Below are 57671 nucleotides of genomic sequence, written 5' to 3'. Positions count from 1 at the left end.
GGAATTTTCAAAACAAGTCCGGATGTATCTTATAGTACGAACAATAGTCTCAAACGCTATGTCATCAACTCCGACATAGGTGTGCAGGTGAATCAGAACCTGAATGTGGACCTTCAGTTATTCGGTCGTGTACAGAACACCCGCGAACCGGGTAATGATTACAACGGTCTGTTGAATGCACTGTTTTCAACGCCTAATAATGCGTATCCTATTTACAACCGTAATGGCACCTTTGGTGGTAACAACATCGGTGGTAATGGTGGCCCTTACAGCAATAACCTGTTGTCAAGAGCACAGTATTCAGGCTATACTCAAAACAATACCAATGACATTCTCGCGAATTTAGACCTGAACTACAACCTGAATAGTGTGCTGAAAGGGTTGACATTCAAAATTAAAGGTAACCTGGCATACCAGTCTATCACCGCACTGGACAGGAGTTTACAGAATCCATCTTATGGTTACATAGATAGCGCCTATGTGATTTATGGTACCACTACCTCCCAAAGCAATGCATTCCGCACGGTATTTACTTCCCGTCAGTCATATGCACAGGGAAGCCTGAACTATAACGGGAGCTTCGAAAAGAGCAATGTAGATGCACAGCTGATGTACGACCGCAAGTCCGTCGTAGCGAACTATGACCTGGCATCTACCACCACCAATGCAGGAGGTAGAGTAGGGTATGACTACAATAAGAAATACTTTGTAAATGCAACCCTGATAGGTAGTGGCAATAACCGTTATCCTGATGGCAAACGCTGGGGCCTCTTCTACGGTGCCGGTTTGGGATGGGAAATGGGCAGTGAGGATTTCATCAAAGAAAACCTTCCCTGGATCAGTGGTTGGAAATGGAGAGCTACTTATGCCAGAACAGGCAATGCGAATATTGATCTGAACGCCTCTTTATATTACGCTTATTCTCAAACCTACAATTCCAATAACAATGGTAAGAATTACCAGGTAGGTACCGGCTACACCACCGTCTATTATCAGTACGAAGGTTCACTGGCCAATCCTTATATCACCTGGGAAAAAGCAAACAAGTTCGATGTAGGTACAGACATCTCTTTCTTCCAGAATCATTTACAACTCACGGCCGATTATTACCATGATGTATATTCAGATATACTGGGGTATCGTGGTAATTCTATTGCCTTGCTGGGTACCGGTTATCCTTTGGAGAACATTGGTAAGAACCAGTATCATGGTATTGAGTTGTCTCTGACTTACAACAACCACCTGGGCAACTTTAACTACTTCGTCACTACAAACGGAAATCTAGCTTATTCCAAAATCATCTACAACGATGAACTGGCTACTCCTTATGCCTGGAACAAAAGAACCGGATTACCAGTATCAGGCACCTATTATGGCTATACATCCCTGGGGCTTTACCAGAATGCCGAAGATGCCGCCAGTAGTGCACACATAGCTGGTTATACCCCACAACCCGGCGATATTAAATACAAAGACCTGAATGGAGATGGTGTGATCGATGCCTTTGACCAGTCTACCATCGGAGGTACCAAACCACTGGCATTCTTCGGTGTCACACTGGGTGGTAACTACAAAGGATTCAACTTTAGTCTCGTCATTCAGGGTGTAGGCAACAGGCAGATCAGTGCATTGAATAATGCCGTAGATCACTTTGGTATGGACTATAACACCACGAACGGTCAGGTATATGAAAATGCGACTGGTCGATGGACACCGGAAACTGCAGGCGAAGCGACCTTGTCAAGACTGGCAGTATCCGCTACGAACAACAATACGATGTTCTCTACTTTCTACCTGAAGAATGGCAACTATTTAAGACTAAAAAACGCGGAGATCGGGTATTCACTGCCATACAGTCTGCTAAAGAGAATCCGCATCTCCGGTCTGAAAATATTTGTGGATGGCGAGAACCTCTTTACCATCGCTGGCTTTAAGGGCATGGACCCGGAGGTACAACCATATAGCTATCCCATTCAAAGGGTAGTAAGCACAGGTGTTAGTATTAAGTTATAAAAGAGATTGAGCTATGAAAAATTATATTCATAAAATACTACTGCTCGCTGCTCTCATCAGTGGTTGCAAAAAGTACGAGCAGTTTCCGGTAGATAAAGTGACAGGCAATTATGTCTTCGATCCGCTGGATTCTGCGGGTGTGAATGCACAATCTTACCTATATGGTATTTATGCCATCGTAAAGAGTGGACATAGTCGCGTAGGCGGTGATTACCTGGATGCAGCGAGTGATGATGCAGTTTCTTCACAGACAGGCAGCAGTATTCCTGTAACGCTATTGACTACAAATGCAGTCACATCGTTCAACTTCCCTGGGTCTGAAAATTACTGGGAAGGTACCAACCTCTCACAGGCGCCTTCCAGCTCCGGTGTGCCGGATGCTTTCTGGGCAGGAGTGCGCAATGCAAATATCTTTATCAATGGTATCGGTGTAGTACCTGTAAAAGGTGGTTTGTCTAACGGTACAACTACAGCGCAGGTATGGAGAAGTGAAGCGCGTTTCCTCCGTGCCTATTTTTACTTCGAACTGGTAAGGCGCTATGGCGGTGTACCGTTGCTGGGCGATAAAGTCTACAATATCGAAGATAATCTTGAGATACCACGTAGCACATTTGCAGATTGTATCACCTATATCGTCAATGAATGTGATGCGATCAAAGATAGCCTGATCTCTGCACCTGCATCAGATGGTGATAACTACAGAGCTACAAAAGGTGCTGCACTGGCACTGAAGGCAAAGACCTTGTTGCTCGCTGCGAGTCCGCTGTTTAATGGGGGTAATATAGAGAGTGGGAATGCCCTGACAGGTTATACTGATTATGACGTAAACCGCTGGACACTGGCAGCACAGGCGGCAAAAGATGTAATGAACCTGGGTGTATATTCCCTGTTACCTTCATTCACACATATTTTCCTCGATCAGAATAATAGTGAAAGGATCTTTATACGTCCGGGGAATAACTCTACCGGTATCGAAACCCGCAATGGCCCTGTAGGTTTTCAGGCAGGTGGTACAGGCAATACCAGTCCTACCCAGGAGTTGGTCAATGCTTTCCCTATGCAGAATGGTTTACCTATTACAAACCCCGCTTCCGGTTATCTCGCTGCTGATCCTTATAGTTTACTAAATGATGTAAAACGTGATCCACGATTTAATGCAACCATTTTTTACAATGGTGCTACCTGGTTGAGCAGCACAGTAGATACTTATGAAGGTGGTAAGAGTAAACCGAATTCTTCTCAGCAACAAACTGAGAGTGGTTACTATATGCGCAAATTTATGGGTGACTTTGAAGCAGCCACCACTTATAGCAATCATTCGTCCGACTGGATTGTGATGCGCTATGCAGAAATTCTGCTGGGGTATGCAGAAGCACGTAACGAAGCAGAGTCCGCACCACAGTCAGATGTATATGAGCAATTGTACGCCATCAGGGCAAGAGCCGGTATTGCAGCAGGTGATGATGGTAACTATGGTCTTACACCAAATATGACACAGGCAGAGATGAGGGCCGTGATACAGAATGAATGGAGAATTGAGTTCGCTTTTGAGGAGCACCGTTATTTTGATATCCGTCGCTGGAAGATAGCAGGTACTGTGATGAACCAACCACGCACGGGCATATTCATTGTAAAGAACGGGGCTTCCAATACCTATAGTACAGTGAATATACTGACTACGGTGTTCAAAGACAACCAATACCTGTATCCCATCCCTTACAATGAAGTGGCGAAGAACCCGGCTATGAAACAAAATCCGGGATGGTAAGCTACTCAATTCCTAAAAATTACAAACAATCAGATATGCGGAAAATAATACTGCTGATTTGTATAATATATTTACTCCCCGGCGTGCTACTGGCGCAGCACCGGGTGATTACCGGCGCTGTGCGAGATATTCAGGGGCCACTGCCTGGTGTCACGGTAGCTGAAAAAGGGGTACCAACAAATGGGATGATCACTGATGCGGCGGGTAAATTCAAACTGACTTTAAAAGGATCTTCCAATATTCTCGTGTTCCGTTATCTCGGTTATGTGACAAGAGAACTGAATGTTGTAGGCAGGAATGATGGGATAGATGTCACATTGGCTTCAGATAACCAGGCATTGGATGAGGTAGTGGTAGTTGGTTATGGTAAGACCACCCGTATCACCAATACAGGCTCTGTCAACACCATCAATGCTGCTGAAATCAGGAACGTGCCTACTGCTAATGTGCAGAATGCACTGTCTGGCAGATTACCGGGTTTCTTCTCTCAACAATCATCCGGTCAGCCGGGTAAAGATGCGTCTGACTTTTATATCCGTGGTGTGAGCTCACTGAATCCTGCTGGTAATAAACCTTTGATCATCGTGGATGATGTGGAATATACCTATGATCAGTTGCAACAGATCAACGTAAATGAAATTGCATCTATCTCCGTATTGAAAGATGCAAGTACCACCGCCATCTATGGTATCAAAGGCGCAAATGGAGTACTGGTTGTCACTACCCGTCGTGGTAAACTGGGTAAACCACAGATCAATGTACGTGTGGAAGGTGGTACACAAACACCGACAAAGATCCCTAAGTTCCTGGATGCATATGAGTCCGCACGCCTCATCAATCAGGCAGATGCGAATGATGGGCTGACGGCAGAGTTCACACAGGCAGACCTGGATGCATATAAAAACCATACCGATCCTTATGGACATCCGGATGTAAACTGGTATGATGCGATCTTCAAACAATTCAGTTTTCAGCAGAATACGAATCTGGATATCTCAGGTGGTAATGAAACAGTGAAGTACTTTATCTCAGGTGGCGCGATGAACCAGAATGGACTGGTACGTACCTTCCCTGATCCACGTGGTACAGTAAATACCAATTACAATTTTAAAAGATACAATTTCAGGTCTAACCTGGATCTGAGAGCAAATAAGACATTGACGATGCGACTGGATGTGACGACCCGTTTTTCAACAACGAATTCACCGAACCTGTCAGCAAACAGTGCATTGTCTGAAGTATTTGACTTTAGTAAATTAACGCCGTTTACAGCACCCTTTCTGAATCCTGATGGCTCTTATGCATATGCGTATTCCCGTTTTAATACAGGACATTTACCAACCTTAAATGCACGACTGGCCACAGGTGGTTATCAGAATGCAAAGAGAACGGATTACAATATCGTATTCAATGCTACCCAGCAACTGAATAAAATTACCGATGGTTTATCCATCAGTGCACGTATCGCCTATTCCAGCCAGGAGCAGTATACAAGAGGGACGGGTAACTTTGGTTCTATTCCTTCTTATCATTACGATCCTACTGATAAGTCTTATACCCTGAATCCTGCAGGTACGTATGTATTCTCCAATATCTATTATTCAGGGAATACCAATATCTATACAAATAATGTGAACCTGCAATTCTTTTCCAACTATGACCGCACTTTCAATCAAAAGCATCACGTGACAGGTTTGTTATTATTAAACCAGCAATCACAAACCTATGATGCCTATGATAACCTGGATGCAGCGTCTGTAGGTGTACCTGCAAAGTTTCAGGGTGTTTCCGGTTCTGCCAACTATGAATATGATGGCAAGTACCTGGTGGATCTGAAAGCAGCTTACAATGGTACCGATAGGTTTGCCGCAAGTCATCGCTTTGGTTTATTCCCGGCGATTGGTCTGGGCTATAACCTGTCAGGCGAAAAGTTCTTCAAAGAAGCATTCCCTGTATTTGGTCTCTTCAAGATCCGTGGTTCCTATGGTATCGTAGGCTCTGATGTAGCGCCCAATAACCGTTATATCTATGCACAGAACTATATCCAGAATGGCAATACATATCCGTTCGGTGAATCTCCTTCCAACTATACCATGTTCTACGAAGGGAATCTCGCAAACAGCAATGTAGTTTGGGAGAAGCAAAAGGAAACCAATCTGGCAATTGATATCAATATGCTGAAGAATAACAAGCTTTCTGCTACCATCGAGGTGTTCAGGAATATCCGTTATGATCAGCTGATCGTGCCGAACAATGTACCTGATATCATTGGTGTGGGATTGCCGGCAGTGAACATTGGTCGTACACAGAATCAGGGTTTTGACGGTCAGATTGGGTATCATAGCAGTATTGGCAATGTACAGTGGGGGGCGAATTTTGTCTTCTCTTATGCAAAGAATAAGATCCTGTATCAGAGTGAAGCATCACCTGCTTATCCATGGTTATCACATACAGGAAAACCATTGAATCAGCCATTCGGTTATCACTCATTGGGGTACTATACACAGGATGATATTGATAATGTAAATACCTACATGGCATCCAATGGTGGCAGCAATGCTGGAAACAAGACAGTAGCGGTACCAGACAATGGTTTGCCATTGCATGCAGGTGATTTGAAATACCAGGATCTGAACGGAGATGGCTTTATCAATGTATTTGACCAGCGTGCCATCGGGCATCCAAACCTGCCTAATACGAATCTGGGTATGAACCTGCAGGCGAGTTACAAAGGTTTTAGTCTGAGTGTATTGCTGCAGGGGTCTTTCAACTACAGCTTTATCATTACAGGCACAGGTATAGAACCTTTCATTGGTCAGTTCCAGCCGGTACATATGGAAGCATGGACACCTGAGACTGCTGGCAGTGCAAAGTATCCAAGACTGACTACGAACAAATCATCTGTAAATAGTCCTACCTATTATCCATCTGATTACTGGTTAGTGAATGCACATTATATCCGTCTGAAGACAGTGGATCTGGGGTATCAGTTTCCAACGAAGATGCTGCCTTTTCACCTGAACAGTGCAAGGGTGTATATGAGTGCTTACAACCTGTTTACCTGGGATAACTACCGTAAATATCAGCAGGATCCTGAGATCAGTACGAATACTGCGGGTGATGCGTATATTAACCAGCGGGTGGTTAACTTAGGAGTACAATTAAGTCTTTAAGCATATGTTTCCTACTATCGGAGATTTGATCAGCTATCTATTCCACATTACGGTGAAGGTCAACCTTCAGACATTTGGTACATGTATGGCCCTGGCATTTGCCGGGGCCTATGTGGTGTTTGTAGCGGAGTTTAAGCGGAAAGAAAATGACGGCACAATAAGAGGTATGCTGGTCAGGCCCGCCAGTAAGCCGGTGGAGGTGATAGTGAATGCGGGCATAGGGTTTCTGATTGGGTATAAGGTAGTGGCGATTGTATTGGCATTACTTCAGCGGCAGGATCCTGTATCATTACTTTTCTCTTTGAGGGGCAACTGGATAGCAGGCTGTTTGCTGGCACTCGTATGGGGCATATGGGCCTATTATAGTTATAAAATAGCAGCCTCCCAATTCATACACCCTTACCAGCTCATGCCATACATCGTATTCATGGTGGCGGTATTTGGGTTTATAGGCGCCAAGCTCTTTGATGCCGTAGAGCATTTTCAGGAGCTTTTGTATAATCCGGTTACTGTGTTGTTTTCACGAAGTGGCTTTACTTACTATGGTGGCCTCATATTTGGCGCATTGACCTATCTCTACATTGGCTACCGGCATAAGATCAAACTGATTCATATGGCAGATATCGGCTCTCCGGGAATGATGCTGGCATATGGGATCGGGCGAATAGGTTGTCAGTTGTCAGGTGATGGAGATTGGGGAATTGTGAACAGACATGTAAAACCAGACTGGATACCACAATGGGCATGGGCCTATACTTACCCACACAATGCAATTGATACAGGGGTATTTAAAAATGGCTATTATGAATTGCCTCTCGGTGTATACCCAACACCTTTGTATGAAGCGGTATTATGCATCCTGTTATTCATGGGTATGTGGATGGTCAGGAAAAGATTGCGGGTACCGGGGGCAATGTTTTTTATATATTTATTATTGAACGGAATCGAGCGCTATTATATTGAAGTAATACGTATTACCCCGAAATATACCTTATTCCAGCTGAGTCAGGCGCAAATAATTGCACTACTTTTTATGGCAGGAGGGGTCGCAGGATTTGTTTGGTTAACGGGTAGATATTATTTTTCACCTACAAAACAAATTCCATAGTTATGAAGAGATTGCTTTTTACACTCTCAGGTCTGGTAATGCTTGTAAACTTACAGGCGCAATATAAGGTAGAAGAGGCGCCGGAGTGGTCTGCCCTTTTCATCAGGAATAACGGCTGGTTTGGCGGAGATGGTATATATTCCATTCCGTTTAACGGGGTGGAAAACCGTCGGTCAGACAGCCTGCTTTTTATCTTCAGTGATTCCATGATTGGTACGATAGAAAATGATTCATTACAACCCGGCTCCCGCATGATTCACAATAGTGTGGCCATCTGGAACGGGCATGAGATGCAATTCTCCTGGCCGGAAAATGAGCAACACGAAGCCATCTCCGTATTTGAACCAGGTACCCCGCTTACAGAGAAAAATGATTACTATTGGCTGGGCGATGGCTTTGTAAACCAGGAACAGGATAATACCCTTTATATATTTGGTTATCGCATCCGCAATGTATCACAGGAAGCCTTTGGTTTCAGGGAAGTCGGTAATACCCTGATTAAGATCTCCAAAGGCACAACGCCTCCGTTTACAAAGTACGAGCAGATGGATACGCCTTTCTTTTTTACAGATAAATCCGGGCAGATCGGCTCTTATGGCGCAGGTATCTATGTCAATACAAAGAAGGCCGGAGCGCCTGCCCCTGATGGTTATGTATACATCTACGGTGTGCATGGTATGGAAAAGGGTATGGTCGTAGCGAGAGTAAAGCCTGCTGAATTCGATCATTTTGATCAATGGCGTTTTTATAATGGCAAGACATGGGTGAAGGAAATGAATAAGGCCGTTGATGTAACAAATAAAGTATCCAATGAACTCAGTGTATCGCCATTGCCAGATGGTAAATACGCACTTATCTTCCAGGAGGGGGGCTTAAGTACTACCATCGGTATGCGGGTAGGTACTACGCCTATAGGGCCTTTTGGCCCAGTAATCAAATTATGGGATTGCAGTAAGGATGCGGAAGAAAAAACCTATGTCATGTACAATGCCAAGGCGCATCCTGGCATCTCTGCACCGGGCGAACTATTGATCAGTTATAATGTGAATTCAGTAGAATTCTTTAACGACCTGCAAAAACATCCACATTTATATCGTCCACGGTTTCTCAGACTTAAACTAACTCATTGATGAAGCAATTATTATTAGCCTTGTTACTGTGTATTGTAGCTATACGTGGCATGAGCCAGGTAAACTATGTAAATACAAGGCAGGGAACCAATAGCAAGTATGAATTTTCTTATGGTAATACCTATCCGGCTACAGCATTACCTTTTGGTATGCATACCTGGACCCCGCAAACAGGTAAGAATGGAGATGGCTGGAAGTACCAGTATTTTGTACATACGATCAGGGGCTTTCAGCAGTCACACCAGTGTAGTTCATGGGTGAATGATTACGCAGTGTTTTCGCTGTTCCCTGAGTCAGAATTGTTAGTGAATGAGGATGAACGTGCCGCCTCTTTTAAACATGAAAATGAAATCGCACAACCCGGTTATTATAAAGTCACTTTTGATAATGGTATAAAAACAGAATTCTCTCCTACAGAAAGAGGGGTGCATTTTCGTTTTTCATTTCCTTCTAAGAGAGCTATTATTGTATTGGATGGGTATACCAAAATGAGCCAGGTGAAGATAGATCCTTCGGCTCGGAAAATTACTGGTTATGTAAATAATGCCAGATGGGCGCCACAGAACTTTCGCAATTATTTTGAGATCACATTTGACAAGCCTTTTAAGGCGTATGGTACATGGCAGAATAATAGAATAAATGCAAATAATTCTGAAGGCGAAGGCGAAGGTATGGGTGCATACATCGACTTTGGCAATGCAAAACAAGTAGAAGCAAAGGTAGCTTCTTCTTATATCAGTCCGGAGCAGGCAACACTGACATTACAGCGTGAGTTGGGGACTTACAAAAAATTAGAAGACACCCATACTGCTGCCGATAAAGTTTGGAATGCCCTTTTATCCAGAATGAAAGTAGAAGGAGGTACAGAAGAACAAAAGGCAACTTTCTATTCCTGTCTCTACCACGCCAATCTCTTCTCACATCAGTTCTTCGAATATGACAAAGATGGCAATCCATACTACTTCAGTCCTTACGATGGAAAGATCCATCCCGGGTATATGTATACAGATAATGGTTTCTGGGATACCTTCAGAGGACAATTTCCTTTGAACACAATTATGCATCCAACCATGGAAGGTCGTTATGCGCAGGCATTGCTGGATGCACAGGAGCAATGTGGCTGGTTCCCTGCCTGGTCATTTCCGGGCGAAACAGGAGGGATGCTGGGCAATCATGCCATATCTCTATTGACAGATGCCTGGGCAAAAGGTATCCGCACCTTTGATCCACAAAAAGCCCTGAAAGCATACTTCCATGAGGCAACCAACAAAGGTCCATGGGGTAGTGCGAATGGCAGACCCGGTTACAAGGAATATTATGAAATGGGCTATTGCCCTTATTCAGAAAAGACATTAGGCGCCTCTTCCTGGACATTGGAATTCGCTTATGATGACTTTTGTGGTTACCAGCTGGCAAAGATGACGAACCAGCCATTCTATGAGCAGGTATTTAGTCGCCAGATGTATAATTACAAAAATCTGTATGATCCTGCCACTGGTTTCATGCGTGCAAAAGATGCAGAAGGGAATTGGGTAACGCCGTTCGATCCTTTGGACTGGGGTGGTCCATATACAGAAGGGAATGCATGGCATTGGACATGGTCAGTATTCCATGATGTGCAGGGATTGATCAACCTGATGCACGGGGAGCAACAGTTTACCAATAAGATCGATTCCGTATTCAGCATACCGGGTACTATCAAAGTCGGAGGGTATGGTCAGGTGATCCATGAGATGACGGAGATGGCCGAATTCAACATGGGGCAATATGCGCAGGGGAATGAGCCGATTCACCACCTGGTTTATTTATATAACTACGCCGGGCAGCCCTGGAAAACCCAGTGGCATGTAAGACAGATCATGCAGAATATGTACAATGCTACTGAGAATGGCTACCCCGGCGATGAAGATCAGGGGCAGATGTCAAGCTGGTATGTGCTGAGTGCTGCAGGGTTTTATAGTGTATGTCCCGGAACAGATCAGTATGTGATTGGGAGTCCTTTGTTTCCAAAGATGACGATCACCCTTGAGAATAACAAACAATTCATAGTGGAAGCGGAAAATAATAGTCCCCGGAATGTATATATCCAGTCAGCGACTTTGAATGGAGTGCCTTATGAACATAATTATATCACGCATAATGCAATTATGAATGGTGGGGTGTTGCACCTTGTAATGGGGCCCGAACCGAATAAACAAAGGGGAATAAAGCCAGCAGACAAGCCGTTTTCGCTTACTTCTGCGGGTTCCTGGGCACTTGGCCCATTCGTGCGTCCTGCGGGCGTAAATCCTTTAATAAGCCCTGATTCTACAACAAGTTTCCGCGACCCTATGACGGGGGAACTGGTAGGTTGGGAATCCAATGATACATTCAATCCTGCCGCCGTATTAAAAGATGGCAAGGTTTGTATTTTGTACAGAGCAGAAGACTGCTCTGGCAAAGGCATTGGTATGCGCACCTCACGTGTTGGTCTCGCCACCAGTGAAGACGGACTTTTGATTAAAACCCGCTCTAAAGAACCTGTTTTATTCCCTGACAATGACAACGCAAAAGAATTTGAATGGAAAGGTGGTTGTGAAGATCCCCGCGTAGCAGTGACAAAAGAGGGTACCTACCTTGTATTGTATACAGAATGGAACAATAAAGTGCCGCGTTTAGGTGCTGCACTATCCAAAGACCTGATTCACTGGGAGAAAAAAGGTCCGGTATTCAAAGGCGCCTTCCGGGATATCGCTTCCAAATCTGCTTCCATCCTCACAGCGGTAAATAATGGTCAGCTGGTCATTTCCAAAGTAAATGGCAAATACTGGATGTATTGGGGAGAGCACCATGTCTATGCAGCTACATCTGATAATCTCTATGAATGGACACCGCTCACAACACCAGATGGTAAGCTGAAAGAATTGATGTCACCAAGAAAAGGGTATTTTGATAGTGACCTCACAGAATGTGGTCCTCCGGCAGTCAAAACCGATCAGGGGATCGTCTTGTTATATAACGGCAAGAACAACGCTGCTAATGGTGATAAGCGCTATACTGCCAATACCTATGCTGCCGGACAGGCATTATTTGATGGCGAACATCCTGACCAGCTTTTAGACCGGCTGGATCAACCTTTCCTTATCCCACAGGAAGCTTTTGAAAAAAGCGGCCAATATCCTGCGGGTACTGTTTTTATAGAAGGACTTGTGTTATTCAATAATAAATGGTTCCTTTATTACGGCTGTGCGGATTCGAGAGTCGCTGTCGCGGTCGCCGGTAAAAAGGAATAATAATGAGCGTTCGACCAAATTTCACGGAAAGAAAATACCTGACTATCTTTTTATTTGTGACCTCCCTGTTTTTATGCTGGGGAGTAGCACTCACACTGGGAGATGTATTGAACCGGCATTTTCAGCATGTCTTACATATTTCAAAGTCTAGATCCGGGTTGGTACAGTTATCCCTTTTTGGAGCGTATGCAGTGATGGGGATACCGGCAGGTATATTCATGAAGCGGTTTGGTTATAAACGTGGCATTTTATTAGGTCTGTTATTATATGCCTCGGGTGCGTTTTTGTTTATTCCCGCAGCAGAAGCAGTTTCTTTTAATTATTTCCGGTTGGCGTTGTTTGTGCTGGCATGTGGACTGGCTACTTTGGAAACAGTCGCCCATCCGTTGATCGCATCTTTGGGAGATCAGCGTACCAGTGATCAGCGTATCAATTTTGCCCAGTCTTTCAATGGCCTGGGAGGGGTGATAGGCCCTGCGCTGGGTAGTTATATCATCCTGAAAGAATCAAATGATCTACAGGCTGTGCGGGATTTATACATGGTGATAGGAGGGGTGATCGCTACGCTGGCAGTGGTTTTTTTATTTATTCGCATTCCAAAATTACAATATGCAACGCATGAAGACCTGGGTGAAGCAAAGCCCCTGATCCGACAGAAACACTTCGTATTTGCAGCTATAGCACAGTTTTTCAATACAGCGGCACAGGGAGGTACCTGGGCATATTTTATCAATTATGGGCATGATGTGATGGGGTTGAGTGATGAAAAGGCAGGGTATTTTTTCTCATTGAGTATGATCCTGCTGATGATAGGTCGCTTTGTGGGTACGGGTTTGATGCGTATCATTGCCCCTTATAAGCTGTTGGCTATGTTTGCAGGTATGAATATCGTGATGTGTGTGATAGTCGCGCAGCAGTGGGGATGGGTGTCGTTTGTAGCGTTGTTAATGATCAATTTCTTTTTCAGCATTATGTTCCCGACTATCTTTAGCCTGGGGTTGAAAAATCTGGGGAAGCACACACAGCAGGCCTCTTCTTTCATCGTGATGGGCGTGGTAGGAGGTGGAGTTTTTCCTCCTTTGATGGGGTTGATCGCCAATCACAACGTGGCTGCGGCGTATTATCTGCCTATCATTTGTTATATCGTGATTTTATTATTCGGTTATAATTATCCAAGGCTGGCTAAAAAATAATCTATTTTTGATCTTAAATAACCACTTGTGAAGAAATTAAGAATCAAGGATATTGCTGATGGCCTGAATATTTCCAAGACAGCGGTCTCTTTTATCCTGAATGGAAAGGCGGAGGAGAAGCGCATCAGCGAGGAACTGGTGGAGCGGGTAGAGAAATATATACAGGAGGTAGGGTATCGGCCAAGTCCTATTGCCCGTGGGTTGAGAACGGGAAAATCTCATATCATTGGTTTGATGGTAGAGAGCATCTCTGACCCATTCTTTGCTACTATTGCCCGTTTGATCGAGAATGAGGCTTATAAGGAAGGGTATAGGATTATCTATTGCAGTACGGATAATGATACGGAGAAGACGAAGGAGTTGATCAATGTATTGAAAGATAGAAGTGTAGATGGTTATATTATTTCTCCGCCTCCGGGGGTAGAGAAGGAGGTGAATGAACTGATCAAAGCAGGAATGCCGGTGGTGATGTTCGATCGTTACTTACCCAAAGTAAAGACGGATTATGTAGTCATCGACAATGAGCCGAGTGCAGAGAATGCTACAAACTACCTGATTAAACAGGGGTATAGCAATATTGGCTTTATTACTTTTTCCTCTTCGCTCACTCAGATGAAGGGACGATTGAAGGGCTATAAGAATGCATTGAAAAATGAAGGCTTAAAATCCTATGTACTTGAAATAGATTTCACACCTGAAGAGAAAGTTATGGTGCAGACCGTACGCAATTTTCTGGTGGCCAACCCTAAGCTGGATGCGATTTTATTCGGTGCAATACAGGCAGGTTCCTGTGGCTTGAAAGCCATGACACAGTTGAAATTGAAGGTACCCGAAGATCTGGCGGTGATCTCTTTTGATGATCACGACATCTTTGAATTGTTTGCAACACCGGTAACGGCTATAGCACAACCGATAGAAAAAATAGCGCATAAGGTGATTGGCTTATTGCTCGACAGGTTAGATCCAGAGAAGATTTCAGCGGAACCGAGAGAGGTGGTTTTGAAAACGAAGATGAAGGTGAGAGGATCTTCGGTAGTAAAAAATCCAAAAAAATATTTGGAGAGTAAATAGAAACTATTATCTTCGCGTCCCGTTTGAGAGAAAATGGGAACAGATTCCGTAGCTCAGTTGGTAGAGCAATACACTTTTAATGTATGGGTCTTGGGTTCGAGTCCCAACGGGATCACCAGAAAAGCATTAAGCAGTAACAACGCCGCATAAATCACATGATTTACGCGGCTTTTCTGTTTTCTGGCTATAATGTTTATCCAATTCAAACCAATCCAAATGTTTACAGAAAATGGAATCTGTATAAAACAAGTAGCGGCGGTCTCTATAAAATTGGATGAATATACCTCGACTTATGTGCCAGTTGGGGTGCAACATGCAGGGAGAAGCACCTCAAAAAAGAAATCAAAACTCATAATCTAAAATAATATCCATCACCAACGAACAATTAGTTAATGAACCCGGAACGGCTTGCAAAGCCTATCAGGCATTTTAGTATTGGTATTCGAGCTTAGTTCGTTCATCAGCTTTTGCCCGTCGTATTTCCCATTTTGAATAAACACTTTTAAAAAGAAGAAATAAAGGAGCAAAACTTATTCAGCGGTTGGAATTTTATGCGTGTGCTACGGTTGACATTGGGCATTTCATCATTGTGCAGGGCTTTCAGTCAAAAGAATGGTTGTTTATGGCATTGGGAGGATTATTCTCATTAATGTCGTTGCTAAATATTGGTTGTTGGGGTGCTTCGGAATGCAGTATACTCGTTTCACGGCGAAGCAATAATACAATAGAAGATACAACATATAAAGAAGTGCACTAGAAGAGGTCTGCTTGTATGAAGAAGAATAAGTACAGCCTATCGGTGTACATTCTCAATAGTGAAATTCCAGGTAACTTTTTTGGGAGTGCTATACCGACTACTGTTATTCTTTCCTGGGGTGGAGGTATGATTGCCCTGATAGAGGGCGGCAGGGATTATACTTCTCCCGAGATAATAAAAGCACTGAACGAATTAGTACAAAGCTAATAACCCGCATTGCTGACGAATAAATAGAAAGAATTATGCTGAATAATAAAGAAATTTTAAAGGTAAAGGTGTCTGCGAATAAGTTCGGACAATTCATCAGGAGAAATGGTTTTTCGATCCTGATGGGAATATTTATTATTGTCATACTGGTTAACCCTGATGCAAAATCATGGGTGCTGCGGCAATTGATGGCTACGGGGGGATATAATGCCAGGATAGAAGGGGAAGGCTACGATGTTACAAACCAGGCTTTTTCTGACTTTGATTTTGAGGACGGGAAAGGCACTGTTCAGCTTACAGCATCATTGCGGGGAAAAGTTGTGTTCATCAATTTTTGGGCATCGTGGTGTCCGCCATGCAGGGCTGAATTTCCTTCCATTGAAATACTTTATTCCAGGTTCAAAAACAATCCCGATGTTTCCTTTTTGACGGTTAATGAGGACAATGAGCTTTCGGCGGCTAATGCGTATATGAAAGGGGAAAATTTTACGGTTCCTTTTTACAAAACCAGAGGCAATGTGCCTGATGCGATTTATACCGGAACATTACCAACCACGATCGTACTGGATAAGAATGGCAAAATCAGGTTCCGGCATGAGGGCTTAGCCAACTATGGGTCGGAAAAATTCATGAAGCAGATAGAAGATTTGATAAAAGAATAGTCTAACAACAAAAACATCTTAGCATGAAAAATTAAGTTCATTGCTGGTAGTATTGATGTGGCTGACGTCAATCAGTGTTTTTAGCTCAGTAAAAAAAAGTTTTCTGGTTTAATGTGCGTGGAGGCGATGTACAGGGTATTTTGTACAGGAACTACAGCTCAAGGCAGAATGAATTACGATTACCCATCGGTTATTATGTAACCTATGGCGGGGCATTGAAAATCTGAATGCTGCCCGGCAGCGGTTGATGATAGCGGTTCCTGTATCGTATTACCCAAAGGGACGTGTCCGGTACGCTTAAATTAAACGGTAAAATAGACGTACCACCGCAAAACATGGTTTCCGTATGTATTCCACTGGGCGGTTATGTTAAATCAACCGGGCTGCTGCCAGGTATGCATGTGAAGAAAGGGGAGATTATTGCGGTGATTGAAGATCAACAGTACATACAATTGCAACAGGACTACCTCACTACTGTAGCAAAATTTAATTTGTTGGAAAAGGATTACCAGCGTCAGAAAGATCTAACTAGGGGCTGAATAATCAGTAGTTTAAGCTGCTTTTTTTACCTTTTCAATCATCGCAGATAATTTTTCTACAGCAGCATCGAGCCCCTCTTCAGCCCCTATAATACGAAAACGAATCACACCATTACTATCGATAATTATTTTATTGGGAATTGCTTTTACACCATAATGATCGGCTACAGTCGACTCGCTGTCGAGTAATACTTTGAAAGGGTATTCATTTTTTGACAGGAAGATTTTGATCTCACCTGTTGGGTCTTTTACCCGCTCCATGCAATCAACAAATAAAAATACTACCGATGAATCAGCAGCATATTTGTTAATGGTAGCCTTCATAGCAGGGAAGGATGCCTTACATGGACCACACCAGGTTGCCCAGAAGTCAAGAATAACAATTTTCCCTTTCAGCTTTTCCAAAGACACCATTCCTCCGTCGAGTGCATGTAGTGAAAACGAAGGCGCCTTTTCATCCAGCATTTTCAGATCAAGTTCAGCTCTTATCTTCAGTTTCATGGTGTCAATCAGCGGTTGGACATAAGCATCATATCCTGTTACACTCCCATTTACCTGTTGGTAGGCATTTTTCAGATCCGCCAGTAGCTTTTCATCCCCGTTACCTTTTTTCAGTAATCCGGATAATAGAAGCATTGCTTCTTTGCTCCTGTTATTTGCCAGTAATATTTTGGCATATAACTTTTCTAGCTCAGGGGTCTTATTTTCTGCATGGTTGTAAGCGTCAGAAATCACTGCAAGCGACTGTTCATAATGTCGCAGCCGATATAAAAAAAATGCATATTGCGAAATGTATGGAACCCGGTAGTCGTAAGGAAGGGTATAAGATAATAATTTGAATTTTTCCATTCCTGCCTCCATTGATTTCCTGGCTTGTACGGTATCATTAGCAGTCATTGCGAGATCTGCAATATTTATATTCGTCTTTGCGATCAGCATTGTATCTCTGACAGCGGACAGCCATTTTTCCGCAGTTGAATAATTCCGTTCCTTCGCATAAATGACAGCCAGGTGTGCCTCGGCAGTTTCATACAAATCCTTGTCATTCCCTGTGCCTGGAAATTGTTTTAACCATTTATTGTAGGCTGCTTCTACCTTACTGCTATTCTCTTCCATTTTCATGACCTTGCTAAATGCTACAGTTTTAGCCGCAGTGCCCTTTGGATATTTTTTTGCAGCAGTTACGTAAATAGAATCACTCGCAATTGGCATGCCTATATAAAAAAGTAAGGTAGCTGCGGTGATAAGGCTTGGCTCATCACCCTTTATCGTATAGGCACGTACTTCCTTGAGAATGGCAGTTTCCCGTTGAGGGTTCTCCAGCGTCAATAATGATGTGCACTTTGCAATAAACAGGCTGTCTCTTGGGTTAGACTGGGCATGCAACGTCAGTGAAAGAAAAGAAAGCAATATAAATTGTAAATATTTCATGGTTAATTATTGCAAATTTAAGTAGGAACTTAACTTCCGGCTGTTTACACAAGGCCGGAAGTTAGTTTCATGTCGGTTGGTTCTTAAGCAAAGGTTATGGATAGAAAAATTATGGATTATTTACAAGGCCTGTACTCTGTTGAACAATTTTTTGAGGGAAGCGCAATTGGAGGCGTTCGGCCCTGAGTGACACTTGTGTGGAGGAGCCATCCTGGTTATAAATAGCATGTGCATACGTTTTATTGCTAAAAAGTGGGTCTGTAGACAGTCGTCTCATATCAAACCATCGTGTTCCGGTTACTGCAAATTCCCTGGTTCTTTCATCCATGATGAAATTTAACAGGCTTATTTTATTACCTGCTACATAGTCCGGGACGGTAGCATCAGCCGCCGGCATACGTTTTTGTCTCAATGTCTCCACATCTGTTGTAGCACCAGCCAGGTTATCGAGCCGGCATGCACATTCTGCCCGCAACAAGTATAAATCGGGTACCAATACCCCATTTAAAAATGCGGAAAACCTATTTTTCCTCAGGATACCGCTGACAGGGTAGGAGGCGCCGGAATAGCTTTTGTTTGTATAAAATTTCAGGCGTAGGTCAGTGGAACCATACAGTGCAGCTGCAGCAGGGTTTAACACCAATTCATCATTGATATATGACCAGTAACTGCTAGACTGTTTAATCAGTAAATTTTCGATATTCGCCGTCATCGGAGGCACAGATGTACCACTATATGCACCACCAGTAGCGGTAGCCGTTTGAAGATCGTACAGACCTACCGGGATTGCGGAATTGCTCATATCATTGATCGCGGCATTTAGCCAGGTTAGACCATCCTGGTAGTTCGCCATAAAGACATACACCTTACCCAGGATACCTTCGGCTGCTGCTTTGGACATTCTCAATCTCGACGTAGTCTGTGCCGGAAGGTTCGGTATGGCTGCTGTCAGGTCACTAATGATAAGATCGTACACTTCTTTCACAGTCGCTCTCTTGAATGCCGTCTGCGTGATATCAGCTGTGGTGATAATAGGAAATCCTAAATCAGTTGCAGCATTGGTACTATAAGGCAACCCGAAATAGTTGATCATTAAAAAGTAGGTCCATGCTCTGCCGGCCTGTGCCTCTGCTTTTAAAGATGCTTTCTGAATGGTTGTGCCGTCAGTTGCATTATCAATCTCATTGATGATCTTATTGAATTCATAAATACTTTTCATCGTATTGGTGAACTCAGGGGCATCGTCGTTACTTTCATAGATCACATCATCCCAGCGAAATAACCTTTGGGTACGATAATTGGCCTTCGTAAAGTAAGGTTGCATACCGGCCATTTCATCACCCATAGGTACCTGCGCATTACTGTTAATATAAACCACGTAGAGGTTATTCAACAGGTTATCGTAGTCACTCACTGATTGCGCAATCAATGATCCCTTCGGCTCCACTTCCAGAAAATGGCTGGAACAGGAAGTAATGCCCAGCAGTGAAATAATTAAAGCTATAATCTTTCTGTTTATAATATAGTTCATGAGATCTCTTTTAAAATTTGGCATTTATTCCTACAGTGAAAGACTTTTGTCCAACCGGCATTGTCATTACTCCGTTATTTGCGTCCTGGAATTCCGGGTCGATACCGTATTTGTTCGCTTTCCAGAGCATGATATTGGATACCTGGCCACGCAGCGCGATCAGTTCTGCCCTCAGTTTCTTCAGTATAAATGAAGGAAGCGTATAGCTTAAAGAAATATCCCTCAGTTTTACGTATGCTGCACTTATCACATTAATATCGCCATGATTATAGTAACCCACATCTCGACGACTATAACTGGTATAACTATCTGCCACATAAGAAGGAATATTTGTCGTCTTTTCATCGCCCTCTGTTTTCCAGCGTTTCGCAAACTCACTATGGAAATTCCCGCTAAATGTGCTGTGTGTGGGATCTCCGGTATATAACAGGTTGGCTTCTCTTCTCATAACGTGTCCCAGGTTGAAAACGGCGTTCGCACTCAGCATCCAGTGGCCGTAATTGAAGATATTGGTAAGACCACCGTTCACAAGAGGTTGGGTGGTTCCTTTGTATTGAACATCCGCAGTAGATGTTACATATGGCGATTTCGTAATCGTGCCGTCCTGCAGTTTGATCTGTGGGTCGCCCATGTTATCCAATCCCATATTTTGATACGCAAATACGCTATATGCAGGATAACCTTTCACATAACTCTGATAAATTCTCAGGTAACCTTCGGTGGTATTATAGGCAGAGGTTACATTCACGAGCTTGTTTTTATTATAGGATATATTCAGTATGGTGCTCCATCTGAAGGATCCTCTTTTAAGGTTCATAGTGGTCAGACTGAGTTCACCCCCTTTGTTACTGAGATCACCCACGTTGCCGATAACGGAAGTATACCCGGTCAGTGCATTGGTCGGCATGTACCCCAGCAGGTTGGAGGTCTCTTTGTCATACAGGTCCAGTGTACCGGATATGACACTGTTCAACATGGAAAAATCTATACCGAAATTGATTGTTTTGGTGCTTTCCCAACTCAGCTTTCTATTAGCCGGAGAGGATATGTAAAGCCCTGCGCCGTTAGGTAAAAGGGCACTGGGATATCTCGACAAAATATCAAAGGAAGCAGAAGTACCCGGGCTCGGTGCATTGCCCGATAATCCATATGTAGAGCGGAGCGCCAGTGTGTTTAACAAGCTTGACCCGGAAAGGAAAGGTTCATTGGATAAGATCCATTTTGCACCTAAGCTCCAAACCGGTTTATTCTGTGCTGATTTATCCAGTCCAAACAGGTTACTTTTGTCAATACGAAAACTTCCATTGATCGAATATTTCTTGTTGTAGGTATAAGCGCCGTTCGCAAAGTAGGATCTGAATCTGGAAATTGATTCCGTTTGTGAAAAGTAATTATCACTCAGCATGCTGACAATTCCGTAGTTGGGAATAATAGTACCGGAAACACCTGTTGTGCTAAGTGTTTGGTAGTCCAGCATAGTAAACGTCTGTAATTGCCTGTTATAACCGCGAACCTGGCTGGTGTTAACCACCCCGTGTTGTTCCTGTAATTCCTGCCCGGCAAGTACACTCAGCTGGTGTTGAGAATTATTCCAGCTATTGTTGTAATTCAACAGGTTTCTTACCGTCCAGGTACGATTGGTAGAATTATTGGTGGCAAAGGTACCACCGGTAGTAGGCAGATAATATATAGGGCTGGAAGAGGCGGTAGGAGCTACGGTAAATTGAAGTAACTCATATCGCATATTATAGCTTTTGATATCATCATAAGATTCTCCCCTGGTACTGCCGCTGATATATCCATAGGTACCGGAAAAACTCAGTCCTTTAAACAGGGATACATTCACATTCAGGATATTCCTTACATTCAGCTGGTTTGATTTCGTATAGCCATAATTTAATTCATCAAGTGGTATATAGTCCAGGTTAATACCACTCCTTTCCTGGTAATCTTGCCTGATAGAATCGCTCAGGGTACCCATATAAGGCATGGAAAGGTTGTGGCCATCCGCATCCCTGAACAGCTGATAAGGGTAGAACCGGGAATCAGCGGTGACCGGTCGCTTCGCATTGGAGAGGGTGTTGGTCAGGTCTGTGACCAGGTCGAAGTGAACATGAGGACCGGCAGAAAACTCCTGCCTGAGATTCAGTTTGTAGGTATTGGTATTATTACCTGGCTGATAGCTGGTATTCCGGGTATAGGCAAAAGAGCCATAAAAGGAATAGAGCCTGTTGCCGCCAGTTACAGAAACCGTTTGATTGGATAATAGGGCATTTGAATAAAGGAGTTCTTTGATTTGTTTCCTGTTATCAATGGCAGATAAGCTATCCAGGCTTTTAATAGCCTGTTCATCAGTGATAATACCTCTATAACGGTTGTAGAAGATCACTTCATGCGGAGGCATACCAGAAAGCGGATAAGCCGTCTGTGATTCCCAGGGATAAGTTTCCGGATCAAAAATTTCTTCTGCGTTCGTAATAAAATCCCTGCTATTCATACCAGGGTAATAGTTAGTGTTAGGTTTCCCCTGGAAGTTAAGGAAAGCATCATATTGCACCCTTAATTTTCCGCCGGTACTCCCTTTTTTAGTATTAATAACAATCACCCCATTGGCCGCTCTGGCACCCCATATAGAAGCAGCTGTCGCATCTTTCAGGACGGTTACGTCTGCTACATCCTGTGGGTTGATGGTGTTAATGTCATTGATTGGGATACCATCCACAACATATAGCGGGTTCCTGTTGGTACCATTGCCATATACCCCCAGTCCGGGTAATATCTCCGTACCAACAGTGGTCAGGCCTCTAACCAGGATAGGGTTTTGTGCGGCACTGGGACTATTATTAATGACCAACCCCGGAACAAGCCCATCCAGCCGTTGCAGGATATTCATGCTAAAAGACCTTTCATATACCAATGACATCTCCGGTTTTCCGAAGGCGCCAGCGCTTCTCTCTTTGGCCAGCGTCTGATAACCATTGGAAACAACTGCAATTTCAGTGAGCTTATTGATTTCAGCTTTCAGGACTATATTTAAATAATTGAATGATTCGCCAGTCACTACAATTTCCCGGGTCTGATACCCTATAAAGCTGATGACAATAACATCTCCTGATTTTAAATCTGGCAACGTAAATTCTCCGTTACTATCTGTCCCGATCACATTGGGTGTTCTTTTGAGGCGGATAGTAGCCCCTTTGAGAGGGGTACCAATAGAATCTGTAATACGGCCTTTGAGCGTAATAGGTGGAATAGAATAATCGACAGGCGCCGGGATGCTCTCTTTTTTCCGGAATAATACGACGTTGTCTTTAATTTCATAGGTAATGGGTAAACCGGACAGACAACTATCCAATAATCTTTCAATGGCGACATTTTGGCAGGAAATACTGATCATCTTTGCGTCTTTCAGGAGGTCTCTGCTATAAAAGAAGTCATAACCTGTTTGATGCCTGATTTCCTTCAGGACACTACTGACAGGTGCATTTTTAACATTTACGCTTACAGTCTGGCCCTTAGAACTGGCGCTGACCTGCATGGCAATCACCAAAAGCAGCATTGCGCTGAAATTCATAATTAGCAGGGGTTTTTGGGCATAATAAGTCCATATGCCCGTTTTCTTGGCAAAATTTAAATACATTTGTTTAGCTGGTTTGGTTGATTATAGACGTTTAATTCAAACTATTACTGGCCGTTAGCCGATTTGTGTTCCAACCACAATCGGCTTTTCAGTATTAGTCTTCTACTGTTACTGTTCTTTCTTTAAGAATAAAATGTACTTTCCCCGATTTTTCTATAATATTTAATACATCTTCCAGGCTTCTGCTCCTTAAAATTTCACCTTCAAAAATTTCATTAGACCTGGTATTTTTATATACAATTCTGATATCATACCACCTGGCGATATCCTGCATTATTTCCTGTAGCTTGCCGTTAAATTTAAAGTAACCATCTTTCCAGGATACGGCTTCCTCAGTATCTATCCCGTGCTTTACCTGGATCAGGTTATCCCTGTTGCTGGACTGATCTCCCGGGGCCAGTTGTACCCGCTGTTGTCCGCTTGATACAACTACAGCGCCTTTTACCAATGTTGTCTTTACTGCCGGTGCATCAGGATAGGCCATAATATTAAAGGAGGTACCTAATACCATTACTTCCTGGTTCCGGCAGGTGATCTTTAAAGGGTGTTCGCTGTTTTTGCTGACTTCAAAATACGCTTCCCCTGAAAGCTCAATTTTCCGGTCGCTGCCAGCGAAAGGCAATTCGTAGGTAATAGAAGAGGAGGCATTTAACCACACATGTGTCTGGTCTGGAAGCAATATCTGCCACTGGCCACCTGAGGGTGTCCTTACCGTATTGCGTTCTCTTCTTTTGCTACCCCGGGCATTGGCCGGAAGGTCGTATACGATTTGTCCGTTTGGCAGTTTTTTTATGCTTCCTCCACCTGCCAGTGCAACGTCAACATGGTTGGTGTTGTTCAGCATGATCGTCTGTCCATTTCCTGTAGTCAGGATTGCTTGGTCAGTTCCGGGTACTATTTGTGCAAGCGCGCCAGGTTGTTGTTTTGGCAGATTTTCCTTCCGTATCAGCCAGAACGTGCCTGCGGCTATAATCACCAGAACTGCGGCAGCGGCTTTAAACGGCCACGATTTATAAAAGCCCAATGTATGCTTAGCCTCCTTTTTGATAAAGAGTTCAATATGATCGTACACTTTTTGCAGCCGGATATCTGTATCTGGCGGTTGGTAAAGTGGTATGTCTTCTCTTTGTATTTCTTTAATAATCAATTCCTTAAGAGGGCGTTCTTCCGCGGGAATCTTGAAGTGGTCCAGTAGAATACCTATCTCTTCTTCAGTACAATCATCATTGACATATTTCCAGAAAATCTCATGTAATGAAGATTCCATTGAATGTTTTTTTATTAATAAACGGCATAATTAAAAAGCAATGAATGATGCTGAAAAAAAATCGGGCTACAGAAGAATTAGTGAAAGACAAATTTTAATGAAATATAAATTAATATGTTTTATGTTTGTCTATTGTCCATAGATACTTTGGAAATTATAGATATAAAATATCAGGAAGAGTTACTCATTCAGCTCAGAAATGATGCTGAACCGGCTTTTAATGCACTGTATCAAGCTTATAGTAAGCCCATTTGGTTGAGAATTTTGCGGTTGGTAAAAGACAAAGATATCGCAGATGAGTTGCTACAGGAGGTATTTATTAATATCTGGAAGAACAGGCAGCAGATAGATCTGGAGAAATCTTTTAAGGCCTTCATTTATACAGTCGCTCAAAACCTGGTATATAATTATTTCCGGAAAAATGCCTCGGATTCCAATCTTCTTCAAAACCTGTTATTACAAAGTCCTCAGCATTACATGAATGTAGAGCAGCTAATGGAGGAGAGAGAGCTCAAAAGGTTACTCGACGAGGCAATTGACCAGTTGTCTCCCCAGCGTAAGCGGGCATTTATATTGTGTAAGGTTGAGGGGCGCAGTTACGGGGAAGCCAGTAAAATAATGGGGGTTTCCATTGCTACCATCAACAGTCATATTACGCAGTCCATGCAATTCTTAAAGGAATATACACTTAAACATCTCAAGGTGATTCTGGTAATCCTGTTTACAGGTTTGAACCGATAGTATTGTTGGCGACCTGGGCATCAAGAAGGTGCTACCGGTAAATTTTTTTAGTAAGAATGGCTGCAAACTGGCATGCAATAGCCTGGGCACTGACCGTCGACAGGCATTCTGGTTTGGGAATGCTTTACATTTGGATCGGAACAATCAATAACAAAATGCTGAAGTTTTTCTTTCTGGGGCTGTTACTTTGTCTTTGCCTGAATTCGCAGGCGCAAGAAAATAAACCTGATTATATAAAGTTTGGACTGGAATTGGATTTCCTACCCTATGTTACAGGTGGTTATTTTGGGGGAGCATGGATTGGGAAAGATGTCTGGAGACTAAGAGCGTTGACCGCTTTTGTAAAAAAGCCTGACTGGTCAACTGAAAAAGATTTTTCCAATCACCAGGTGCATGCCTATGCACTACTGGTAGACCGTTTCCTGAAAAAGGACTGGAAAGGCTGGTGGATCGGAGCCGGACCCGTTTTCTGGAATAGTACTATTCAAACAGATGCAAAGGTGCAAACGGCGAAATTTAATAACTTTCTCCTGAATGGAAGCTTAGGTTATAATTTTACATTGTATAAGCATTTGTACCTGTCTCCATGGGGAAGTTTAAGTCTTCGGATAGCAGGGGATAAAAACGTAGCGGTAGACAATAAGAGTTTTACATTGCCAATAATAAATCCGGAAGCTTCTGTGAAGGTGGGGTATTATTTTTAAGTTGACTTTCTTCATCCCCTGGAAAAATACACGCTGAAACTTATAACCATTCAACGAAGCTTGCTCCTGTTATAGATTACCTGATTGGATGGGTAGCTGCCCATTGCGGGTAGCTGTTACATCAGAGTTGGCGACCATTTTGAATCAGTTCTATCAGATTGCCTTCTAAATCCTTGACATAAGCATACGTATCGCCCTTTTTAACGGCGGGTGATGGCGGAATGACCTGTAATGCCCCATTGTTTATCAGCTCATTAAAAACAGTATGCAGGTCTATTACAATAAGCGCCATGTGACCATAACCCTGAACGGAGGCCGCATTTAATGGGTCAGTAAAGCGTTGCTCCCGCGTGGAGTTTTTCAGTTCAATCAGCTCAACTTTAAAGCCGTTAGGCGCTTGCAACAAAACAGTTCTGACTTGCATGCTTTCAATTTCCAAATGCTGAATTTCCCGCATGTTGAAGCAGGTTTTATACCAGGCTTCCATTTTATCGAGGTTGCCCACAGAAAGTCCAACGTGATCAAGATTCACAGTAGTATCCATGCCTGTTTGTTTTTGTTGCGCCATACTTGTTATTGTAAATATTGCCGCCGCGATCATTAACTTGATTTTTTTATTCATTTCCTGATATTTTATTGTGCAACAAAATTACCTTTGAATTGGTATACAAATGATACCAGTAACCTAAAGGATACCAGACATGAAGGCGAAAGCACTGACTATGACGGATAAAATAAAGTATGTTCAGGACACGCTGTATGTTATTAGTGGCAAATGGAAATTGCCCATCCTTATGACGATGTACGATGGCAAAACCAGGTTTCGGGATATACAGCGTGCCATTCCTGCGATTACTACACGTGTATTGTCTAAGGAACTCAAAGACCTTGAAGCAAATCAGCTCATTATAAGGACAGTCTATGATGATTCGCCGGTTCTTGTTGAATATACGCTGGCGGCTTATAGTGAAAGCTTAAAACCTGTTGTTGACGTGATGGTTTACTGGGGAAATAACCACCGTAAAAAGATTACAGGGAAGTAGTGCTTTGTGATTTAGCATATGTTTGATGCGCTTGATGACCTAGGAGATGAGGGACAATTTGGCTTGACGATGGGGGGATAACTTGAAATCGGATCATCTAAAAGTAATGTCTCCTAAAACTCAATCTGCTATAAGTAGTTCATTTGCTGTTGATGGTTGGATATACCCTTTAATGGATTTTCGCTAATCTCTATCATTTACCGATTGAAAAATGATTAGAATTTTTATTTGAAATACAGTTCTATTTTATTATTTTGCCGTAAATTATACACCGGGGGGTGTAAATAGGTACTTGTTTATTATTTTTAACCCAATAACTATGGATTTATATCTTCTTTATTTAGCATATTGTTTGTAACAATACATAAAATCGGGAATCGCAATAGTCTCTAAGAACAAATCTATTTTTTGGTAGCAAAACCTAATGAGAAACTTTCTCTATACTTATAACTTCAACGATGAAATACATTCCTTTTAAGCAAGGTCGGTATCTATGTACTGTTCTGCTGCTACTGCTTGCAGGTAAGCTTTGGGCGCAGGAACAGAGCGACCTTAACCCAACCGTTTTTAATGTTGCCCCTCCGGCGCCGAATGCCGCCTCTCTGGGAAAATTCGGAGATGTCCCTGTGAATTTGTTCAATGGATTGCCTTCGATATCAATTCCTTTGGGGAAGATTAGTGTTGGGAATGAATTTAATACTGAATTGAGCCTTTCTTACCATGCAGGTGGAAATAGGGTAAATGATATTGCATCGAATGTGGGTTTGGGATGGGCATTGAATGCGGGTGGTGTTATTTCGCGTACGGTGAGGGGACTGCCTGATGAGACAGGAGTGGGATATGTGAATGGTAGTGGAGGAAGGAGAATTATAATCACAGCCTCCGGAGATATGGAGGGTGCTGATAATTATCAGACGTTCAATTTCTCCGCGACTAATCAGCTGGATACGCAGCCCGATGAGTTTAATTATAATGTAGGAGGGATCAGTGGTAAATTTGTAGTAGATACTAATCAACAGATTGTGTTATTACCTTACAGGGATATAAAGATTACCTGGATGCCGCTCATTGATGGCAATATGTACTTTACAATGGTGACCCCTGATGGTACGCAGTATATTTTTGGCAGCACTGATTGGACAATATCAGTTTCCTCCTGCGGAGGTTCTGATGAAATCTATCCATCTTCCTGGTACCTCACACAGATCATTCTGCCTAAAAGTAAACGGACGATTGACTTTACCTATGAATTAGATAAGGGATTACCGGCACCATCAGTTACACAAACCGAAACCAGTTCTCCCTCCGTGCTAGTCTCTGGTGTTTCTATTCAGGGTTGTCCCGGTGCTACGCCTACGCTTTCTACCTGCTACAACAACCGTGTCTGCCAACAGCAGACTTTGAAAACTATTACTTTTCCTGGAGGCAAAGTCACTTTCAATTATAATACAGTAAGGACGGATGTAACTAATTCCAGTAGTGATCCTTTTTATGCATTGAGTGATATCACCTATTCTTCAGGATTTAATAATGTATATACAGATCTGAATAAATATCTGTTTACTTATACCACACCTGTAAGGCTGATGTTGACAAAGGTGAGTCAGGCAGATGTTAATAATAATGTGATTGGGTCTTATACACTTAGTTATAATAGTACGCATTTGCCGGCTATCAATTCCTTTTCACAGGACCACTGGGGGTATTATAATGGAGCAAAAAATTACTCCCTGTTACCTTCTGATAGTGTTACCTCTGGCGGCGACAGGGAACCTAATTTTACCTACACAAAGGCAGATATATTAGAGAGTATAACTTATCCGACAGGCGGCAGTACTACCTTTACTTATGAGAGTAATACTTATAGTCATTACAGCAATTCGATAGAGGTGAATGATGCCGTTTATCAGATACTGACAGCATCAAAGTCAGTGACGACGGGTGTGAATGGGAATACGACTTATCCTGATTATAAGATAGATAGTATTATTGTGAATATACCTTACTTCCAGTATATAAAAGCTATTGTAACCCGTACCTCATCCTTAGGTAATATTAATTCTCTTATCCTCCGGAATATGCAGACTGGTGCAACTTCGAATATAGGAAGTGGTACCCAGTATATACCTGTTGATTCAGGGGAGTATCATATTGTGATGATGACAGAGCATTCCGAGCCAACGGTTTCTTATGAAAAAGTAGCTGTTGATCTGACATACAAGGCAATTACAGGTACGACCGCGATTGCAACGGGAGGCGGGCTTCGATTGAAGGCTATGACAACTTATGATGGTATCAATCATGCTAATGATATCATTAAGAGCTATACTTACAACCTGTCTGGAAATACATCTATGTCATCAGGTTATCTGACCAATAAACCGGTTTATAAATATAAAATGACTGTATGGAAACCAGCCCCTGGTGCTAACACTAATAACGGTGCATATGAGGAGTTGGCTTGTGATATGACTTACAGGACTTCTGCCGCTAATAATGAAATAGAAACCAGCGGTGGTGGTGTGGTTTACAAAGAGGTATTGGAAACAGATAATCAGAATGGGAGTATCAGATATGTGTATGCCTTAGGTGACAATTCTTCAGGTTTAAATAGCTATCCCTTTGGTCCATCTACGAATGTATACCCTGAAAAGGGCATGCTAAAGGCACAGTATACTTATGATAACACAGGGAAATTGTTGACAAAGCAGGAGAATGTATATACTACTTTCCTGAAGGGGAAAGTTCAGGCGTGGAAGGCCGCTTATAGGGAGAAATGGACTTATTATGTAGGATATCCCTGGGAGCATTTTAGTTCTAATTATTATAGTTATCGTAGTGATGGAGCACTGCTTAGCAAATCGACAACGACGGAATATGCTGGGACGGATTCCCTGGTGAGCGTAGTAGATACTTACTATGATAACATGGATCATATACAACCTACGCGTGTACATACGACGAATTCAAAGGGGGATGATGTGTGGACGTATACGAAGTATCCGACTGATTATACTATTCCTGCTGGTACATTGAGTGCTGGGTTGGCGGCAATTAAGACAATGCAGGATAGTAGTATCCATAATTTAGTGATTGAGCAGTATATGCAGCAGATAAAAAGTGGCGTGACGACGACTTTAGGTGGGAAGTTTATAAAGTATAAGACAGTGCCGGCGATGGCAGGGATACAGGTGCAGATAGACACGGCATTTACATTGAAGCGGGCAACAGCACAGGCATCTTTTACTCCGGCTTATATCAGCAGCGGAAATATTATTAAGGATGTGAATTACGATGCGAAAATTAGTTTTAGCAGGTATGATAGTGTTGGAAATATAATTGAGCAAAATAAGGTGAATGATGTTACAGAGGCATATATATGGGGATATAATAATTGTTATCCAGTAGCGAAGATTACGGGTACTACATATGCAAGTGCGATTGCACAGTTAAGTACCAGTGTAATCAGAAATCCTTCGGGTGATGATGTGCTGAGGACAGAATTAAAGAAGTTGAGGACCGGCCTGACCAATGTGCTTGTGAGCAGTTACACATTTAAACCCCTGATAGGTGTCACCAGTGAAACCGACCCTGCTGGCAGAACGTCATATTATGAATATGATCTGTTTGGAAGGTTGATCGTAATTAAAGACCAGAATGGTAAAATCCTCAAGCAGATGAATTATCAATTCGCACAACCTATCACCCAATAACCCGATTACGTATGAAAAAAATATTCATTGGGGTGGCTTTGCTGATAGGTCATGCATTGTATGCCCAAAATATACCAGTGGCCACTTCCACAAGACCAACTGCAACCCCGGTCGCTGTACCAGCTGCGTATTCATCAGGTGTAATTAATTATGTACGTACCTGGGCTCCTTCCATGCCGACTTCAGATACGGCGGTTGTTAGTGCTTCTTCGCGCACAGTGACGGAAGTAAAGATGAGTACGGAATATCTTGATGGATTGGGCCGGACTATACAAACTGTATCAAAGGGAACCAGTCCTGCAGGAAAGGATATCGTACAGCCACAACTATATGACCCATATGGCAGAGAACAATATCAGTATCTTCCTTACGCACAGCAAAGTGGTAATACAAGTGATGGTAGCTTTAAAACAGATCCATTCAATAGTCAAAAGACTTTTTATCAAAGCAGCACACTGAACCCCGGAATCGTTGGAGAAAGTATTTATTATAGTCAAAATACTTATGAAGCGTCTCCATTAAGCAGGATATTGAAGGTAGCAGCTCCGGGAAATAGCTGGGCCGCTAACCCGGTTCAGAAACAATATCTGCTCAACAGTGCCAGTGATGAGGTTAGAATTTGGAATTTTACTACAGGTTTGCCTGTCAGTGGCGGAATTTATACGCATGGAACATTGCATAAAAATGTTGATATTGATGAAAATGGTCAGCAGACAGTTGTATTTACTGATAAAAGCAATCGTGTAATACTTGTCAAAAAATTGATCTCATCGGTATATGGCTCTCATGAAGGGTGGCTTTGTACCTATTACATTTATGATGATCTGGGCCGCCTTGTATTTGTAATGCCTCCGCTTGCTACCAATGCGGTTATAGCCAATGGCTGGGCTGTTACTGCCAGTATAGCGAATGAGTTATGTTTTCAATATCAGTTTGACGACCGTGACCGGATAGTGGTTAAAAGAATACCGGGAGCAGGTGCTGTCTATTCAGTATATGATGTGCGTGACAGAGTAGCCTTTACCCAGGATTCAGTGCAACGGGCTACATCGCCCCAGCAGTGGCTTGGTAATTTTTATGATAATCTGAACCGTGTTTCCATGACTGCCATCTATAAAGCAACTACCACAAGGGAAGCATTGCAGGCCAGTTTGAATACTTCGGTATCTGGTAGTCAGGGCATATCTTATAGTTTCCCTATTCAGTCAGATCTGGTATTAAATAGTTATGACGGAATAACAACATCTTATACAGCAAGCAATAGCATAACAATCATTCCTGGTTTTGAATCCACGAGTGGAGTTGAAATTACGGCAGAAATCACCACTGGTAATGCTGGTACGACCACCGTTGCAGCCACCAATGCGTTGCCATCAATTAGTGCCAGTAGTCTGACTCCATTAACATATAATTATTATGATAATTATAGTTATACCGGTTCATTGGGCTATGTATCAGCAGATGTTTCCAAGCCTCAGGGAGGTTCAAATCCCTATTCAGAAGCTTTACCTTCCAGTCCCAGTTCATTGACGCAAGGATTGAAAACAGGAGCTAAAGTGAGGGTGCTGGGTACTGATCAATGGCTGACAGCAACGATAAATTATGATGATAAAGGGAGAACTATACAAACAATAGGAGAAAATCAAACAGGGGGAAAAGATATTAGTACAAGCCTGTATGATTTTAATGGGAAAGTTCTCAGCACTTATCTTCGTCATTCGAATTCGAAGAGTTCACTGAATCCGCAAACTACACTGTTAACGATGAATTCATATGATGCAGGAGGAAGGTTGCTAAGCGTGATAAAGCGAGTAAACGACGTTACGACCCTGGATCAGACTATTGCAGCTAACACGTATGATGAACTTGGACGATTACAGCGTAAAAGGCTCAATGTGACAGGTACCTCTACCCAGCTGGATACAATTACTTATACCTATAATATTCGCGGTTGGTTGCACGGCATCAATAAAGCATATGTAAATACGACCAGTACGACTAATTATTTTGGAGAGGAATTGAGTTATGATTATGGGTTTACCCGTAACCAGTACAATGGTAATATAGCCGGTGTAAAGTGGAAGGGAGCGAGTGATGGTATGGCCAGGGCATTCGGGTATTCTTATGATCTGAATAACCGTTTAACAGCTGCTGATTTCAAACAGAATACTTCAGGTGCGTGGGCTAATACGACAATAGATTTTTCTGTTAGCAATCTTACATATGATGCGAACGGGAATATTGGATCTATGAAGCAGCAGGGTTTGATAGGGACCACAATAAGTGCTATAGACAGATTGAAATATACTTACCAGTCAGGAAGTAATAAGCTGCTGTCAGTTACAGATACCAGTAATACGATTTCAGCTAAATCAGGAGATTTCAATGATGGCTCTAATTCAGCTACAGTTAATGATTATGCTTATGATGGCAATGGTAACCAGATCAGTGACTTGAATAAGGGAATCACCGCGATTAGTTATAACTATTTATCACATCCTGAAAAGATCTTAATTCCTGGAAAAGGAATGATTACATATCTATATGATGCGGTTGGGACTAAGTTAAAGAAAACAGTCGTTGATAGTACTGTTTCACCAGTTAAAACAACTGTAAGTGATTACGTTGGAGGATTTTTATACCAACAGGATACTTTGCAGCATATAGCTCATGAAGAAGGACGGATCCGTCCGGTGTATGATTCAGGCAAGGCGATTCAATACACTTATGATTATTTTGAGAAAGATCACCTGGGAAATATACGGGTAGTACTGGGCACTCAGCGTGATACGGCTATTTACGCTGCAACGATGGAGACTGCGGTCAGTGGTAAAGAAAATGCTTTATTCAGCAATATCGATAACACTCGTACAGCAATTACAAGTATTTCAAATGGTTATCCAACTGATAATACTACCAGTCCGAATGATTATGTAGCGAAATTAAGTGCTACTGGTCAAAAGATAGGTCCGTCACTTGTATTGCGGGTAATGGCAGGTGATACAATCCGGATTGGTACTACGGTTGCATATAATAGTACCGCAGCTAATACAGGTAATTCAACTGCAGAACAATTAGCTGCCGCGATATTACAGGCTTTTACCGGTACAGGTGTGAGTGATGGTGTACATGCTGGTATAGGTGCGAATTCCCCTATTCAGTCGCAATTTACAAAGGATACTTACAATGCATTGAAGAATAGTGATGCGAATAATAATGCTTCAGATAAGCCGAAGGCATATTTGAATTATGTGATGTTTGATGACCAGTTTAATATGGTGAGTGGGAATAGTGGTATCCGGCAACCTCAGGGCGGTCCGAACGTAATTAATGTGCTGGAGTTGCAATCAATGCGGATAGAAAAGACAGGATTTATTTATATTTATACATTGAATGAGAGTAATGAGCCCGTTTATTTTGATAATTTGATTGTAGTACATAATAAAGGAGCGCTTTTGGAGGAGACGCATTATTATCCATTTGGGTTGACGATGGCGGGGATTAGTTCCACAGCCATCAAAGGAGCAAAATATCCAGAGAACAAGCTGAAATATAACGGAAAGGAATTGCAAAGTGGAGAATTCAGTGACCATTCAGGACTTGAGCTTTATGACTATGGAGCCAGAATGCAGGATCCTCAGCTTGGTAGATGGTGGGTTGTTGACCCCAAAGCATCAAAAATGCCATCGTGGTCGCCTTACTCTGCATTTTATAATAACCCAATACGATTTATAGACCCAGACGGACAAGAACCGACCCCAGCAGAAGCTGCAAGAATGGCGGCTCACGTTTACGGAGATAAAAAGAATGGTATATTAACGGGAGGATGGCAAGTTTCAAGTAGAGATTTTGGATTAACAGGTAAAGATTTAAATAACGGTGCTACAGGGTTAAAATCATTAGTGTATGAAAGAGTTGTAAATGGAAAAGTAACCGAATATACTTATGCGACAGCAGGAACAGAAGCAAGTTGGAAAGATGTAGGTGCCGATGTAAAACAACCTTTAGGCTTATCTAAGCAATATGCTAAGGCTGCTGATAATGCTAAAACTATTTCAGGTGAATTAGGCTCAACTGAATTAACATACGTTGGACATTCATTAGGTGGCGGAGAAGCAGCTTTAAATGCATTGGTAACAGATAGGAAAGCAATTACCTTTAATGCTGCAGGAGTAAGCGACATAACAAAATTTGTAGAAGGTACTTGGAAAACCCCATTTAAGTCAGAGGGCAAAATTGATGCTTATATAATGGCTACAGACCCTTTGAATAATCTTGAAAATAACACTGCATTACCAGATGTAAATGGAAACCGTCATTATTTAATGCCAACAGACGCATCATCTATATATAATGGGCATAGTATGGATAACGTATTAAAGAATTTTGGGGTTAATAATCCTGATGAATATAAGAAATAATGAAAACAATGATTATACAATTAGTATTCTCTTGTTTGTTGCTTTCTTGCTCAAACATTAACAGAGATACGCCAGTGGATAAAACGGATTTAACAGGTGATGATTATCGACTTTTTCAAAATACTCCAGCTTGGGAATTAGCCAAAGCTGTACAGGATGAAAATGAAAAAAAGATAAATGAAATAGTCTCAAAAGATTCCAAGCTAATAAACTATCAAGAGCCAAAATATGGCAATACGCTTTTGATGCTTACAGTTAGTAATCAACAAATGAAGTCCTTTAAAATTTTATTAGAACAAAAGGCAGATGTGAATATACATAATTCCTATGAAGGTACTTCTGCACTTATAGAGGCTTGCTCTTTTAAACAGTATGAAATCGAGTATGCTGAAATGCTTTTACAAAATGGAGCTAATGCAAATGATATTCAAACCGACAAAAGCGAGCCAAATAAAGTAAAGAGTGCTTTGATGAAATCGGCTAAAACGGGTAAGTTAGATTTGGTTAAATTACTTATAAAGAATGATGCCAATGTAAACTATCAAAATGAATATGGTCAATCAGCATTAAGTGAGTCTATAATGGTAAGTAGATATGAAATATCTTATTACTTGCTACAAAATGGCGCGGATTACAAACGTCCAATTTTTTACAGACCTGATTATTCTATACCAGTAGAAAATCAAGACCCTAGCGACAAAGGAAAGCCGATGTATTTGGTTGATGTATTAAGAGAAGCGTTTTTAGATTTTGATACAGACGAGTATAAATACAAAATGCAGATAGTAGATTTTCTAAAGAGCAAGGGTATTGATTACAGAGCAACACCAATCCCCGAATACATTAAAAAGAAGGCCCAAGAAAATTATCCCAACAGTTGGCAAGAATATTTAGAAAAGTATTAAACGAAAAGCCCGAGCAATCGGGCTTTTGCTTTTTACAGGGTAGCGATATTTTTAAGTTTAACGGATTTAATAAAGCCATCCAGTACTTGCAGGATATGGCTTTTTTCTGTATTCTCCATTTTGTCCAGTTCAGATAATAGTTGCAACATTACAGGGTCTTTAAACAAATCCGCTTTATCTGTTTCCCCTAAAAGATAGCCGACAGTAGTATTTAAGTGGTTAGAAATATTTTTAGCCACATCAATACTTGGGGTCATCTCATCTCTTTCATATCTGCCAATTACCGAAATAGAAATACTTACCTATATGACATCCTCGCGAAACTTATCAGATAAACTTGAACGAGTTGATCGTACGATTAATATTTACAATAAGGCATCACAAGATTTATGCGAAGAAATTAGCATTGTTGTAACAGTTGAAGAGTTAATTAAAACCTTTACTATTCAGGAAGGTGATCCGTTTTTTTATGATGGTTATATTTTGAGTGAAAGCCAGCTTGAAAGTGTTTGTTGTAGAGGGGGAAATAAAACCTGATTTTATCAATTATTATTATATTTTGGAGGCGCACGGAATTTATAACTGGTAGACAGGAACAATATATTATTTTCCCAAAAGCCCGCGCAAGTCTGCGTGGGCTTTGCTATTTAGCATAGGCTTTTATGCGCTTTTCCCATTACATGGTATACCCAAATCTCACCTTTATTGAACTGGTAGCAGGGAAATTTCTGCTGGCCAGAAAATCATACAACAACATCAGGTTCCCTTTCAACTTTGCATTAATCTTATATTTCTTAGATATCCCCAAGAGCGCACTCCGCTGCCAGCTATTTACATTCATCAACTCAGACACATTCGTAAAAGTGGTCACATAATTCTCCTCAAACCCACCATTCAAATAAAAAGTCCCCTTCAACTTCCAATCTATATAAGACCTCAAGCCCACCCCCTGGTGCGTAAAAGCAATATGATTCCAACCTGTGCCCATCCCTAACTTATAAGACACACCTACACCAGCAGAACCATTTTTATGAAACTTATACCCCACCTGTCCGGCAATGTCCGTGGTAGTAGGATAATAAGACGTATTCTTCTGGAATTGCAGGTTCCCCCCAAATTCCAACCGCTGCAGAAAACTCTTTGTCTTCATCGGGTTTGGTTTGAAATCAGGCATATCTCCCGCATTATCTAAATTGGAATATTTATCCTTCAACTCATTCAACTGTGACTTTGCCTGCGCCATCTGCTGACTCACCGCCTGCTGCGCACTGGGATCATTCCCCAACCGCTGGGAAATAATTGACTCTACCTGGCTACGGGTCTGCAACCCCGCCAGACTGGCTGTACTATTACTGCTGGCTCCAATCAGGTTGAACAAACTCGCATACTGTGAATGCTGTGTTATAAAATTATTATACGCTGGTAAAGTTTTGAGCAATTTGACCGCATTCTCTTCTGCTTTTTTCCTATCCGATAAAGTAGCCTTGTATTCATTCAATTGCTGGCCGTAATAATATGCCTCCTTATTCAGGTTTGTCAAATCCTTGCCAAAACCAGTATAATTTGCCAGTTGCTGTTTTAACAATTGCCTTTGCTCTCTCAGGTATGCCTTTACCTGCTCCGCTTGTTGCAGGCTATTTTGCAGATTATCTACGCTCTGTGTAGCACTCGCCAGTTTACTGGTATTCGCCCCTGATATATTATTCGCCCCTTGCAGGAATTTCAATGAATTCTGCAAAGTATCCAAATAAGCGCCCCCGGCATTAGATGTGATGCCACTCACCTTTCTCCCTAAACCGGCCTTCATATGATTAAGACTATCTATAGACTGGGAAAATATTCTTTTTGCGGCTGTCGAATCCATCTTCATCAGCTTCGCCTGCATTCTTTTTTCCTGGCGTGCAAAGCGATCCAGGGCCTGCGCCGTACGCTTGTCTACCTGGGATTCGACATGTTCTGATTTGCGTTTTACCTGACTCAGATACCTGTCAGGCAGGGTGATAATACTATCTTTTCTAACTGTAGAATCGCTAGCCGGATTATTGAACAATATAGTGAATGTAGCGAGTAAAAATAGATTCATAATTGTATAGAGAACGGTTTACAAACTTGTACACTACCAAGTTATTGCTTTATACGCAAGGGATAAATAACACCTTAGTACTATATTCCAATGATTGTACAAAAAAATCCTCCTTACCACCAAAGATAGTAAAGCGGGCATTTACAAATAAAATTAATTATATATTTCCCTTCTTCAGCTCCTTCACTGCATAATCGCTGGCTCTCGCTGCCAGCGCCATATATGTAATAGAAGGATTCTGGCAAGCCGACGAAGCCATGCAGGCCTCATCTGTAATAAACACATTTTTTGCCGCACGCACCTGGTTATACCCATTGCGGGCAGCTGTTGCATCAAAGCCGTTGACCACCCTGAATCAATTCTATAAGATTGCCTTCTATATCCTAAACATAAGCATACGTATCGCCCTTTTTAATGGCTGGTGATGGCGGAATGACCTGTAATGCCTCATTGTTTATCAGCCAATTAAAAACGGTATGCAGGCCATTTACAAATACTGCCATGTGACCATAGCCCAGAACTGATGCGGCATTTAATAGGTCAGTAAAGCGATGATCCCGCGTGGAGTTTTTCAGTTCAATCAGCTCATTATAAGGACTGTCTATGATGATTCGCCGGTTCTTGTTGAATAAACGCTGGCGGCTTATAGTGAAAGCTTGAATCCTGTTGTTGACGTGATGGTTGACTGAGCAAATAACCACCGTAAAAAGATTACAGGGAAGTAGCGCAAGGAGGAAGTTATTACTGGCATCGTAAACAATCATATTATTTTTGCACTAGCCATATAATACATGGAGATTGGAGTAAAGCCGCACGACCGGAAAGATTCGCCAATCCTGGTGAATTAATCCTGGTGAATTGCAGGTAATCAAATTCCCGTTTATTCCCACGCTGAAAGTAGCCGTTTCTGAGAAGGTAAATTGAGGCTTATGACTGTAGGCGCAACTAATAGTATTGTCCGCAGACAAAATTGGGGCGAAAAATAATTTCTCGCCCAATTGTTCTTTGGTTTTTACTTCATCATTCATTAGTGCCTGCAAAACTCAACAACCCTATCATTACACTGAAGGCTAAAAGGAGTTTTTTCATATCATCGTGCACTTGTCAGTACAATGGCTTTTTGCTTACGCTTATTCCGCCACTGCATTAAAATTGACATCAATATCAAAATTATCATAGATTACTTTATTTCCCAGATTTTCAAGGAGCTTTTTGAGCGAAATTTAAAGAAAGAAGGGCATAAATAACTTGATCAAACGCTTGCCTGTAAAAATCGTAAATTGGGAACCTCTTCTTTCTGAACAACGAAGAATAATCATGCAATGATTAGTACTGTTAGCAATGCAGAAGTCGCAGTTGTTTGTGTTGTCCTATTTTCATCACTATGCGGGTATTGTCAAGTTTACACCTGTACTTTACATATATTGACTGCCTTAATAAAAAAGGGGAAATTCGAATTTGCATAAAATGCGCAAAAATATTGTGCACTTTGTGGTTAGTTTTATAGTTCAGTTCAATAATGATTTTATGACCCAGGCATATTTTGATAATATATATACATATTTTGTGATACTGTTGCCCTAAGGCCAGAACGAAGTTCCCAGTTAACTTATTAACTCACGGTGGCAAAATATTCAAACGGGCAAAATGTATTGCACAAAGAAAACTGTTAAACAACACCATCAGTAACCGCGACGTTCAGATTCCTGTTTATATGATACAGGAATTTGTCTTTGAGTCTATCATGGATAAAATCCGCATTGTTACCTGTTTTGAAAATTACCTAAAAGGGATGCTTATAAAAAAGGGCTATGTTGTACATATATACTTCACTTTCTTCCAATATCGGCAGTCATTCCATAAACGCGCATAGTACAGCTTCGTCTTTGATAATCTAATAATTCATGGTAGAAGCATAGGGTTGGCTGAAAGTACAATTTTTTCAATGATTGTTCTTTTTTGTTTACATCCATCTACTACATTCGCGCAGCAAGAAAATCATCTATTTGATTGAATATAAAGAGAAAGTGGTAATTGAAAAATAATAATTTATTGGTAAATATTATTCGCTGCGAAAAGAACTTAATGTAACTTATTACGCGATTGGATTATTTTTTTTTCTTTAGCAAAATGAATTAAATTGCTGGTCAGAAACCCAAATATGTTAAGCTCGTTATCGGAATCATAAAGATCAATCCGGAAGTTGCACAATTGGTATTTGCAGTTTAATTTAAATCATTTTAATCTATTGTAAGTGCAGCTTACCTTAGCGATAGCTCTATCCTGGCCACAACTAAGTCGTTGTACGATTTTTCATTTAAATAAAATTATATAGTTGTTTCCTCATTGATAGTGATTATGTAAATCACTGTTCATTATTTGTTTGATACATGTTTCCCTTAAATATAGACCCACAATGAAGATTTCTTGCAAAAGAAGTTGGTATGTGATTTATGTCATGCCACGCCATGAAAAGAAAATTGCCAGCATTTTAAAGACTAGAGGAATCACTTTCTTTCTGCCAATGACAAAAAATCTAAGGACCTGGAACGGAAGGAAGCGATATGTAGAACTACCGTTATTCCCTTCTTATATTTTTGTCAGTCCAGAAAACGTAAGTGAATATTATGAATTGTTGAATATTAATAGTGTGATTAACTATGTGAAGTTCGGCAATGAGATTGCGGTGGTAAGTGAAATCGTTATCGACAACATCCGGTTACTGGAAATGCAGCATGCAGAAATGGAGGTTTCGTCTGCTCGCTTTGACCCTGGTCGCCAGGTTGTGATTAAAGAAGGTACGCTCGCCGGTTGTAAGGCTGAAGTAGTGGAGGTGAAAGGGAAAGAAAAAATAATTGTCAGAGTAAACCTGCTAAGAAGAAATGTACTCATCAATTTACCCAGCGAATACCTGATCGCTTTTGTAGCCTAGACATTTTTGAAGGAATACCCCATTTCCATTCTTACAATTTTCAACATCATTTTTCCAATTAACTCGTTCCGCTACTATACATTTTTAATAATAGTACGGAAAGGGGAAATAGTATGCTAAATATGAAATTACCCAGTTAACTGAACGCTTCACTGATTCTTATGTCACAAAGAATACTTTTTAAACAAGCTATTCAAACTGTAATTCATTTCAAAGGAAGTATAACATTGTTACATCATCCTGTCTGTTGTTTTATGCATAAAGCTTAAAGAATGCAAGAGCGTATCGAGAATCAACTTTTAAGGGAGTATTGGCTGAAAAAAATCCACGGTAAAGATATAAGTGCTATTGGGGCTATCGTCCCCGACTTTTCCCGAACAATTATTTTGCCTGAGGAAGAAACCGGTTACTTTCAACACTTAACCGGGCGACAGCCCATGGCTGTCTATACCGTCTATCTCGCGGTATACATGCTATTGCTGAAGAGGTATTTTCCTGCCTTTGGCGGAAGCGTGCTCTCTTATGATATAATAAGAGCGCAACAGTTCGCTGATACCCCACTGCTATTTTACAATTTACCAAACATCCGTCTTACTTTAAGACAGTTGCTGCATGAAATGAAGAAGGAAGTACAGGAGGTATATAGCCACGCTATATACGATCCGGCTGAATGGCAAAATACACCTGGTACTGTTTCATTCAGGCAGCTGACGGATTTTACTTTCTCCTGCCATAGCCAGGCTCCCAGACCACTTCAGGCAATGCCTTTCAATTTTTGTATTGATGGAAATACATTTTCTATTCACACATCATCTGATTTTACTGATAGTTTTGTGGCTGCCCATTTTCTTAATCAGTATGTAAACTGGATCAGGCAGCTGGAAGCTTATATTGACATCCCTATAGGTGAAGTATCACTGCTGTTGGCAGATGAGAAGGACCTGTTGCTGCATACTTTCAATTCCCGGAAGGAATATCCTCATGATGCTACGATGGTAAGCCTGTTTGAAGCCCGGGTGCAAAGTGATCCACATGCGATTGCACTGGTACATAGGGGTCGTGAGATGACATATGGAGAACTGAATTGTGCTGTCAATAAAATGGCTCACTACCTGTTACAAAACTATCTGTTAAGCAGGGATAGTGTAGTCGGCATACTGTTGCCTAAGTCTGACGATTTTGTGGTAGCGATGCTGGCGATTTTGAAAACAGGTGCTGCCTATCTGCCTGTAGACCGGAATTATCCTGCAGAAAGAATAGCGCACATTATAGATGATAGCCGTATACAGTTATTGATTACAGCGGCACCTGCATTCGAATCTATTAGTGCTGTTGTGTATGACGAAAGCCTGTGGCAGCAAGAACCGGTTGTTAATCCTGATTGTGAAATTTTGCATGGTGATACAGCATATGTGATCTACACATCAGGTTCTACAGGTAAGCCTAAAGGGGCTATGGTGACACACGGCGGTAACATAAATATGTCGTTGGATATGATCAGCAGACTGGAGCTATCAGCTGCAGATCGTGTGACATGGGTGGCCTCCCTCGCTTTTGATGCTTCTGTTGCAGAAGTGATGACTGCGCTTTACAGTGGCGCTACTATTTTGATACCTGAAGAAATGTTGGTAAAAGATCCGGTGCAGTTCGGTGCATTTTTGCGGGAAACAACTACCTCTGTCATCTCCGTTACACCTGGCTACCTGGATTTGCTAACCGATGGTGATCTCGCCGGGATCCGATGCCTGATAACTGCAGGTGAAGCTGCTCATGTACCTAAAGTAACCGGTCTGGCCAAAAACATTCTTTGCTTTAATGCTTATGGTCCTACTGAATGTGCAGTTTGTGTTTCGATGTACCGGGTAATGCCTGAAGATAGTACACGGAAAACATTACCCATAGGCCGGCCTATTGCTAATTTGTCTGTATTGATCCTCGATGACTTGCTGCAATTAGTGCCTGTTGGGATCGAAGGAACGATTTTCGTAGCGGGGGTTGGTGTCGGAAAAGGTTATCTGAATAATGAACGGCTTACCTGTGAAAGATTCATTGAGCATCCTGTACATGGTACAAGAATGTATAATACCGGTGATGTAGGCAGATGGTTGCCCGATGGAAATATTGAATTCAAAGGCAGGAATGATGAGCAGCTCAAACTAAGGGGATATCGTATCGAAGCAGGAGAGGTGGAAGCTGCTATTGTGCGTTTTTCGCCTGATATACAACAGGTAGTTGTTACCGTGAAGGAGACGGCTCAAAACAAGGTATTAGTGGCTTATTTCGTAGCCAACTCTTTGATTGAGCAAGATGTGCTCAGGAAATTCCTCACTGGCACACTTCCGGAATACATGGTGCCCGGTTTTTTTATGCAGCTGAATATACTTCCGCTTACCCCCAATGGGAAAATAGATAAAAAACAGCTGCCTGATTTTCATTTACAAAAAGAAAATTATGTGCCACCTGCAAATGCACTCCAGCAGCAACTGGTGGTCATATGGGAAACATTGTTGGGAATTCCGGGGATTGGTGTGCATGATGATTTCCTTGCGCTCGGAGGTAACTCACTTATGCTGGCCAGTGCAGGTGCAGCTATCAGGAATGCATTAGGTGCAGATGTACAGGTAAAAGAGCTTTTCGCCAATCCTACTATACTACTTCAGGAAGCCCTCATTCATGAACGGTTGGGAACCTCCGTTGTCCCGCTTATGACCGTACAGCAACGTCCCCCAAAGATACCGCTTTCTTTTGCGCAGGAACGGATCTGGTTACTTGACCGCCTGGAAGGTAGTATTCATTATCACATTCCGATTGTATTGAAGTTAAATGGTAACCTGGATAAGGGCGCACTTCATGCTGCCTTTATAGCTATGCTGGACCGGCATGAAGTGCTGCGGACTGTGATCCGGGAAGAGGATGGAATGGGGTACCAATATATACAACCGATTCCACTGTTTGAACTGGACAGTGTTACTGTTGGGAATGCGATGGTGGAACAATATATCACGGAGTGGGTGAACCAGCCATTCAGGTTGGCGGAAGACCTGTTGCTGAGAGCTTGCCTCTTATCACAGTCTGAAGGCGACACTTACCTGATCATTGTGATGCATCATTTGATTGCAGACGGCTGGTCTATGCCTTTGTTTGTGAATGAGCTCACTTCTTTTTACAAAGCAAAGGGAAACACTATTGATGCCGGTTTGCCCGTATTGCCTGTTCAGTATGCAGATTATGCCTTATGGCAGCGGGCGTATTTAAAGGGAGAGCTATTGGTACACAAACTGGCGTACTGGGAAAATAAACTGGATGGAATACAGCGACTTGCACTACCATTTGATAAGACAAGACCCGCTACGAGAACTTTCAAAGGCGGAGCATGTCATTTTTATATCGATCCTGCACTTACAGCGCAATTGAAAGCACTGTCTGCCAGGGAAGGAGTTACTTTATTTATGACATTGCTTGCTGCCTTCAAGGTGTTATTATACCGTTACACCGGGCAGGATGATATCAGCGTAGGAAGTCCTCTTGCAAATCGCGGTCAGTTCGAAATAGCACCACTGATAGGTTTTTTTGTGAATATGGTTGTGCTTCGGGATGATTTGAGCGGAAATCCAACTTTTTGTAGCTTATTGGCTAAGGTGAAGGAAACTTCGCTGGATGCATTTACCCATGGGGATGTGCCTTTTGAAAAAGTCGTAGATGTAGTGGAAACCACCAGAGATCCTGCACATACTGCTTTGTTCCAGGTACTGTTTGTGCTACAGAACAATATACCTGTTACTATACCTGAATTGGACGACGTATCATTTTCAGTACTGCCGTTTGAGCAGGAGGTTGCTAAGTTTGATCTCACGTTTACATTTACGGAAAATGAGAATGATATACAGTATGCCATACAATATAACAGTGATCTTTTCTTTGCCGCAACCATCGAACGTATGGCCGGGAATTTTGATGTACTGTTACGTGCAATAATGGAGAATCCCGAACAACGAATAGGGAATTATTCCATACTAACGGCAGCGGATCAGCAATTGCAGCCTTTAATCGCCAGTGTTGATTTCCCGGAACAAAAAACGATCACTGACCTGTTTGAAGATCACGCCAGGCGTACACCTGATGCTCCTGCGCTCATATTCGGATCACAGGTCCGTACATACAGAGAAGTGGATGAACAGGCGAACAGGTTGGCGCATTATATCCGTACGTTAGGAGTTACAGAAGACAGTAAGGTAGTAATTTGTATCGGTCAGGCATATGAACAGGTATTGACAGCAATACTTGCAGTGTTAAAGGCAGGCGCAGTATATGTTCCTATAGATACTGATGCACCGCAGGAAAGGCTACAGTATATTATTCAACAAACAGATGCAGCCCTGGTGATTACAGACAGGACAGGAGTAGCCCTGTTTGAAGATACAGATCTTATTGTAATACAGGTGGATGAAATGCTGCTGCCAATGATAAGCGATCGCCCTGATAAACCTGTTGTTAACCGGCATAGCGCCCGGTTAATTTATGTGATTTACACCTCCGGGTCTACGGGTGAACCCAAAGGTGTGATGGTCAGTCACCGGAATGTGATGGATTATGTATTTGGTCTTTTCTCGGCAACTGATATACAAATCAACCGGAGTTTTGCGCTAATGTCGACCATTGCCACAGATCTTGGCAATACGGTTTTATTCGGGGCACTTGCAGCCGGGGGAACGTTACACACCTTTACGAAGAATACTTTAAGTACGCCTGCACTGCTACATGAATATTTCGCTGTCAACCGGATCGATTGTATGAAAATAGTTCCCTCTTACTGGCATACGTTGGAACGTGGCGGAAAACTATTGCTGCCGGAACAGATGATCATCTTTGGAGGAGAGGAGCTGACAGAAGAATACCGGGAAAGCATTTACGCTGCCCGGCCAGGTATCAGCGTCATTAACCATTATGGGCCTACGGAAACAACTGTCGGTAAACTCCTTCACAAAGTTGCGGCCACTCATTCGTACAATGCTATTCCCATAGGGAAGCCTTTTTCTAATACCAGGATTTACATTGTAAACCGGGATTTTGCGCTTTGTCCTGTGGGCGTACCCGGCGAGTTATGGATTGGTGGCGAAGGAGTAGCCCCAGGCTACCTGCATAATCCTGACTTGACAAACGCCAGATTTATTGATGATCCTTTTGACGCATCTAATAAGTATAAGTTATATCGCACGGGCGATCTGGTTTGTCAGTTGCCGGATGGCGATATTTTATTTAAAGGCCGGATTGACAAACAGGTGAAAATACGGGGCTACCGTGTAGAACCTGGTGAAATAGAAGCTATATTACAACAGTCTCCTTCAGTTAAGCAATCTGTTGTGACTGTATTTAAAGATCATAATGGGTACAATCAGCTGGCTGCCTATATTGTTAGTGCCGGTGATTTCGATCCGGGGGATCTTACTAAAAAATTGCCAGCTTATATGATTCCCACTGTGATCATGAAGCTGGAAAAATTACCTTTTACATCTAACGGTAAAATTAACCGCCATGCTTTGCCCTCGCCAATGACTGCGGAGTCAGGTGCTGCACACATTGCTCCCGGTAATGAAATGGAACAACGACTTGCTGCTATCTGGCAGTCCCTCCTTGGAAAATCTCAAATCGGTGTTACGGACAACTTTTTTGAAATGGGCGGTAACAGCCTCACAGCTATCAGGCTGATTAACCAGGTAGAGCAGCAATTTGGCAGGACAATTACCCTGAGAGAGGTATTCGGTAATTTCGACATCCGGCACATGGCAGTACTCCTGGCATCCCGTGGTGAAAGAGCGGGTATTAAAATATCACGCATAGCGCCTCAGCCAGACTATGCACTGTCTGCCAATCAGCAACGCCTTTGGGTAGCCAGTCAGGATGCAGATGGTCTTACAGCCTATAATATTTCAGGAGGTGCAGTTTTGAATGGACCACTGGATCTCGTGCTGCTGGAGCAGGCTTACTGGCATATGATAGAACGGCATGAAAGCTTAAGGACCGTTTTTGTTAACGGAGAGGATGGATTGCCTAGGCAGCAGATATTGCCCGCTTTATCCAGGGAGGATTGGGCGATGCAAACATTGGACTGGTTGCTAACAGATGAAGAAATGCTCATAAATATTGAGCGGGAAAATGCTATTCCGTTTGATTTACTGCACGATCAGCTGATCCGTATCAAAATACTTAGTGATGTTGCGCAGCAACATCTTCTGGTGGTGGTCATGCACCACATCATCAGCGATGGCTGGTCGATGGATATATTTATCAAAGAGTGGATGGCGTTGTATGCAGGGTTAAAAACGGGGCATATGCCATCGCTTCCGGTATTGCCGGTAAGATACCGCGATTTTGCAGCCTGGCAGCAGGCCTGGCTGCGTAGTGACGAATTTGTACTAACCGCAGCTTACTGGAAAGAACGGTTGGCCGGAGAGCTCCCGGTACTACAACTGCCATTTTCTTCTGCCCGTACCGCGAACAATGACGGGAGAGGAGAAGGATATGATTTCCCTGTTCCAGACGAATTGTATGGGCGGTTGAAACAGTTGGCTGTATCGGACCAAACATCGCTGTTCCCTGTGTTATTCACAGCGTTCAATATACTATTATACCATATCAGTAAGCAGCAGGAGATCATACTGGGCACTTCTGTTGCAGGACGCGGGCATGAAAGCCTGGAGCCTCTAATTGGCTTTTTTGTAAATACAGTAGCCATTAGAACGACAATAGATCCTTCGGCTTCGTTTTCGGTTTTGTTGAAACTGGTTAATGCGCAACTGCAAAACGACTTCGCCCACCAGGAAATGCCTTTTGATCAATTACTCTCGCTGTTGTCCTATAAAAGAATACCGGGTGTACATCCTATTTTCCAGGCAAGGTTTGTATTGAACAATGCAGATGATGATTTTGGTGCGCGACTCAAAGCATTACAGCTTAGCGCAAGGAAGATGATGCCCAGGGAAATACAGTCCAAGTTCGATCTTAGCCTGGTAATGCGCCCCGGTACCCGGCACTTGTCCGGCATAGTAGAATACAAGTCTTCTCTTTTTAAAAGGGAGCTGATTACGTTGATCATATCAGCTTACCTGCAATTGCTGGAAATTATTGTTGTTCATCCCGGCAAACCTATTCATGAGCTGAATACTTTCAGCGACCGGTTCAGACAACAGGTGGACAGTGACCGTAAAGTACAGCAGGCGCAACTGCTCGATAAATTCAAACAATTCCGGAAAAAATAAAAACCCCACCATGACAATCAGTAAAAATAGCCTGGCCGGACTTTTAAGTACCAAACCGCAGGCCGTAACAGCCGCCGATAAGGGTAAGGTAATAAAGAAAAGAATGGACAACGGCTTTACCGGTATTACAATAATGGAATCCAGCGATGCCAGCATCGCACTGGAGAAATGGATAACAGAAAACAGGACGCTGGTGAATAAAGTGTTTGATGAAGATCATATTATCCTGTTCAGGGGATTTCGTGCGCTGGGCAGCAAAAGCTCTTTTGCAGGCATTGTGCAGGATATTACCGGCAAGGAGCTGTTGGATTATACAGAACCATCTACACCGCGTACCCGGCTGGAAGGGAAAGTATATACATCTACAGAATTTCCTGAAGAATCACATATTCCCCAGCATAATGAACATTCCTATTCGGATCACTGGCCACGTAAAGTGTTCTTTTATTGTGATCAGCCAGCGGCGACAGGAGGCCAGACCCCGGTTTGCGATAGCCGCGCAGTGTACCGGTTGCTGAGTGAAGAGACGGTAAAGCGCTTCGAAGAGAAGGGCGTCATGTACATCCGCAACTTTGTTAATGGCATAGATATTCCATGGCAGGATTTCTTCCAGACAGATAATAAGGAAGAAGTTGCAGCCTATTGCCGTCGCAGGAAAAGCATGCTGGAGTGGAAAGATGATGGAACGCTACGTACACGTCAATTATCGCAGAGTACACTGGTGCATCCTGAAACGGGAGAGAAAGTATGGTTTAATCAGGCGCACTTGTTTCATTATACTAATCTGAATGAAGAGATCTATCAATTCCTTATAGATAACTACGGGCTGGACAACCTTCCGCGAAATGCCTGTTACGGAGATGGCACTCCCATAGAACAAACCGTGCTGGCGGAAATCAGGGAGGTTTATGACAGGGCCAGCTTGTCTTTTGACTGGCAGAAAGGAGATATGGTCATGATAGATAACATACTGTATTCTCACGGTCGTGCACCATTTAGCGGTAAGCGCAGCATATTGGTAGCTATGACGGAAGCATATCCCGAAAGCTTGCCCGTAGCCCAACAGACAGTACAGGATTCAAGAAGGGACACCGCTACTTTTTATATCAACCGACTGAACGAAGCGCAGCACGAAGACACCCTGAAATATAAACTGGCTGTTGCCAACAGGATCATGGCAATGGAGCAACTGGAGGAAGGGGGCATCAGCGGGCATATCAGCTTTAAAGTACCCGGTACTACCGATCGCTTCTGGGTAAATCCATTCGGCCTTATTTCGGAAGAGGTTACACCAGATAACCTTATCCTGGTGAATGAAGACGGAGCCGTTCTCCATGGGAATCACCCCGTGAATGTGGCTGGGTTTTGTATACATGCAACCATCCATAAAACCTATCCTGATGTGCATTGTATTGTACATACGCATTCTCCCTGGGGTACATTGTTGTCAGCCCTGGATTGTGGCATTTTTCCGGTAGATCAGAATTGCTGTATGTTTTTTGAAAACCATTCGCTTTACCGTGAGTATAACGGGCCGGTGAACGAAGTGGAAGATGCAGCAAAGCTGGCTGCTGTACTGGCAGGAAACAATGCAGTGATACTGGCTAATCATGGGGTTATCACCTGTGGAGAAAGTATTGAAACAGCCGTTATGTATATGGTGGCTTTTGAAAGGGCTGCCCGGTTGAATGTATTATGCCGGCAGCATGGTCACTATAAAGTGATTGCTGATGATGTAGCGCGTATGACAAAAGAATGGATTGCAAATCCTATTGGATTTAAAATAGAATTTGATGCGTTGTTACGTAAAGTGGAACGCAGGTACCCCGAATTAATCAGATATAATCCCAATAAGTAAATATAAAAAATGATCAAGTTGGAAAGCTATTCGCTGTCGCCACAGCAGAAGTATACCTGGCATGTTGTGCATTCAGGTCGTATATCCATTGTTATAAGGCCGGATATTACTCCCGATTGGAACCGGTTTTGTACAGCGGTGAATACTGTATTGGAAAGTAGTGATATATACAAAGTCAATTTTACGGAAATAGTGGGGCAGGAAGCACCGTTACAAACGCTTACAGATATACCTGCTGTTTCTTTTACACCCCCTGCTGTAGCCGGAGATAGCCTGCTGTCAGTTTCTTTGGGTGATGATGGGCGGACCATCCGGTTTGCTGCTTCACCTTTATGCGCTGATATCTGGAGTCTTGGTTTGTTGGCTACTACGGCCATCGCTGTTTATGAAGGAAGGGATTTACCCGGGGCTGCCATCGGGTATCTTCAGTATGCCGAATGGATTCATCAGTTAAACGGGTCTGAAGACCTGCAGGAAGGCCGGTTATTCTGGGAAGAGCGACTTTCCCGACCCGCCGGTAACCCACACCTGTTGTTTGAGCGAACAAACGGGAAGGCAGTTACTGCTACTTATAAGCCGGTAGCAGGTGATGTGGAACAGGTTAATGATGTTATACTCGCAGCTGCGTGGCATTTACTGCTATGGAAGCTGAATGGAGAGGAAGACTGCGCTATAGGTTATATAAATCATGGCCGTAGCTTCAGTGAATTATACTATACTCATGGTGTTTTTTCCAGCATATTACCATTGCAGGTATCCATGCCTCCGGATTTATTGTCAGCCGATTTTGTACAACGCTACCAGGATGAATGCGAGCTGGCTGACATACATAAGGATGCCCTGAATCCGGATGCTACATTCAGGCAATATGTGGAAGCGCACCTGTGTTACCAGTTTGAATATATAGATCATTGTTTGTACGATAATGCATCCAGGTTGGTAATTGAAGAGGTTCAACTGCCTGATAGTCCCCTTAAAATAAGATTACAGGTTCATCATACAGTAAGCGGCCGACAATTGTTTGTCCATTATGACCGACATTCTTTTAGCAGCAGTGATATTGCATATTTGTATGATGCCTGGTTAGGTTTGGTACAATCGCTGACAAACGGCAATCAACAGTTGACGCAACTGAAGCTGCCTGGTCATCTATTCCGGAGAAAAATGTCTGCTTTCAGTCACACACTGCTATCACCTTCTCTATCATTATCAGTTGTGGACCTCTTCAGGCAGCAGCTGACGATGAACAGCGGGCATGTGGCACTGGTAGATCAGCAGGGTAAAACAACGTATGAAGAACTCGATCGTCGTGCTACACAGGTGGCCGGCTACCTGGTACAAAAAGAGCTCACAGGCAGCACCGGGATTCTTTTTACCGAGCATTCTGAACTGATTGTAGCTATGCTGGCCGTGCTCAAAGCCGGAGGAACTTATGTGCCGCTGGATCCAAAAGATGCCCCCCGGCGGTTGCAACATATTATTACTGATGCAGGTATCAGCTGCGTATTGACAGCATCCGGCCTGCAGGAGATACTGATGCCTTATCAGCATATTACTGTATTGTTGGTACAAGATATGGAACATGCTCCGGAAGATGTTCCTTTACCCGTAAGAACAAGTGATACACCTGCTTATATTATTTACACATCAGGTACTTCCGGCTTACCAAAAGGAGTGGTGATCACAGACGAGTCGCTCGTAAATTATGTGATCTGGGCGAAAAATTTCTTTCACCTTACGGCTGCCGATAGCTCGGTGCTTCTGTCATCCTATGCATTTGATCTTGGATATACTGCTTTATGGGGAACGTTGCTTTCTGGAGGAACATTACATCTATTGGCGGGTGATAAGGTCCGGGATATGGATTTCCTCGTAAACTATATAGTCGATGCGAAGGTCTCTTTTATCAAAACCACCCCGTCCTTTTTTCATGTACTGATCAGGTCTGCCGAAGCGCGGCAACTTTCCACAGCAGCGCTAAGGTTAATTATACTGGGAGGAGAGAAGATACAGGCAGATGATCTGGAGTGGCTGCATACAATGATCAATCCACGTATAACGGTTGCCAATCATTATGGGCCTACAGAATCGACCATCGGTACGATTGCTCATATGATTGATCTGCATGCCCTGAGTCATTACAGGCAGCAACCTGTTATCGGTAAACCCATCAGCAATAACAAAGTATTCATCCTCGATGATACAGCTGCTGCCGCAGCCCCAGGTATGCCCGGTGAAATCTGTGTAGGAGGAAGAGGGCTGGCCAGGGAATATCTGAACCGGCCGGAACTTACTGCTGAACGGTTCACGCTACATTCGCAAACAGGTGACCGTATATATCGTACCGGCGATCTTGGCTGCTGGTTACCTGATGGTACAATACTTTATCTGGGACGTAAAGATGACCAGGTAAAAATCAGGGGATACAGGGTTGAACCTGGAGAAGTGAAACAGGTGATCAGCCAATACCCGGATATAGAACAGGTAGTTGTAACTGTGCGGGAAAAAGAACTGGTCGCTTACTTTACTGCGAAGGTAGAAGTGGATTCAGTACAGTTGCGTACTTTCCTGAAAGGGATGCTGCCTGAATACATGGTACCTGCAGATCTTGTACAGCTAAGGGAAATTCCGCTAACCGCCAATCACAAGGTTGATCTGAAGGCATTACCCGATCCGGCAACAGGAAAAAAGGCTACAGTTATAATGGCGGAAAACAGTCAGCAACAGCAGGTGCTGGACCTCTGGAAACAGGTATTAGGCAAACAGGAAATAAGTATAGACGATAACTTTTTTGATATAGGAGGACATAGCCTGAAAGCTATTCAACTCGCCAACCGGTTACAGAAAGAAACCGGAGTAAAGGCTACTCTGAAAGATCTTTTTGATTATCCAACTGTACGGTTGTTTTGCCAGCATATAACGATACCGGAGTGTGTTGTTGTGCAAGAAGGTATTCCTGCTGTACCAAAGGCCACATATTATGCTTTGTCCAATGCGCAAAAAAGGATATGGCTTACCAGTCAGCGTAAAGATTCGAGTAACATTTACAATGTACCGCAACTCTGTTTGTTTAAAGGAGCGTTGAATGTAGCTCTGCTGGAAACAGCTTTTGCGCGGTTGATAGACCGCCATGAATCTTTGAGAATTGTGTTCAGGTATGTGAATGGTGAACCTGTTCAACAGGTACTTGATCCTGCTACAGTTCACTTCTCACTGGAACAGGTATATGCTACCAGTAAGGAAGCGCTCGACGAAATGATTAGGCAGGAAGCGCTCGCTCCTTTTGATATTGAACATGAAATAGGTATCAGGGGCAGGTTAATCCGCACAGCAGAAGGACATTTATTACTGTTCACGTTACATCATATTATCAGCGACGGATGGTCCAGGGCGATTATGTACAGGGAGCTGCTTCATTTTTATGAGGCTGCATACTATGATCTTCCTGCCAAATTGCCGCCGCTGAAAATACAATATAAAGACTATGCCAGCTGGCATACTGCTATTTATAAAGAACAGGCTGCCTACTGGGAGGCTTTTTTCAAAAAAGGTATTCCGGATAACGGGTTCCCGCTTGATTTCAGGAGACCTGATAAATTAACCTTTGAAGGTAATGCTTGTCTGTCTGTCATTTCGGAGGACGAACTATCTCTTTTACGTAAGATGGCCAGCGGGAAGCAGCTGACGCTGAATCACCTTTTCATGGCGGCTTATGGATTGCTGCTATCGTTCTATGGCAACAAAGAAGAAGTGATAGTAGGTACTATTGTATCTGGCCGGGACCATGCTGACCTGGAAAATGTCATAGGGGTATTTATTAACTACCTGCCGGTCAGGATACAGATAGATACCAGTAAAGACCTGTTGACGTACGTGCAGGATACGGCCAGGGAACTGCTTACTACCTATCAATATAAAGAATACCCATTTGACCTGATGGTAGAGCACTTCCATGAGCAAACCAATCCTGCCAGGAATCCTGTGTTTGATACCATGCTGATCTTTCACGAAGCAGGGGAATCTGCTGATAACCCGGTGTTGCCGGGTGATGTCATGATAGAAGGTTACGAGGCAGATACTACCCAGCGTGTTTCCAAGCTGGATTTTAAAATTGACGCTACCAACAAGGGAAATGCTATCGAGATGCGGTTGGAGTACAACCGTAATCTTTTCCATGAACAGTCTATGCAGCGATTGCTGGACAGGTTTAAAAAATTGTTGCTGACCATTGCTACAGCGCCTGCTACTTCCTTAAAAGAGCTGCAGCTGATCCCTGAGGAAGAATTACGCAGTTATCAGCCTTTGAGATTGAAAGTGATTGCTTCCTTTACCGCAGAACCTTTACAGGATCACCTGGAGTGGTGGTTGAATGAATTTGAACAACGTAGTGAGATCTCATTTGCAGGGTATCATCATGTGTTCCAGGAATTGATGCAGCCGCAGTCTGGCGGAGAAACCTGTGTGATACTAAACCGTTTTGAAGATTATGTGCAGGACAGGACTGGCGCACAGGCGTTGGAAACGCTGGAAATTGTATACCAGGAGTTAATAGATAAAGTGACGCTGCTGGCTAAAACCTGTCCCGTGATATTTGTCTCGTTGCCGGTGGATGCTACTCATCCGATGGCAGATCATATTGAACGGCTGAACAGTGCCTGCCGCAACGTATTGGGTGCCGTGGATCACTTATACCTGGTCAATGCCGGTGCACCCTATGCCGGCCAGGATATTTTTGATCCCGTTGGTTACAGGAATGCAAAAATCCCTTTCACAACATCCTTCTTCTATTACCTTGGTTACCATATTAACCGCATCATCTGGGGCATCAACGGTACTCCCTGTAAAGTAATAGCACTTGATTGTGACCATACATTATGGGAAGGGGTGTGTGGAGAAGACAGCTTATCTGATATACAGATCCGGGAAGGCCATCGTTCTTTGCAGGAATGGATGATTCGGAAATACAATGAGGGATTTCTGCTGGTTTTACTCAGTAAAAATAACGAGGAAGACGTGTGGAAGGTATTCAGCGGGCATCCGGGTATGTTGGTGAAAAAAGAACATTTTATTGATTGGAGGATAGACTGGAACGATAAGACTGTCAACATTCGCAAGTTGGCAACTGCCTTGAATGTAGGACTGGATAGTTTTGCCTTTATTGATGATAACCCGGTAGAGTGTGAACGAATGATGGAAGAAAATCCGCAGGTGCTTACCCTTCAGTTACCTGCTGATCAACGACATCATGAACAATTCCTGCAACACATCATTGCGTTTGACAAAATAAAGGTATCGCGCGAAGATACTGAGCGGAATAAGATGTATCAATCGGAAAAACAGCGGGATGAACTGCGTAAGGAATCAAATATCCAGACCTTCCTGCAAAGACTTGAACTGGAACTTAGTATCAGGTCAATATCGGAAAAGGATATGGAAAGGGCTTTACAATTGCTGATGCGTACGAATCAGTTTAACCTGAACGGGAAAAGACTGAACCGGCAGGAACTGGAACGGCTGATAGCGCAGGATAATTTCTATTGTGATGTTATACATGTACGGGACCGCTTTGGGGATTATGGCTTTGTAGGGCTGCTTATAAGGGAACACCGGGAACATGAATTGCTGCTGCATAGTTTCCTGTTAAGCTGCAGGGTATTGGGACGCGGCATTGAGCAGGTAATATTATCGGAGTTGAAGAATATATGCCAGGAAAAAAATGTACATGTTATTACCGCCGCTTTTGTGGAGACTTCCCGAAACGCCCCGATCAGGCAATTCCTGGAAAGCTGGGGAAAACAGCCACAGACTGGTTATTACCAGATAGCAGTAAATATGATTCCTGCACAGGACAGCGAAATAAAGATATACAGGGGGCAGGATTTACCCGTGGATACTGTTGAAGAAAAGATTCCTTTTCTAATCGATCATATTGGTATTGCGGTTAGAAAAATTACAGATGTGCAGCCGGTATTTCAATCTCTTGGATTTGGATGGGGACCGGTCGTATATGATCCTGTCCAAAGCTGCCGGCTAACGATGGGAACACGCCCTGATTGGTATAACGTGGAGCTTGTGGAAGGTGTGGGTGCAGATGATCCGTTGCGTGCGATCCTGCATGATAGTGCGGCGGTGCCCTATCATCTTTGTTACCGGGTAAAAAACCATTCCGCTGCGTTGGCGTTTCTGCATCAACAGGGATTTTTATATGAAATTATCAGAGAGGCACAACCGGCTGTATTATTCAATCACCTAAAGGTATTATTCCTCTACCAGAAAGACCTGGGCCTTATAGAGCTTATTGAAGATCCGGACATGGTTGTTCCTGCTGCCGGACAGGCAGCCCCGGTTTTACAGGCAATCAGTTACGATGTGGAAGTAAGCACGAAGCTATATCGCTTGTTTGGCTTTAGTCCGGCCGGCAGGGATGGTTTACTTAAACATGAACAGGGGGGCTATCTGGAATTACTATCATTACACGCAGATGGAGAAACAGGACGAAAGCCCGGTCCGGTTCGGCTGGTGTTTCCACAATGTTCCCTGGAGGTTGTGCCTGATTATATACAGATCAGAACAGACGATGCGCAACAGGTAAGTGACTGGATGTGGGAAAAGCGCCTGCACAATGAGAAAAACCTGCAGCATATCAAGGTCTACAAAGCGCTTGAATTTTCGGGGCGCCATGGGTTTGAGGTGGCATTGAAACGAAAGGCAAAGCCTGCTGTTCAGGAGCTGCCAGGTACACCACTGGAACAGTCACTTTCGCTCATTTTCAAGGAAGTGCTAAAGCTGGAACACATAGGTATGGAGGATGACTTCTTTGAATTAGGAGGACATTCCATTAAAGCAGCATTGGCGTTATCCAGGATTTACCAGGTAGCTGGTGTAGAAATTCCGCTGACTACCTTTTTCGAAAAAAGCAATGTGAAAGCATTAGCCGATTTCATTACCACTCAAAAATCAACAGAAGAATGGTTAAGGTCGACTGTAATGGATAGCAGCAACTATACCGAAATCATACTTTAAAAATTCTTTACAATGGAGACATTCTTCGCCCTTTTAAGAGAGAATAATATATATATCAGGTTAGTAGATGGTCGGCTGTCTGTTAAATTTCCCGGTGACTCAATCAATGAAAAGTTGCTCGAACAGATCCGTGAAAAAAAGCAGGACCTGATCAATTACCTGAGCAAAAGAGAATATACATCTATCCCTGTGATAGGCCTAAAAGATAGTTATGCACTTTCTGCAGCGCA

Annotated in this window: 32 protein-coding genes, 1 tRNA gene and 1 pseudogene (1 of these 34 running past the window's edge); 24 read left to right on the top strand and 10 right to left on the bottom strand. The window is 42.7% G+C overall.

Going from position 1 to position 57671, the window contains the following annotated elements:
- From BW716_RS09645 to BW716_RS09590, 12 genes are all read left to right on the top strand, one after another.
- Positions 1-2013, top strand: the 3' portion of a protein-coding gene (locus tag BW716_RS09645; RefSeq protein ID WP_179091063.1) for a SusC/RagA family TonB-linked outer membrane protein. It extends 1065 nt beyond the left edge of the window; 2013 of the gene's 3078 nt are visible here — the last part of the coding sequence; the start codon falls outside the window, past its left edge; it ends in the stop codon at positions 2011-2013.
- 13 nt (positions 2014-2026) lie between these two features.
- On the top strand, positions 2027-3781 hold the full coding sequence (locus tag BW716_RS09640) for a RagB/SusD family nutrient uptake outer membrane protein (protein WP_083722327.1): 1755 nt from the start codon (positions 2027-2029) through the stop codon (positions 3779-3781).
- A 35-nt stretch (positions 3782-3816) separates the two neighbouring features.
- The gene (locus BW716_RS09635) at positions 3817-6954 is read left to right on the top strand and encodes a TonB-dependent receptor (protein WP_083722326.1); all 3138 of its coding nucleotides are present in this window, start codon (positions 3817-3819) and stop codon (positions 6952-6954) included.
- Between the two features lie 4 nt (positions 6955-6958).
- Positions 6959-8062 (top strand): prolipoprotein diacylglyceryl transferase, encoded by a 1104-nt coding sequence (locus BW716_RS09630; RefSeq protein ID WP_083722325.1) that lies wholly within the window; start codon positions 6959-6961, stop codon positions 8060-8062.
- Positions 8063-8064: 2 nt separating this feature from the next.
- On the top strand, positions 8065-9192 hold the full coding sequence (locus tag BW716_RS09625) for a DUF4185 domain-containing protein (protein ID WP_083722324.1): 1128 nt from the start codon (positions 8065-8067) through the stop codon (positions 9190-9192).
- Positions 9192-12464, top strand: a complete 3273-nt coding sequence (locus BW716_RS09620) for a GH92 family glycosyl hydrolase (RefSeq protein ID WP_143708807.1) — start codon at positions 9192-9194, stop codon at positions 12462-12464. The genes BW716_RS09625 and BW716_RS09620 overlap by 1 nt, the downstream gene beginning before the upstream one ends.
- A 2-nt stretch (positions 12465-12466) precedes the next feature.
- Complete coding sequence (locus BW716_RS09615) at positions 12467-13657, top strand: sugar MFS transporter (RefSeq protein WP_083722322.1); 1191 nt, start codon at positions 12467-12469, stop codon at positions 13655-13657.
- Between the two features lie 27 nt (positions 13658-13684).
- The gene (locus BW716_RS09610) at positions 13685-14728 is read left to right on the top strand and encodes a LacI family DNA-binding transcriptional regulator (protein WP_083722321.1); all 1044 of its coding nucleotides are present in this window, start codon (positions 13685-13687) and stop codon (positions 14726-14728) included.
- A 42-nt stretch (positions 14729-14770) separates the two neighbouring features.
- Positions 14771-14846: transfer RNA gene (locus tag BW716_RS09605), tRNA-Lys, on the top strand.
- A 654-nt stretch (positions 14847-15500) separates the two neighbouring features.
- Positions 15501-15692: a hypothetical protein gene (locus BW716_RS36090; RefSeq protein ID WP_143708806.1), complete on the top strand. Its 192-nt coding sequence runs from the start codon at positions 15501-15503 to the stop codon at positions 15690-15692.
- A gap of 35 nt (positions 15693-15727) precedes the next feature.
- Positions 15728-16354: a TlpA disulfide reductase family protein gene (locus tag BW716_RS09595; protein WP_083722320.1), complete on the top strand. Its 627-nt coding sequence runs from the start codon at positions 15728-15730 to the stop codon at positions 16352-16354.
- Between the two features lie 284 nt (positions 16355-16638).
- The gene (locus BW716_RS09590) at positions 16639-16893 is read left to right on the top strand and encodes a hypothetical protein (protein WP_143708805.1); all 255 of its coding nucleotides are present in this window, start codon (positions 16639-16641) and stop codon (positions 16891-16893) included.
- A gap of 12 nt (positions 16894-16905) precedes the next feature.
- Here BW716_RS09590 and BW716_RS09585 read toward each other — a convergent pair whose 3' ends face one another.
- The 4 genes from BW716_RS09585 to BW716_RS09570 all read right to left on the bottom strand — a co-directional run bounded on the left by BW716_RS09585 (position 16906) and on the right by BW716_RS09570 (position 24762).
- Positions 16906-18324, bottom strand: a complete 1419-nt coding sequence (locus BW716_RS09585; protein ID WP_083722318.1) for a TlpA disulfide reductase family protein — start codon at positions 18322-18324, stop codon at positions 16906-16908.
- 109 nt (positions 18325-18433) lie between these two features.
- Positions 18434-19855, bottom strand: a complete 1422-nt coding sequence (locus BW716_RS09580) for a RagB/SusD family nutrient uptake outer membrane protein (RefSeq protein WP_179091062.1) — start codon at positions 19853-19855, stop codon at positions 18434-18436.
- A gap of 10 nt (positions 19856-19865) precedes the next feature.
- Entirely contained in the window at positions 19866-23429 is a 3564-nt protein-coding gene (locus BW716_RS09575) for a SusC/RagA family TonB-linked outer membrane protein (RefSeq protein ID WP_179091061.1), read from the bottom strand.
- Positions 23430-23589: 160 nt separating this feature from the next.
- Positions 23590-24762 (bottom strand): FecR family protein, encoded by a 1173-nt coding sequence (locus tag BW716_RS09570; RefSeq protein ID WP_083722315.1) that lies wholly within the window; start codon positions 24760-24762, stop codon positions 23590-23592.
- Between the two features lie 114 nt (positions 24763-24876).
- On the opposite strand from BW716_RS09570, the gene BW716_RS09565 reads away from it, so the two are divergent.
- Both BW716_RS09565 and BW716_RS09560 read left to right on the top strand, forming a co-directional pair.
- Complete coding sequence (locus BW716_RS09565; protein ID WP_220388734.1) at positions 24877-25503, top strand: RNA polymerase sigma factor; 627 nt, start codon at positions 24877-24879, stop codon at positions 25501-25503.
- 56 nt (positions 25504-25559) lie between these two features.
- Entirely contained in the window at positions 25560-26207 is a 648-nt protein-coding gene (locus tag BW716_RS09560) for a hypothetical protein (RefSeq protein ID WP_083722314.1), read from the top strand.
- Positions 26208-26328: 121 nt separating this feature from the next.
- Here BW716_RS09560 and BW716_RS09555 read toward each other — a convergent pair whose 3' ends face one another.
- On the bottom strand, positions 26329-26829 hold the full coding sequence (locus BW716_RS09555; RefSeq protein ID WP_220388733.1) for a VOC family protein: 501 nt from the start codon (positions 26827-26829) through the stop codon (positions 26329-26331).
- 79 nt (positions 26830-26908) lie between these two features.
- Here BW716_RS09555 and BW716_RS09550 point away from each other — a divergent pair, with 79 nt between their 5' ends.
- From BW716_RS09550 to BW716_RS09535, 4 genes are all read left to right on the top strand, one after another.
- Positions 26909-27250 (top strand): helix-turn-helix domain-containing protein, encoded by a 342-nt coding sequence (locus tag BW716_RS09550; protein ID WP_083722313.1) that lies wholly within the window; start codon positions 26909-26911, stop codon positions 27248-27250.
- 458 nt (positions 27251-27708) lie between these two features.
- Positions 27709-30963: a SpvB/TcaC N-terminal domain-containing protein gene (locus BW716_RS09545; RefSeq protein WP_083722312.1), complete on the top strand. Its 3255-nt coding sequence runs from the start codon at positions 27709-27711 to the stop codon at positions 30961-30963.
- Positions 30964-30974: 11 nt separating this feature from the next.
- Positions 30975-35384 carry a DUF6443 domain-containing protein gene (locus tag BW716_RS09540; RefSeq protein ID WP_083722311.1) on the top strand — a complete coding sequence of 1470 codons (4410 nt, stop codon included), beginning with the start codon at positions 30975-30977 and terminating at the stop codon, positions 35382-35384.
- Positions 35384-36289 (top strand): ankyrin repeat domain-containing protein, encoded by a 906-nt coding sequence (locus tag BW716_RS09535; protein ID WP_083722310.1) that lies wholly within the window; start codon positions 35384-35386, stop codon positions 36287-36289. The genes BW716_RS09540 and BW716_RS09535 overlap by 1 nt, the downstream gene beginning before the upstream one ends.
- Positions 36290-36321: 32 nt before the next feature.
- Here the strand turns inward: BW716_RS09535 and BW716_RS09530 are convergent, their stop codons facing one another.
- A complete protein-coding gene (locus BW716_RS09530) occupies positions 36322-36579 on the bottom strand; it encodes a helix-turn-helix domain-containing protein (RefSeq protein ID WP_255373865.1) in 258 nt (85 codons plus the stop codon).
- Between the two features lie 16 nt (positions 36580-36595).
- On the opposite strand from BW716_RS09530, the gene BW716_RS09525 reads away from it, so the two are divergent.
- Positions 36596-36826 (top strand): hypothetical protein, encoded by a 231-nt coding sequence (locus tag BW716_RS09525; RefSeq protein ID WP_083722308.1) that lies wholly within the window; start codon positions 36596-36598, stop codon positions 36824-36826.
- Positions 36827-36965: 139 nt separating this feature from the next.
- Here BW716_RS09525 and BW716_RS09520 read toward each other — a convergent pair whose 3' ends face one another.
- From BW716_RS09520 to BW716_RS38955, 4 genes and pseudogenes are all read right to left on the bottom strand, one after another.
- Positions 36966-38372 carry a hypothetical protein gene (locus tag BW716_RS09520; RefSeq protein WP_083722307.1) on the bottom strand — a complete coding sequence of 469 codons (1407 nt, stop codon included), beginning with the start codon at positions 38370-38372 and terminating at the stop codon, positions 36966-36968.
- 157 nt (positions 38373-38529) lie between these two features.
- A pseudogene (locus BW716_RS09515) lies at positions 38530-38700 on the bottom strand (GMC oxidoreductase); the annotation flags it as partial.
- 55 nt (positions 38701-38755) lie between these two features.
- The gene (locus BW716_RS09510) at positions 38756-39136 is read right to left on the bottom strand and encodes a hypothetical protein (RefSeq protein ID WP_083722305.1); all 381 of its coding nucleotides are present in this window, start codon (positions 39134-39136) and stop codon (positions 38756-38758) included.
- A gap of 12 nt (positions 39137-39148) precedes the next feature.
- Positions 39149-39400, bottom strand: a complete 252-nt coding sequence (locus BW716_RS38955) for a cytochrome c peroxidase (RefSeq protein WP_083722304.1) — start codon at positions 39398-39400, stop codon at positions 39149-39151.
- 1388 nt (positions 39401-40788) lie between these two features.
- On the opposite strand from BW716_RS38955, the gene BW716_RS09500 reads away from it, so the two are divergent.
- The 5 genes from BW716_RS09500 to BW716_RS09480 all read left to right on the top strand — a co-directional run.
- Positions 40789-41304, top strand: coding sequence for a transcription termination/antitermination protein NusG (locus tag BW716_RS09500; protein WP_083722303.1), 516 nt, complete (start codon positions 40789-40791; stop codon positions 41302-41304).
- Positions 41305-41576: 272 nt separating this feature from the next.
- Positions 41577-48560, top strand: a complete 6984-nt coding sequence (locus tag BW716_RS09495; RefSeq protein ID WP_083722302.1) for a non-ribosomal peptide synthetase — start codon at positions 41577-41579, stop codon at positions 48558-48560.
- 10 nt (positions 48561-48570) lie between these two features.
- Entirely contained in the window at positions 48571-50418 is a 1848-nt protein-coding gene (locus BW716_RS09490; RefSeq protein ID WP_083722301.1) for a class II aldolase/adducin family protein, read from the top strand.
- 9 nt (positions 50419-50427) lie between these two features.
- On the top strand, positions 50428-57441 hold the full coding sequence (locus BW716_RS09485; protein ID WP_083722300.1) for a non-ribosomal peptide synthetase: 7014 nt from the start codon (positions 50428-50430) through the stop codon (positions 57439-57441).
- Positions 57442-57453: 12 nt separating this feature from the next.
- Positions 57454-57671 (top strand): hypothetical protein (locus tag BW716_RS09480; protein WP_143708804.1); only part of this gene is annotated, 218 nt, incomplete at its 3' end.

The sequence above is a fragment of the [Flexibacter] sp. ATCC 35208 genome, from assembly GCF_001975825.1.
Lineage (GTDB): Bacteria > Bacteroidota > Bacteroidia > Chitinophagales > Chitinophagaceae > Chitinophaga.
The sequence above is the reverse complement of the archived record's forward strand: the minus strand, read 5'-3'. Positions and strand labels throughout refer to the sequence as shown.

What these genes read in the sequence shown, in the direction of transcription:
- BW716_RS09625 (WP_083722324.1), top strand. Translation starts at nt 8,065, where the DNA reads ATGAAGAGATTGCTTTTTACACTCTCAGGTCTGGTAATGCTTGTAAAC.
- BW716_RS09550 (WP_083722313.1), top strand. Translation starts at nt 26,909, where the DNA reads ATGAAGGCGAAAGCACTGACTATGACGGATAAAATAAAGTATGTTCAG.
- BW716_RS09495 (WP_083722302.1), top strand. Translation starts at nt 41,577, where the DNA reads ATGCAAGAGCGTATCGAGAATCAACTTTTAAGGGAGTATTGGCTGAAA.
- BW716_RS09640 (WP_083722327.1), top strand. Translation starts at nt 2,027, where the DNA reads ATGAAAAATTATATTCATAAAATACTACTGCTCGCTGCTCTCATCAGT.
- BW716_RS09555 (WP_220388733.1), bottom strand. Translation starts at nt 26,829, where the DNA reads ATGAATAAAAAAATCAAGTTAATGATCGCGGCGGCAATATTTACAATA.
- BW716_RS09635 (WP_083722326.1), top strand. Translation starts at nt 3,817, where the DNA reads ATGCGGAAAATAATACTGCTGATTTGTATAATATATTTACTCCCCGGC.
- BW716_RS09570 (WP_083722315.1), bottom strand. Translation starts at nt 24,762, where the DNA reads ATGGAATCTTCATTACATGAGATTTTCTGGAAATATGTCAATGATGAT.
- BW716_RS09575 (WP_179091061.1), bottom strand. Translation starts at nt 23,429, where the DNA reads ATGAATTTCAGCGCAATGCTGCTTTTGGTGATTGCCATGCAGGTCAGC.
- BW716_RS38955 (WP_083722304.1), bottom strand. Translation starts at nt 39,400, where the DNA reads ATGAATGATGAAGTAAAAACCAAAGAACAATTGGGCGAGAAATTATTT.
- BW716_RS09585 (WP_083722318.1), bottom strand. Translation starts at nt 18,324, where the DNA reads ATGAAATATTTACAATTTATATTGCTTTCTTTTCTTTCACTGACGTTG.
- BW716_RS09620 (WP_143708807.1), top strand. Translation starts at nt 9,192, where the DNA reads ATGAAGCAATTATTATTAGCCTTGTTACTGTGTATTGTAGCTATACGT.
- BW716_RS09500 (WP_083722303.1), top strand. Translation starts at nt 40,789, where the DNA reads ATGAAGATTTCTTGCAAAAGAAGTTGGTATGTGATTTATGTCATGCCA.
- BW716_RS09580 (WP_179091062.1), bottom strand. Translation starts at nt 19,855, where the DNA reads ATGAACTATATTATAAACAGAAAGATTATAGCTTTAATTATTTCACTG.
- BW716_RS09615 (WP_083722322.1), top strand. Translation starts at nt 12,467, where the DNA reads ATGAGCGTTCGACCAAATTTCACGGAAAGAAAATACCTGACTATCTTT.
- BW716_RS09490 (WP_083722301.1), top strand. Translation starts at nt 48,571, where the DNA reads ATGACAATCAGTAAAAATAGCCTGGCCGGACTTTTAAGTACCAAACCG.
- BW716_RS09565 (WP_220388734.1), top strand. Translation starts at nt 24,877, where the DNA reads ATGTTTTATGTTTGTCTATTGTCCATAGATACTTTGGAAATTATAGAT.
- BW716_RS36090 (WP_143708806.1), top strand. Translation starts at nt 15,501, where the DNA reads ATGAAGAAGAATAAGTACAGCCTATCGGTGTACATTCTCAATAGTGAA.
- BW716_RS09510 (WP_083722305.1), bottom strand. Translation starts at nt 39,136, where the DNA reads ATGATTGTTTACGATGCCAGTAATAACTTCCTCCTTGCGCTACTTCCC.
- BW716_RS09560 (WP_083722314.1), top strand. Translation starts at nt 25,560, where the DNA reads ATGGCTGCAAACTGGCATGCAATAGCCTGGGCACTGACCGTCGACAGG.
- BW716_RS09540 (WP_083722311.1), top strand. Translation starts at nt 30,975, where the DNA reads ATGAAAAAAATATTCATTGGGGTGGCTTTGCTGATAGGTCATGCATTG.
- BW716_RS09630 (WP_083722325.1), top strand. Translation starts at nt 6,959, where the DNA reads ATGTTTCCTACTATCGGAGATTTGATCAGCTATCTATTCCACATTACG.
- BW716_RS09520 (WP_083722307.1), bottom strand. Translation starts at nt 38,372, where the DNA reads ATGAATCTATTTTTACTCGCTACATTCACTATATTGTTCAATAATCCG.
- BW716_RS09545 (WP_083722312.1), top strand. Translation starts at nt 27,709, where the DNA reads ATGAAATACATTCCTTTTAAGCAAGGTCGGTATCTATGTACTGTTCTG.
- BW716_RS09535 (WP_083722310.1), top strand. Translation starts at nt 35,384, where the DNA reads ATGAAAACAATGATTATACAATTAGTATTCTCTTGTTTGTTGCTTTCT.
- BW716_RS09525 (WP_083722308.1), top strand. Translation starts at nt 36,596, where the DNA reads ATGACATCCTCGCGAAACTTATCAGATAAACTTGAACGAGTTGATCGT.
- BW716_RS09595 (WP_083722320.1), top strand. Translation starts at nt 15,728, where the DNA reads ATGCTGAATAATAAAGAAATTTTAAAGGTAAAGGTGTCTGCGAATAAG.
- BW716_RS09485 (WP_083722300.1), top strand. Translation starts at nt 50,428, where the DNA reads ATGATCAAGTTGGAAAGCTATTCGCTGTCGCCACAGCAGAAGTATACC.